This is a genomic window from Bacteroides sp. B1-V-101, from assembly GCF_023656585.1.
In the GTDB taxonomy this organism is placed as follows: Bacteria; Bacteroidota; Bacteroidia; order Bacteroidales; family Bacteroidaceae; genus Bacteroides; species Bacteroides thetaiotaomicron.
In genome coordinates, this window is sequence record NZ_JAMOKH010000014.1 from 57672 (window position 1) to 115342 (window position 57671).

The following is a 57671-nucleotide window of genomic DNA, read 5'->3' on the forward strand; positions in this document are numbered from 1 at the left end:
CAGATTGAAAATAATAAAAGAGAGAAAGAAGCAAACTATACCAACTTCTCCGGTTATCTGGAATATCAGCCGATCAAAGGACTGAGCTTTAAATCGCAGATTGCGGTTCAGTATGATTCGGACGTTTACGGAGAATGGGTAGGTACGATGACACAAGCCAAAGGAGGTCTCAATGCACCGGAAGCTTACCGGAAAGAAGGACGGAATATGAATTGGGTATGGGACAATATCATTACTTATGATAAAACCTGGAAGAATATTCACCGTCTGAATGCTATCGGTTTGTATAGCGTACAGAAAGAAACTCATAAGGGTTCGGAAATGCGTGGCGATGGTCTGCCTTACAACTCGGACTGGCATGCGATCGAAACAGCCGAAGAAATCCGTGACGTGAAGAGTTACTATTGGGAGTCATCCATGCTTTCTTTCATGGGACGTGTCAACTATACGTTGATGGATCGGTACTTGTTTACTGTAACAGGGCGATATGACGGAACTTCCCGTCTGGCTACCGGCAATCAGTGGGGATTTATGCCGTCGGCAGCTGTCGGCTGGCAGATGAAGAATGAGAATTTCCTGAAAAACGTAGACTGGCTGAATAATCTGAAACTCCGGGTCAGCTGGGGTAAATCGGGAAATAACAGTATTGACCATGATATTACCTGGACAAAGCTGGACCTAACACATTATATCTATGGAGGTAAAGGTGAAAATGCTTTCGGATTAGGCGACCGCAAAGGTAACAAAGATCTTCGTTGGGAGATGACTTCGGAGTGGAACTACGGTATTGATTTCGGCTTCCTGAATAATCGTATCAACGGTACGATTGATGTGTATAACCGTACTACGAAAGATTTGATTTTCGCCCGTTCGGTAGGTAACCTCAACGGTTATGGCTCTATCCTTGAGAATATAGGAACGTCCTCCAATAAAGGGGTGGAAATAGGTCTGAACACGGTGAACGTCTCAAAGAAAGACTTCACATGGAAGACAAATCTGACTTTCTCTCTGAACCGTAATAAGATTGTAGACCTCTACGGTGATAAAAAGGATGACTTGGCTAACCGCTGGTTCATCGGTCAGCCGATGAAGGTGATCTATGATCTGGAAAAGGTAGGAATTTGGCAGACGGAAGATAAGGAACTGGCTGCTAAATACGGACAAGTGCCGGGACATATCCGTGTAGCCGATCTGGACGAGAACTATGTGATTGATGAACGTGACTATAAAGTACTCGGCTCTCCGTCACCCGACTGGACAGCAGGTATGACCAATACCTTTACTTACAAGAACTGGGATTTGTCTTTCTATATGTATGCACGTATCGGTGGTGTCTACAATGATGACTTCACTTATATGTTTACCGCATGGGATAATGAACACTGGAACAAACTGAATGTGAAGTACTGGACTCCGGAAAACCACAGCAATGAGTACCAGCAGATCGGTGCGCAATCCTACCATACTCAGGTATTAGGTAAGATCTCCGGTTCGTTCCTGAAAATACAGAATATCACGTTGGGATATACCCTTCCGGAAAACTGGATGAAGAAGATGAAAATGAAAAATGCACGTGCTTACATCAATGTGCAGAATCCGTTTACTTTCACCGACTATCTCGGTCCGGATCCCGAAACGATTGGTGAAGACGTATACAAGTCTTTGTCACTTTATCCGATGACATTTACTTTTGGAGTGAATTTAACCTTCTAAATACTTGAAACCTTATGAAACGAGTAAAAGAACAAATTAAATATTTGGCACTGTTAGCAATCTGTTTGCTAAGCGGATGCTCCGATTTTCTGGATAGTTATAACCCTTCGGCAGTAACGGACGATTTCTATAATACTAAAGAAGGACAAAAGAAATTGTTGACAGATATCAATGCCCGTTACCGCAATGTTTTCAATACAGGCGAATTGCAGTATTACGGAACTGATATCTACATGGCTATCTCCGAAGAACCTGCCGAACGTATGTTCAACGGCTATGACAAAACTTTCAACTCCACCGCTCCGATTGTTGGCGATTATTGGAAAGTACTCTATAAGATTGTGCAGGAAAGTAACATCCTGCTGAATCGCTGCACACCGGATATTGCAGGAAGCGATTATACTTCGCTGACCGCACAAGCCCGCTTTTTCCGGGCGATGGCTTACTATTATCTGGTAGAAACATTCGGTCCCGTACCTTTGCTCACCGAAGAGAATACAAGCGTTATCCAGCAGGCGGAACGTACCGGCGAACAGGCTATTTACACTTTCATCATTACCGAACTGAATGATATAAAGGATAAACTGGACATGACCACGATTTCTGCCGGAAAGGTGACGAATGCGGCAGTGATTCACTTTTTAGGAAAAATGTATCTGACACGTGCTTACAAATCCTTTGCTGAAACAGACGACTTCTCCAATGCAGCAACGACATTTGATTTGCTGGTAGAGAATCCGGCCTCCGGTTATGCTTTGCAGGAAAACTATGCTGCTTTGTTCGATGAAAACAATCAGGCTAATTCGGAAGTGATCTGGGCGATTCAATATGGACTGGATAAGAACTATCGGGGTGATGGAAATCCGCAACAGGCACAGTTCGGATTTAATATTGTAGCATTGGAGCCGGATCTGTTCATTAAGAATCAGAATGATTACTCTAGTGTTTCCCGTAAATACTGGGTGAATCCGAAAGCGCACGAGCTTTATACGGACCCGGAAGCGGATACCCGTTACGATGCGACGTTCAAACGTGAATATTACATAAACAATCCGGATAATGCTGATTACGGTAAGCTGGGAATCTATTTCCCCCGTTGGAACGATAAATCGGGTATGAGTAATAATGCGAAAAGGTTTTATCCGTTCAAGCAGGACGATGAATATGTGTGGTATCCGCAATCTACGGCACTTCCTGTATTAGAAACTGCTTCAGATCGTATGCCGATGGTACGGAAGTTCAGCGATACCAAGATACAATGGGGCGAAGGCGGCTCTCGTGAAGATGTCATTTTCCGCTTGGGTGATACCTACCTGTTGTGTGCTGAGGCTTATCTGGGTGCCGGAAACAAGAAACTGGCATTGGAACGCATCAACAGTATACGTAAGCGTGCCGCTAAAGATGCGACCGCTTATGAAGCAATGAAGCTGACAGATCTGGATATAAACGTTATCATGGATGAACGTGCCCGTGAGTTGATGGGAGAGCATGACCGCTGGTTTGACTTGAAACGTACTCAGACACTGCTGACACGTGTACCTGCATACAATCCGTTTGTGGTGAAGTATGATAATTTGAACAAGAACCATCTGGTACGCCCCATTCCGCAAGATGAACGGAACAAAGTAGATGGATTATCTCAGAATGAAGGTTATTGATTAATGGTTAACTAACAAATGAAAGAAGTAATTATGAAAACGACTATATGTGGCGCTGCACTGTTGCTCAGCCTGACAATGGCTAGTTGTGAAGTGTACGAATCACCGGAAATCAATCAAGGATTGAACGAAGAAAACAACACGTCCCTTTATACAGATGCTTATGATCCGATCAGTAATGTGGGGCAATACTATATGCCGGAAATGAAGGTGAAACCGAAGAAGTACTGGAATTGTGTGGAAGTCGTAACGGTAGGCAGCCGTAATGAGCTGGGACAAACAGAGAAAGTACGCGGATTGCAGTACCACCTGATGTGTCAGTCATTGGCCGGTCTGGCTAATCGTGCCGTAGAACAGGGAACAAGTGAAATAGCCGTTTGGCTGCACGATCACGGTGGTAGTGATTCTTATAAACTGTCTAAGCAGGCACTCGAAGATATGGGTATCCACGAACAGGGGATGCAGAGCGGACTGGAACTGGCACGTAATGATTATGGTCCGTCCGACGGAGTGACTATTCAGCTGAAAGGAATGTTCGACGGATATGTTTTGACGGATATTGAGCATAATCCGGAGAGTGGTGTCGTAGCATCTGTTGCTTCTCATGTTTATAATTCTATTATTGTGGATGTCCGTGACAAAGAGTATTATGAAGAAGCAGGATATACCATGAAATATGATGCAAGAAGCAAAACTACTGCACAGGCATGGGCGGAGTTCAAAGACAAATGCAGCAACAAAGCATTGGTGATCATGCCTGTACAAACCGGTGAATTGCGTGAGTTTGCCATTAAGAATGAGCTTTTCGTATTGAACTTGAATAAGCGTCAGGGAACTTCGATAGCCGGACAAAACACTGCTTTGCTGAAAGAAATCCTTGCCTGGCTGGAGCCGAATGCACCTGTCTACGGATGGGAACAGGGAGTAAGTGAAGATGCTTTTGTCGATTTGGTTTCCAAAAGCGGTCATCCGATGATTCCTTGTGACTGGAGTTATAATCACTCCTTGACTTCATTGCTTTATTCTCAACGTCAGAAATCGACATTGGCTCGCGTGAAGAATCCGCAGTTTCTGGATTATACAAAGAAAAAGAATTTCGTTTCTTTCTTCCTTTCCGATGGTGACAATATTCAGTGGATGATGAATGACTTTAAAGATTTCTATAATGCGGCGGAGTCGGAAGAAGTACGGATGACGTATGGTATTGCTGCTTCAGTGCTTCCGATGATGGCACCGGCACAATTCGATAATCTGTTGAGTCAGCAAAAGCCGAATTGCTCTATTTTGGAAATGCTGGGAGGCGGTTACTATTACGTAGACAATTATAGCGAGAATGGCGACCGGGCGAAGAATCTGAAAGTCGTGGCAGAACGCCTTTCGGCGCATATGCGTCAACATCGTGTGAAACTGCTGGGTGTAATGGCTATGAACGTAAAATCAGAGGCTGCCAAAGAAGCATTTCAGGCTTATGTAGATGCCAATGACCAGTTGGAAGGTATCGTAGCGCTTCAGTATAGCCCTTATGCAGGAGGTGAAGGAGACGTTATTTGGGTAACGAATAAAGCAGGGTATGATATCCCGGTCATTACGGTGAAATACTCTTTGTGGAATTTTGGAAACCGGAATGCAGAACGTGAAGGTACCCCTGCCTATATTGCCGGAAGATTGAAACAGGAAGCACAGCAGGAAAGTTTTTCTGTCGTATGTGTGCATGCATGGAGTAATTTCTCCGATCACGGACAGACGGAAGATCCGCTGATTGAGAACCAGTCCGGGGATATTCGTGGAGCCGGAGCGGCAAAGCTTTGTGCAGGACATCTGAACGATAGTTTTGAAGTCGTAAATATGCAGGAACTGGTATGGCGTTTGCGTATGAGCCAGCGTCCGGAACAGACGAAGAAGTATCTGAGTGAGGTATTTTAATTAACCTGAGTTTCACAGGCTTTCTGCATGGTTTTCTCTGTTTTAACGTGGAAGGAGAAGTGATACAGAAGGCTTGTGAAACTTAAGCAAATAATAATAGATATGGTTACAAGATTGTTTTTCTTATCAATCTGTTTTCCTTTTCTGCTCACTTCGTGTCAGCAGTCAAAGAAGACGGTAGAGTTTGTAGACTACGTGAATCCTTTGATGGGTACCGAGTCTACTTTTGCGTTTTCGCATGGTAATACTTATCCTGCTGTGGCGGTACCTTGGGGGATGAACTTCTGGAGTCCGCAGACGGGGGAGAATGGTAGCGGATGGATGTATACGTATACTGACAGTCTGATGCGCGGTTTCCGGCAGACACATCAGCCCAGTCCCTGGATAAATGACTATGGTACATTTTCCATTATGCCGCTTGCCGGAGAACTGAAAATGAGTCACAAAGAACGTCTGGTTCCGTTCTCACATCAACAGGAGAAAGCGACTCCTTATAACTACAGTGTTACATTCAATAACGGATTGCAGACTTCTCTTTCTGCTACTTCCCGCGGAGCTGTATTCGAAGTCTCTTTCCCTGAAAAGGAAGACCAGTATGTAGTGGTAGATGCATACAACGGAGGAAGTTCAATAACGATTGAACCGGAAAAACGGCTGGTAAAAGGTGCAACACGTTATAATAACGGAGGTGTGCCGGATAACTTCGCTAATTACTTTATGATGGAATTCAGTCATCCCGTCATAGAATACGGTACTTACAATGGAGATACTTTGTTGCACCATCAAACCGATGTAGCGGCCGATTATACCTGTGCCTATCTGAAATTTGATGTTCCGGCAGGTGAAAAGCTGACCATACGTACAGCCTCTTCTTTTATCAGTCCCGAACAGGCTGCCATCAACTTTAATCGTGAAGTAGCCGATGCGGATGTACAACTAATCAGCGGGAAAGCCCGTGAACAGTGGAATAACTATCTCGGACGTGTAGAAGCGGAAGGAGGAACAGACGAACAACTTCGTACCTTCTATTCCTGCCTGTATCGTACATTACTTTTCCCGCGTGAGTTCTATGAGTTTGATTCACAAGGAAATCCTGTTTATTACAGTCCTTATGACGGTAACGTGCATGATGGTTATATGTATACTGACAATGGTTTCTGGGATACGTTCCGTGCGGTTCATCCGTTATTCACATTGCTATATCCGGAAGTTTCGGAACGTGTGACGCAATCTATCATTAATGCTTATAATGAAAGTGGCTTTATGCCCGAATGGGCGAGTCCCGGTCATCGTGGTTGTATGATTGGCAATAACTCTGTTTCCTTATTAGTCGATGCATGGATGAAGGGGATACAAACGGTAGATGCCGAAAAAGCTCTGGAAGCGATGATTCATCAGACACAAGCCCGCCATGCGGAAATAGCTTCTGTAGGGCGTGACGGCTTCGAGTATTATGATAAGCTCGGTTATGTACCTTATCCGGAAGTTCCCGAAGCTACAGCCAAAACACTCGAATATGCTTATGCTGACTGGTGTATCGCCCGCTTTGCGGAATCGCTGGGTAAACAGGATATCGCAGACCAGTATTATCAGAAAGCCCAAAATTACCGCAATCTCTATTATCCGGAACACGGTTTTATGTGGACAAAAGATGCCAAAGGCAACTGGCGTGATCGTTTTGATGCTACGGAATGGGGCGGCCCTTTCACAGAAGGAAGTTCCTGGCACTGGACTTGGAGTGTGTTTCACGATCCGGAAGGCTTATCCGAATTGATGGGCGGACATGAACCGATGATAGCCCGACTCGACTCTATGTTTGTGGCTCCGAACACCTATAACTATGGAACCTATGGTTTCGTTATCCACGAAATAGCTGAGATGGTTGCCTTGAATATGGGACAATATGCGCATGGCAACCAACCAGTGCAGCATGCCATTTACTTGTATGATTATATCGGTCAGCCCTGGAAAACACAGTACCATCTCCGTAATGTTATGGACAAACTCTATAATTCCGGAAGTAAAGGATACTGTGGCGACGAGGACAACGGGCAGACATCTGCCTGGTATGTATTTTCTGCTATGGGCTTCTATCCGGTTTGTTCGGGAATGCCTGAATATGCGGTAGGTTCTCCGTTATTTAAAAAGGTAACTCTGCATCTTCCCGAAGGAAAAAACTTCGTCGTTTCAGCAGCAGATAATGCGGCAGACCGTCCATACATAAGGAAAGCTCTGTTGAATGGACAAGAATTCACACGCAACTATCTGACGCATGATGAACTGAAACAGGGCGGAGAACTGAATCTGTCGATGGACAGCGTTCCGAATCAGCCAAGAGGTACCCAACCGGCAGACTTCCCATATTCTTATTCCAAGTAGTTTCAATAGGTTTTAGTATACTTTTCATTGACCGGTACGGAGAGAATCTTAATTGATTTGATCTGTACCGGTCATACAATAGGAATTTAAAGTCAGGCTTTGTCTTTGCTGTTTCTTTTGTTACCTTTGTGCATCTAATATGAGGTTTATGATACATTCTCTTCCATCTTCCGAACCCTTGACAGCACAAAAGCTTTTCTCAAAGCTTTATGTTTCCTACTATGCCCGTTTGGTTCGTTTCGCTTCCCTTTATGTAGGAGCTATGGGAGACGCAGAGAATATAGTACAAGATTTTTTCCTCTATTTATGGGAACGTAAAGAGATACTTCCGGAACTGCAACAGCCCGATGCATATCTTTTCTCCGCTGTCAAGCATCGTTGTCTGAACTTCCTTTGTTCACAACTTTCTATAGTAGACCGCAGGCAGCCGCTTTCTGATATTATGGAGCAGGAGTTTAAACTGAAACTTTATAGCCTGCAATTACTTGATGACTCTCAAATGTCGATAGACGAAGTAGAAAAACATATCTGCCGTGCAATTGATAACTTACCGGAACGTTGCCGGGAAATATTTGTCATGAGTAAGCTGAAGGGAATGAAATATCGTGAAATAGCCGAATCCCTTGGTATTTCGCAAAATACGGTAGAAGGTCAAATGGCTATTGCCTTGAAGAAACTTCGGGAAGAATTACGCCATTGTATGCCTTTATTGCTTTTATTCGGAATCTGAAACTGCCCTGTTTTTCACTCTGTCGGAATGATAACTCCCCTCTTTTTGATAATTGCATTTTTCTCCCATTAAAATTTTCCTTGATTTTTTTTCATTTTCCTTTGGTGGTAAATGTAAGTTGCTGTGTCTTCTTATTAAAAGCGCGCAATATGATGAATGAGAAATGGAATCAATACTTTTTCGGAGAACCGACCGAAGAGGAAAAACGGGAGCTTTTTCAGGAACTGGAAAAGAACGAAGATATGAAACGGGAATTTGCAGAAATGCAAAATATCGTAGGTCTGTCCGGATTATTACCCAGAGAAGATGATTCTTTGAAAGGCGAACGGAATCTGGAAGCAATGATGAACCGTCAGGAGAAAAAGCTGAGGCGGAAACGGGTGTTGCAAATCGTGCGGTATACTACTTCGGCAGCCGCTATGATTGCTCTGACGTGGATGCTCGCCTGGTATATGTTTGTTGGCTCGGAGACTCCTTCTTATACGGAGATTACAGTTCCGAAAGGGCAACGGGTACATTTAACCCTTCCAGATGGTAGTGAGGCATGGTTGAGTTCGCTTTCTACGTTGAAGTGGCCTTCTGTTTTTTCGTCCGATGCCCGTACGGTAGAACTGGATGGAGAGGGGTTTTTCACTGTGACAAAGGATGCTTCCCGTCCTTTTACAGTGCAGACGCAGAAGTATGATGTAAGAGTGCTTGGTACGGAATTTAATGTGTATGCTTATAGTAACAGTGAGAAGTTTGAGACAGACTTGCTCTCGGGTAAAGTGAGGGTTAGCTCTACCGGATTTCCAGAAGAATCGGTGAATTTATTGCCTGACGAGAAAGTATCTTTGGTAGATGGAAAACTGGTAAAGTCTTCCTCTCATTTTGGAGGAAAGGAATATCGTGAACAAGGAATTTATGACTTTGAAGAATTACCGTTGGGCGAAGTGCTGGAAAGATTGGAGCAATGGTATGATATTCATTTTACTGTAGATGATCCATCTCTGTTGAGTAAGATTATTTCGGGTAAGTTCCGGCAAAGCGATCAGATTGAAACGATTCTGAAAGCAATTAGCCGTGCGGACTTATTTGAGTACAAAATACTGTCACAGCGAGAGATAACGATATATTAATAATCTGATTAAAAGTTTAATGCCTATGTAACACAACGGAGTAGAATAAAACGAAAGTAAATAGACATCAAAACGAGGAATAAAAAGGGGGAAAGTGGTGCAACACTCTCCCCAATTCCTCAGCTATTAATACTTTCTCTGTTTCACGTTTTTGTGAACCTAAAATAAAGTACTAACAAAATCACTTAGCAAAGTTATGAAAAAAATCTTTTCACTGCTCGCTTTGGTCCTGTTTATTAACCTTTTTACATACCAGGCCCAGGCACAGACAGCAGTTGTGAATATTAATAAAACTTCGGTTTCGCTAAAAGAACTGATTCAAGAAGTCGAAAAACAGGCCGGATATTTGTTTGTCTACGGAAAAGACATCAATATCGAACAGAAAGTAAAAATCAATGCCCGGAATAAACAGGTAAAAGCATTGCTTGAAAATGTATTGCCGCAAATAGGGCTGACGTATGAATACGCCGACAACTACATCTCATTGAAGAAAACGCAGGTAGAGAAAAAATCAATAGGTAAAAAAATAATAGTCAAAGGAACCGTAGTAGACAAAAGTGGCGAGCCTATTATCGGAGCTAACATCATGGAGCAGGGAAGTGCTTCTAATGGTACGATCACAGATATCGATGGTAAATTCACGTTATCCTTGCCTTCCAATTCGGTATTAGCGGTTACGTATGTGGGTTTTTCCACAAAGAATATTCCGGTGAACAATCAGAATGCCATTCAGATTGTGATGGAAGAAGATTCTGAAATTCTGGAAGAAGTAGTGGTTGTGGCTTACGGTACGCAGAAGAAGATTTCTTCTACAGCTGCTGTATCAAGCATGAAGACTAAAGATGTAGCGCAAAAGCCGGTTATCAATATTTCTAATAGTTTGGCAGGTCGTATGGCGGGAGTCATTGCAAAACAAGGATCGGGAGAACCGGGAGCTGATGGTTCTGATTTGAGAATCCGTGGTGTGGCTACATTAGGGAACCAATCTCCATTGGTCGTAGTGGATGGAGTTCCCCGTGACTTTTCACGTATCGATCCGAATATGATCGAGGATATTACTATCCTGAAAGATGCAGCTGCCGTAGCTCCTTATGGTATGGCCGGTGCCAATGGGGTAGTATTGGTAACAACAAAAAAGGGAAAAAGCGGTGCTCCGGTACTTTCATACAATGGATATATCGGTTTTCAGAACCCGACCCGCATCACTGACCAGGTTAATTCGTATGAATATGCTTTGATGAAAAACGAAGCGGCTATGAATGCAGGTTATCCCAATTATTATGCCTACTCACAGCATGATCTGGAAATGTACCGGAAAACCTGTGCCGGAGACCCCGATGCCGATCCTGACCGTTATCCTAATAGCAACGGTCTGCGTGACTTGGTACAAAACAATTCTGTGATTACGAATCACAACTTGCAATTATCCGGTGGTAGCGATAAATTCCAGTACTACGTATCTTTAGGATATTCTTATCAGGAAGGAATGTGGAGTACTACCGATTACCAGCGTTTTAATCTGCTGGCTAATTTAAGCGTGGATGCCACCAAATATACGAAAATCAGTTTAAGTCTGGGTGGATGGCACGAAAAGAAGAATTATCCGGGTGCCGATACAGGCGACATCATGTATCAGGCATATCGTACACCTCCTATCTCTGCTATACAGTACTCGAATGGTCTGTGGGGACAATATGTAGGTAAGTCACTTTTCGGGCTGACCTATCGTAGCGGATATCGTCAGGAGCCGGCCGACCAACTGAATACTTCTCTCTCCATAGAGCAACAGCTTCCCTTCATTCAAGGGTTAAGCATCAAAGGAGTAATCAACTACGACCCGTATCGTGTGAAGAAAAAGAAATATCTGACACCGATACCTGTATACACACTGGATGCATCACAAACTCCGTATCAATTCGTGGAAGGATTCCAGGGACCGGAGAAACCGAATCTGGAACAATCGCTTGAAGAAAGCGTGAGCATGACTTATCAGGGAATGATTAATTACTCACGGACTTTCGGCAAGCATACGGTTACCGGACTCGGAGTTATTGAAGCACGCGAAAGAAACGTATGGAATATGAGTGCCAAACGTCTGAATTATAATATTAACATAGATGAAATCAATGCGGGAAGCAGTGACCCTGCCGATATCAGCAACGGTGGTACGTCTTGGAAAGAACGTCAGGTAGGTTATGCATTCCGTTTGGGATATAATTATGATAACCGTTATATGGCGGAAGTTTCCGGTCGTTATGACGGACACTACTATTTTGCTCCAGGCAAACGTTTTGGTTTCTTCCCTGCTTTCTCACTGGGATGGAACTTGCGGGAAGAATCCTTTATGAAAGATGTCGAATGGATGGATAAACTGAAATTGCGTCTTTCTTATGGTGAGTCCGGAAACTTGGCTGGTAGTTCCTATCAATATATGAGTGATTACGGATTCGGAAACGCTGTAAACTTTGGCGGTGTACCTATGATGGGTATGTGGGAGAACTTGCAGGGGAACCCGAACATTACTTGGGAGAAAGCTAAGAAGTTTGACTTCGGTGTGGAGTTTTCCGTATTGAACGGTATGTTTTCTCTGGAAGCTGACTATTTCTATGAGAAGCGTTCGAATATGCTGATGGCTCCGAATGCATTGGTTCCGGCAGAATATGGTATTCCTTTGTCACAGGTCAATGCGGGAAGTATGCACAATCAAGGTATTGATTTATCTCTGAATTTCAACAAACGTATCGGCAAAGACTGGATGATCAGTGCAAAAGGTACTTTCACTTTCGCACGTAATATTCTGGATGAAGTATTTGAGACGGAAGCCACCTTCAATAATCCGAATCGTCGCAGAACAGGACGTCCCGACGGAACAATGTTCGGATACAATGCTTTGGGGTACTTTACTTATGACGACTTCAATCCTGACGGTTCCTTAAAGGCCGGCATCGCTACTCAACCTTGGGGACAGGTATATCCGGGTGATTTGCGCTACGAAGATTTAAGCGGTCCTAACGGCGTGCCTGATGGAAAGATTGACGGACACGACCAGACAGTGATCGGCTTCTCTAACTGGGCGCCCGAAATTATTTTCGGTCTGGCTCCTACTGTCCAATGGAAGAACTTCGACCTGAACGCATTGATTCAAGGGGCTACCCGTACCAGCATTTCATTGGGGGAGACTTTGGTAATGCCTTTCTTTGATTCCGGTTCGGCTACTAAGTTACAATTCAGTGATCACTGGACGCCGGATAACACGAACGCACCTTATCCCCGTCTGACCAGTGAAGTAACGGTGAATAACCATCGTCAACCTTCTTCGTGGTGGGTACGTGATGCTACTTATATCCGTTTGAAGAGTATTGAAATCGGTTATACCTTGCCTCGTTCGGCACTGAACTTTATTGGTATCAGCTCTGCCCGTGTATATGCTTCCGGACAAAACCTCTGGACATGGACTCCGTTTATGAAAGAATTGATTGACCCGGAAGCTAAATCCGCTAATGGTAAATACTATATGCAGCAGGCTGTATATGCTTTTGGTTTGAATATTACTTTTTAATTAGTTAACCATCATAACAAGATAGAATATGAGAATACATAATATAATAAAAACAGTTTGCCTGGCAGGCTCATTAGCCTTGTTGTCTGCCTGTGAAGACTGGCTTGAAATAGAGCCGAAAGACCGTTTTGGAGATACAACGGTTTGGGGATCGGAAGAAAATGCCGATATGTTTCTGAATGATATCTATAATCAGTTGCCGCATCTGAACAATGAAACACAGAATCTGGATCAATATTCGGATAATTCATACGTAGGTGCGGAATGGATGAATGCCCGTACAACGATTTATACCGGAGCATTATCTCCTACCAGTTGGATACCCGGCCCTTGGGATATGTGGAAATGGGGACGTCAGAACAATGACGACGCCAAAGGACAGTATGAACGTATCCGCTCCTGTAATCTGTTCATTACAAAAGTAACAGAATCCGATTTCTCGGCAGATTATAAGAAAGAACGTCTTGCAGAAGCGCGTTTCCTGCGTGCCTGGTTCTATCATTATCTCTGGATGGCGTACGGTGGTGTGCCTATCATCACGGAAGTGCTGGATAATAACGTGAGTACGGATATCTTTTATCCGCGTGAGACTGCACAGAAAACATTTGAGTTTATCGACAAAGAGTTGGACGAGATTAAAGATGATCTTCCTCCGCACCGTAGCGGTTCCGATCTGGGGCGTGCTTCCAAAGGAGCAATTCTGACACTGAAAGGATGGGTGGAACTGTTTCATGCCAGTGAATTGCGTAATCCGGGCAAAGATAAGAAACGCTGGGAAGCAGCTGCAGCTACCTTGAAAGATGTAATTGACTTACAGGTCTATCATCTGCAACCGACTATTCTGGACCTTTGGACAGAAGCTACCAACAATAACGATGAAGTGATCTTCGACTTCCAGATGTCTAAGCAGAATGGCGGGCGTCGTGAAGGCCTGTTCGGTCCGGTGTTTGTAAAAGGAGTACAGTCCAGTTGGGGAAATATGCAGCCTACACAGGAACTGGTTGACGACTATTGCATGGCAAACGGATTGCCTATCACTGACCCTGCATCCGGTTACAATAAGAATAATCCTTATAAAAATCGTGAGAAACGCTTCTACCAGAGCATCCTGTATGACGGATCCATGTGGCAGGGGGAAGAGATTATCACTCGTGTAGGCGTAGGTAGTCCCAATGAGATTGATACTTCTTCGGATAGTGACGTTACGAATACGGGATACTATACTCGTAAGACGATTGACGAATCCGTGAATGGAGCGGACAATCTGCAAATGAGCAACGGAATGGCAAATTATATTTTCTTCCGTTATGCAGATGTGTTGCTGATGTATGCAGAAGCTTCTTTGGAAGCCGGAGATAAACCGACTGCCATCGAATATTTGGATATGGTGAGAACACGTGGAGATAATATGCCTTCTATCAACGATACTTATCCGCAGGGAATCACAGAGAATCAGTTGCGGGAAATCATTCGGAGAGATCGTCGCATAGAACTGGCGTTTGAAGATAAGCGTTGGTGGGACATTCTTCGCTGGAAGATTTGTGATGGTGAAAACGGAGTGATGAATAAACCGATTGGCGGTATGAAAATAGAAGATACCAATGGAGATGGTGTGTGGGAATACAATTATCATGAAGTTGGTAAACGTACCTTCCTGCCACGTATGTATTATCAGCCCATTCCGCAGTATGTGATAGACAAGAATCCGGTGATCCGCGAGCAAAATGGTGGTGAAGACGGATGGGTAAACGGGCAGAATCCCGGATATTAATAAAGAATGTAAACCTTGAAAGATTATTCGTATGAAACTAAATAGATTTGTCATGGCGGCAAGTGCGGTACTTTGTTCGTTTGCCTTGCTGAGTGGATGTAGTGATGATGATGTTTGTAAAGTATATATTCCGGAAGCCAAAACTTTGCAGATTAAAAACTTCGATTTGGGTGAAGAACTGAGAGAAGTATTTCATGTGGCTGTGACTGCCAGTGACTATGTGACCCGTTCCGGTAAGGAAGTGGGAGGAGATGTAAAGGTACAGTTGACTGTGGATGAGGCGAAGGTGCAGGAGTATAATTCTTTGTGTGGGACAGACTATCCTTTGCTTCCTTCCGATTGCTATACGCTGACAACAGAAACTGTGATTCCGGCCGGGGAGAGTTCTTCTGCCGATCTGGTGCTTACGGTAAATGCACAGGGAAAAATCCAGCCGTTTGATTCTTATTTGTTGCTGGTCACTATCACTTCGGTAGAAGGTGCGCAGGCGGATCATATTCAGCAGACAGTATATTACCTTTTGAGTGGTGCGGAGGATGTATGGGCGATGCCATTGGCCGACCGCAGTGCATGGCAGGTAGTAGAAGTTTCTTCGGAAGAGACGAGCGGCGAAGGGTCGGATAACGGTCACGCTATCCACGCTTTTGACGGACTGAAAGGAACTTTCTGGCATACACAATGGAAAGGCAACGAGCCTCAGCCACCACATCATATCGTAGTAGATATGGGGCAGGAAGTGAAAATGCTGGGCTTTCAGTATGTATCCAGAGATCATGGTGAAGCATGGCCGCAGGAGATGACGATGGAAACCAGTCTGGATGGCTCGAAGTGGGAGTCGGCAGGAACTTACAGCGACCTTCCTGCGGGGGCAAAAGAGGAATTCCGTTCCTATTTTCCGGGATTTAAGCAGGCACGTTATTTCCGTCTGACAATAACTGCCGTGTATAGTGGCAAATGGGCAACAGCGGTAGCAGAGATTAATGCGATTTCTATTATTAAATAACAGAAAAAACGATTACCATGAAAAAATACATTTATATACTTTTGACGTTCTGTCTGTTAATCTCCTGTATGGAAGATCCGACGGCAGGTGTGGTCGTTCCTAAATATACTCCGTCTACCGAGAATCCGGGAGGTCCGGGTGAAGAACCGGGTGATGGGCTGATAGATCCGGCAGAACCGCTGGACAGGGGATTTATGCATCTGAAAGGTCGTGAACTGAAATCCCTGAATTCTATTTCCATCACAGGACTGAATGATGGCGAGAAAGTAATTCTTTCCACTTTGGCAGGGCTTGCGGCAAGAGTGACGGGCGATCAGGTTTATATCAATGAAGGAGGTCCTTCTTCCGTATGGTTGAAGCAGATGCAGAATAAGTACGGAATTCCGGTAAATACTTATAATGCTTTGGCTCCGTTGGTACAGCATTATGTAGAAACCGGAGTGATCAAGGGGTATATTGTCTATACGCCTTATTCGGAAGGACAATCTCATTCGATCAATGTAGCTACTTCTTTATGTGGGTTGCTTCGGGGGATTGCGGTACCGGAATCTCTTGTCGATAAGGTAAAGGCAATGGGAGTGACAACCGAACTTATGGACGTAAGGTCTTATGATGAGAAGTGGTTGTACGAGAATTATAAAGACCAGTTGGACAAGAGTCTTGCAGCCGATATGAAACCGGAAATCTTCCATCACCTGCGCGATTATATCACAATGACCAATGCTTTTGCTTTTTATGACTACAATGCGCGCAGGGATTGGTCATGGCGTACTTCTATACTGAAAGATCTGGATAAAGGAGCTTATTGTTTCGGTTATTATGATCTGGATGAATGGGGCATGGTGAATAATGCTTCTCAATTGGGTGTTTCTATGTTGCCGACCGATCAGGCGGCTAATCTGGCCACGTTGAGTAGTATATATGATACAACAGGACTGAAACAGCGTCCGGCAACTAAAGAAGTGGTTACCGAAGAGAATGTGCACTATGTGACATTCCTCGTCAGTGACGGTGATAATATTGCGTTTAACCTTTGGGGGCAACAAGGATACATGGATCATGACCTGCACGGTCAATTCCCACTCGGATATACCATTTCACCTTCTCTGTACGATTTGGCTCCGGCTGCTTTACGCTGGTACTATGAGAATAGCAAAGAAGGCGATTACTTTGTAGCGGGTCCGAGTGGCAGCAGCTATATATTCCCGAGTAAGATGTCGGATGCCGACCTGGACGATTATCTGGCTAAGTTGAATGAGTATGTCGATAAGTCAGGCTTGAATATCTGTAATATTCTGGATCAGAAGATTATGGATAATCCGAAAGTTTACAATAAGTATCTGGCTCAGCCTAATATCGATGCGATTTTCTACACAGGATATGGAGAAAAAGGGGATGGAAGAATCAAATTTTCGGATAATGGCAAGCCGGTGATTGAGCAGAGAAGCGTATTATGGGAAGGCATCGACGGTGGCTCGAACAGAGGTGAAGAATCGACTGTCATTTCTCAGATCAATAGCCGCTCTGCCAATCCGCATAGTGCCGACGGATATACTTTTGTATTTGTACATTGCTGGACAAAGAACCAGCAAAGTATCAAAACCGTCATTGATGGATTGAATGACAATGTGCGTGTTGTTCCGGTCGATCAATTCGTGCAGCTGGTGAAACAAAATCTGGGTCCTAAATAAACGAATATACTCGTAAGTTATTTATTATGAACATAAAAGTATTAGTTGCATCGGCAGTTGCTGCATTCAGTTCTCTGCCGGTCATAGCTCAACAAGCACCAGCTCCTTGCGGGTTGGTTCCGAGTGCCCGTCAACTTGAATGGTACAATCGGGAGATGATTGCTTTCTTTCATTTTGGAATCAATACATTTGAAGAATATGTGAATGAAGGTGACGGGAAGGCAAGTACGGCAATTTTCAATCCCACAGCCCTGGATTGCAGGCAGTGGATGCAGACATTAAAAGCAGCGGGGATTCCCGCTGCTATTCTGACTGCCAAGCATGCCGACGGATTTTGCTTGTGGCCTAGCAAGTACACAGATTATAGTGTGAAGAATGCAGCGTGGAAGAACGGTAAAGGAGATGTAGTCCGCGAGTTTGTCGATGCTTGTGAAGAGTATGGATTGAAGGCAGGAATCTATCTGGGACCTCATGACCGTCACGAACACCTTTCACCTTTATATACGACCGAACGCTACAAGGAATATTATGCCCACCAGCTTGGCGAACTGATGAGTGATTACGGTAAGATATGGGAAACATGGTGGGACGGCGCGGGAGCCGACGAATTGACAACGCCTGTTTATCGTCATTGGTATAAGATTGTCCGTGAAAAACAGCCGGATTGCGTTATCTTCGGTACAAAGAATTCTTATCCGTTTGCTGATGTCCGCTGGATGGGGAATGAAGCGGGAGAAGCGGGTGATCCTTGTTGGGCGACGACTGACTCAGTAGCTATTCGTGATGAAGCTCAGTATTACAAAGGTTTGAATGAGGGTATGCTGGATGGTGATGCGTATATTCCGGCAGAAACAGATGTTTCAATACGTCCCAGCTGGTTCTATCATGCCGAAGAGGATAGCCGTGTGAAGAGTGTCCGTGAACTTTGGGATATCTACTGTACCTCCGTGGGGCGTAATAGTGTATTGCTTCTGAATTTCCCGCCCGACAGACGTGGTTTGATTCATTCGACCGATTCGCTGCACGCCGCCTTGTTAAAACAGGGGATTGATGAGACTTTCAGTACGAATCTGTTGAGAGGAGCCAAAGTGAAAGCGACCAATGTACGGGGTGCAAAGTATAGTCCGGAAAAAATGCTGGACAATGAGAAAAACACTTATTTTGCTGGAAAAGACGGAGAGGTAAAAGCGGATATAATTTTTACCTTGCCCAAAACTATTGAGTTTGATTGTCTGATGATCGAAGAAGTTATCGAATTGGGACATCGGACGACGAAGTGGAGTGTGGAGTACACTGTTGATGGCAAAAACTGGATCACCATTCCGGAGGCGACGGACAAGCAGGCCATTGGTCATAAATGGATTGTACGTCTGGCACCGGTGAAAGCAAAGCAGGTACGTTTGCGTATTCAGGACGGTAAGGCTTGTCCGGCTATCCATACTTTTGGCGTATATAAACAGTCACCGGTTTTCAAATTATAATATAAATTAGACTACTAAATGATGCAACGATTAAAAATCTTGGGAAGTGCATTGATTGCACTGTCGTTTTCCGCCTCTGCGGTTGTGGCGCAGCAGTTTGATCCGAAGCAAGGATATGAAATCCATACGGTCAACGGATTAGTGCTGGACAATCAGGAGAGTCTAGATACGAATACGAAAATATTTATCAGTAAGCGGGAGGCAGACAAAGAATCGCAGGTCTGGAACCTGATTCCATGCGAACAAGAGGGATGCTATACGATAACCAGTCCCTTGACTCAAATGAATGTAGATAATAGTGATAAAGGAAAAGTAGAATGTTCCGTGATTCAATGGTCGGCAGACCCTAAAAATCCGAACCAGCAATGGAAAATAACGGCTTTGCCGAATGGGAATTACGTATTAACCAATGTCGGGACTGGCTATAACTTAGGATTTCCTGATGCCGGACTGGTCGGAGAGCCTGTCTTTCAGTTAGAACCGGAAGCTTCGAAAAGTAACCAGCAGTGGCAGATACGGAAATCGAACCTGAAAGTAGTGGCGGAAGCCTTGAAAACAACGAGTCATAATGACTGGGAAAATGAACGTATCTATGCAATCAATAAAGAAGAAGGCAGGGCTACATTTATTCCTTTCGCCAATTCGGAAGAGATGAAGGCGGATCCCGCTTATACCCGTCCTTGGGAGCGTACCCGCTCTTCCCGTTATCTGCTGTTGAATGGAAACTGGAAGTTTAACTGGGTGAAACAACCTTCGGAACGTCCGGTGGATTTCTATAAAACGAGTTATGATGTCTCTGGCTGGAAAGAGATTCCTGTTCCCTCCAACTGGGAGATGCACGGATATGGTACACCTATTTATACCAATATTACTTATCCCATCCGTAACAATCCTCCTTTTATACAGGGGCAGCGTGGATATGCTGTAGAGAAAGAGCCGAATGCGGTAGGATCTTATCGCCGTGAATTTGCTCTTCCTGCCGACTGGAAAGACAAAGAAGTCTTTATCCATTTCGATGGAATTTATAGTGCAGCTTATGTATGGATCAACGGTAAGAAAGTCGGTTATTCGCAAGGGTCCAGTAATGATGCAGAATTTCGTATCACTCCTTACGTCAAAGCGGGTAATAATACGGTTGCCGTAGAAGTTTACCGCTGGTGTGACGGCAGTTTCCTTGAAGATCAGGATATGTTCCGTTTAAGTGGTATTCATCGGGATGTTTATTTGGTAGCCAGTCCGAAAGTTCGTCTACGTGACATTCACCTGACTTCTCAGATCAGCGACCGTCTGGATAAAGCGGAACTGAAAGTGAAAACGGATGTGCATAATTACGGAAAGAAAGTACAGGAAGCTACCGTACGTGTCTCTTTGCTGAATACGGAAGGAAAGCCTGTGAGTTCGTTTATCATACCTACCGGTAAGATAACTGGTGGACAGGAAAACGTCTGTGAAGGTACGACTACGATTCGCGACCCTCGGTTATGGAGTGCTGAGACTCCTTCTCTGTATACCGTCCAACTGGAACTGCTTGATGCCGCAGGCAATGTGCTTGAAGCGACGAGCCAGCAATATGGCTTCCGTAAGATAGAGATCCGGAATAATAAGGTGTATATCAACAATGCATTGATCCTTTTTAAAGGAGCCAACCGGCATGACATACATCCGCAGTTTGGAAAAGCTGTTCCGGTGGAAAGCATGATAGAGGACATTCTTCTCTTTAAGCGTTTCAATCTCAACACGATTCGTACCAGTCATTATCCGAACGATCCGAAGATGTATTCGCTGTATGATTATTATGGCTTGTACGTCATGGATGAGGCCGATATTGAGTGTCACGGCAATATGTCGCTGTCAAACCGTGAAAGTTGGGAAGGAGCTTACGTCGACCGGATGGTGCGTATGGTGGAACGGGATAAGAATCATCCTTCGGTCATTTTCTGGTCAATGGGCAATGAGTCCGGTGGTGGTCGTAACTTTGAGGTTACCTATCAGGCAGCCAAAGCGATAGACGACCGTTATATCCATTATGAAGGAATGAACGATGTGGCCGATATGGATTCCCGTATGTATCCTTCGATTGAAAGTATGATCGAACAGGACGAGCAACCCCGTAACAAGCCTTATTTCCTTTGTGAATATGCTCATGCGATGGGCAACGCCATCGGTAATCTGGAAGAATACTGGGATTATATCGAGCATCATTCGAAACGTATGATCGGAGGATGCATCTGGGATTGGGTGGATCAGGGCATTAATATGCCCGGACAGCCTGCCGATCATTATTATTTTGGAGGCAGCTTCGGTGATCGCCCTAACGACAATGATTTCTGTTGTAACGGGATTGTGACGGCTGATCGTCAAGTTACTCCTAAGTTGTGGGAAGTGAAGAAAGTCTACCAATATATCACATTGGAACCGAATGCTGAAAACAGTATCGGCGTTCGTAACCGCTATGCTTTCCTGAATCTGCATGATTTTAATCTGCGCTATGTGATTTTGAAAGATGGTGTGCCGATAGCGGAAGAAGAGTTCAGCCTACCCGATGGTAAGCCTGGAGAGCATCGTGCGGTGCAGATACCTTATTCCCGCTATTTAACTTCAGAAGGTGAATATTATTTGAACCTTGAAATAAAACTAAAGAAGGATTGCGTATGGGCAAAAGCCGGACATATCGTAGCTACGGAACAACTTTTGCTTCAAAAATCCCCGAATACCGGGCTACAGCCGGTAGCAGTTTCCGCCTCATCTAAAGAATCTCTGTTTAAGGTGGTGGAAGAGGAGAAGCGTTATTTGTTCTTCCGCCGTCCCGGTGTAGAAATCACCTTTGATAAGAAAGAAGGCAAGTTGACCGGTATCCGTTATAATGGCGATAATATGCTTCATCTGCGTGAAGGATGGTCGCTGAATACGTTCCGTTTTATCAATAACGATGTGCGTAAATGGCAGGATACCCAAACGGAGGTAATCAGTTTCGACTGGAAATGGTCGGAAGATAATCAGTCGGCAATTGTAACGATTCAGTTGCAGGAAACCGTCGGAGATGTGAAAGTGCCTTATACATTGATTTACCGTTTGTATGGTAATGGTGAAATAGATGTGGATGCTTCTTTTACAACGAATGATGACTTTAATCTTCCCCGTCTGTCGTTACAGGCCTTCTTTAATCCTTCGTTGGAGCAGTTGGAATGGTATGGTCGCGGTCCGATAGAAAATTATCGGGATCGGAAGAATGCGGCTTATGTCGGCAAATACCAGTCTGCTGTCAATGATATGAAAGAGAGTTATGCCCGTTCTCAGACGATGGGTGGGCGTTGTGATACCCGCTGGCTGACTTTGACCAATAAAGCAGGTAAAGGAATCAAGATTACTGCTGCCGATACATTTGATTTCAGTGCTTTGCACTATACGGATAAGGACTTGTTTGAAATCAAGTACGGTCATGCCTTGCCTGATATTTATCGTGCGGAGGTGGTGCTGAATCTGGATTGCATACAGCGTGGTCTGGGTAATGCCAGTTGCGGACCGGGTCCCCGTCCCGCTTATGAAATTCAGAAGAATACAGTTTATAAATATGCTTTCCGCATGTCTCCTTTTTCAAAATAAGGAAAGATTGACAGGATAACAAGGTCTTAATAGTTTGTAGAAAGAGTGAGCAGCCAAATCTTATAAAAGATGGCAACTGCTTACTCTTTTTTTGTATTTAAGGATAGATTCTGTGTTCTTTTCGTACTTTTGTAACATGGACTCTAAATTATATACCACGATGAAACAAAGAATTATATTATTCGGATTAATACTTGTAGGAACAGTAACTTTTGCACAGTCTCCCGAAGAAAAGGGCTTGAACACGATCAACCGTTCTTCTGCCGAAGCAACAATCGGTTTCCTTGCAAGTGATGAATTACAGGGACGTGAAGCCGGATTCCACGGTTCGTATGTCTCCTCTGAGTATATAGCATCTATCTTACAATGGATGGGAATCCAACCTCTGAACGAAAGCTACTTCCAGCCTTTTGATGCTTACCGCAAAGAGCGTCAGAAGAAAGGACGTCTGGAAGTTCATCCGGACTCTGTAGCGAAGCTGAAACAGGAAGTTCATCAAAAACTATCTATGAGGAACGTACTGGCTATGATTCCCGGTAAGAATACGAAGGAATATGTCATCGTAGGCGCTCACTTTGACCATTTGGGGATAGACCCGGCACTTGACGGAGATCAGATTTATAACGGCGCGGATGACAATGCTTCCGGTGTCTCGGCTGTATTGCAGATTGCCCGGGCATTTCTTGCAAGCGGACAACAACCGGAGCGAAATGTAATCTTTGCCTTTTGGGACGGAGAAGAAAAGGGATTGCTCGGTTCTAAATATTTTGTACAGACTTGCCCTTTTGTTTCGCAGATCAAGGGATATCTCAACTTTGATATGATAGGTCGCAACAATAAGCCGGAACAACCGAAACATGTCGTCTATTTCTATACAGCTGCTCACCCCTCTTTTGGAGACTGGCTGAAAAAGGATATTAAGAAGTATGGTTTACAGTTGGAACCGGACTATCGTGCCTGGGACAATCCGGTAGGGGACAGTGACAATGGAACGTTTGCCAAAGCAGGTATTCCTATTATCTGGTATCATACGGACGGACATCCCGATTATCACCAGCCATCCGATCATGCTGACCGGTTAAACTGGGATAAGATAGTGGAAATCACCAAGGCTTCTTTTCTTAATATGTGGAAGATGGCCAATGAAGCTTCATGGTAACTCAGCCTCACTGAAAGGCTGTTTTACATCTTGCAATAAAGGGCGGAAGGAATCAGTTTGAATAACCATGCCACATATTTCCATCTTTTGGAGATAAAGGCGACTTTTTTCCTGTCTGATATAGCCTTTTTGATTTGTTTTACGGCTTTATCGACAGGAGTAACCCAAAACAATCCTTCTCCTTTCGCCATCGCTGTATCTACAAATCCCGGACGGATGTCAGTGGTGTAGACAGCAAAGGGTAGCTTTGCCGCCTTTTGCCGCAGTCCCTCCATGTAATTGATTTGATAGGCTTTTGAAGCATTATAAGCTGGTGCTACACCGCTGCCGCGTGTTCCGCCTACTGAGGAAATGTTAATCAGATGCCCGCCTTTCTGCTGTTCAAAGTACCGGAACCCCCAGCCAGCGATATTGGTAAATCCCACTACGTTGGTCAATAAGGTCGGTTCTTCGAGCTGATAGGAGAGCTGTGGATTCAGTTCCCCCGTTCCGGCACAGATAATCAGCATATCCATGCCTTCCATTTCTTGTACAAGCGTTTCCAGCGATGAAAGGGTCGTTTCTGTGTGAGTGATGTCACATACCTGATAGAATAGTTTATCTTTATCTTGTGCGCAAATCTCTTTTAATAGATTCTCACGGCGACCGGTGATGCCGATAAGGCAGTCTTCACGGGCATACTGTTCTGCCAATCCACGACCGATGCCGGAGGTTGCGCCTACAATTATTATTTTCTTCATGAATTTAAATAGACTATGTTTGCCTGCAAAGGTAGGAGAGGAGTCTGAATAAAATCTTGATTGAAATCAAGAATTTACTTCCGAACTACTTTTCTCCGGATGCGGCTCAACGTTTCCGGACGAATAAGTAGATAGGAGGCGAGTTCTTTTAAAGTAATCAGTTTCAGCAGGTCGGGACAGCGGTTGATAATATCCAGATAACGTTCTTCCGGTGTCAGACTGTACATGGAGATCATCCGGTCATAGATTTCCCACAGAAGAGTTTCTGCAATCTGGCGTCCCAGTTTTTGGTGGTCGTTGTTAATGTCGTAGAAATCTGCCAGTTGGGAATGGTTGATCACATACACCGTACAGTCGCATAACGCTTGAATATCTACATTTGATTGGTCCTGCAACTGGAAAGCCGGATAATTCCCGACAAAAGAATGGTCGAATGTATATCCGACAATGCTGCTTTCGCCCAGACTGTTGACGCAACAATAGCGGAAAGAGCCGGAAACAACAAACCCCATGATCTTACAGGCTTCTCCTTGCCGTACAAAGTACTCTCCTTTTTTATAAAAAGTCTCTTTCCCCTGCTGTAATGTAAAATCTACAATAGGGGAATAGTTGATATGGGAAGTATATTTATTGAAATCTTCCACAGTGCGGCTATGATTAACCTTCGTTTATCACTTGGAATCCGGCAAGTTTTAAATCCTCCCAATAACCGGGATACGATTTGGAAACAACTTGCGGGTCAGCAATCAGTAAGTTGGGACAAGAGGTTACTGCCGGTGCGAATGCCATCGCCATCCGGTGGTCTTCGTAGGTCGCAATCACAGGAACCGCTTCCGGTTCGCAACGTTCGCCGTTCCACATCAATACGCTGTCATTTTCTTCTTCGATGAGGTATCCCAGCTTTTTAAGTTCGGTTCTCAATGCGGCGATGCGGTCTGTTTCCTTTATTTTCAGACTTTGCAAGCCTGTGAAGCGGAAAGGGATATTTAATAAAGCGCAAGTTACAACGAACGTCTGTGCCAAGTCCGGAATGTCAACGAAGTCTTCTTCCAGTCGTTCCGGTGCCTTGCCTGTTTTTTTGATCTTTATGCCTTGGGGAGTGAACTCCGTCGTGATCCCCAGACGGGAGAAAACTTCCGCTCCCCGACTGTCTCCCTGATAACTGTTGCGGAATAATCCCAACAGTTCAATCTCTGCTTCCGGAGACAAAGCGGCAATCTGATACCAGTAAGAAGCAGCGCTCCAGTCGCTTTCTACGGTGAAGGGGACACTCTGATACGGTTGCGGAGCTACGGAGATGCTGCTGGGTGAAGTCCATGCCGCTTTTGCTCCGAAGTCCTGCATTAATTGCAGTGTCAGATTGATATAAGGACGGGAAATGATTTCTCCTGTCAAGTGCAGTGTCAGTCCGTCTTTGAGCACAGGACCTATCATCAGCAGGGCGGATATATACTGTGAACTGACGTTTCCCTTCAGCGTGATTTCATTTCCTTTCAGCTCTGCGCCCTTGATGCGAAGAGGCGGATATCCTTCGTTATGGGTGTACTCTATTTCAGCTCCCAACTCGCGAAGGGCGTTGACCAGAATCTGTATTGGGCGTTGCTGCATACGGGCGGTGCCTGTGATAATCCGCTCTCCCGAAGTGGCACTCAGATAAGCGGTCAGGAAACGCATGGCGGTTCCGGCTGCCATGATGTCTATAGTCTCTTTACCTTCGGTCAGGGCTTTTATCATGACTTGGGTATCATCGCAATCGGACAGGTTTTCCGGCGGATAAATGCCTTTACCCAGCGCATTGATGATGAGTGCACGGTTGCTGATACTTTTGGAAGCTGGCAACTGGATTGTTGCCTTTACCATGGAAGGGGAAATAAGTTTATAGAGCATCATTCTAAGTATATTCTTTGTTATGGAGTACAAAAGTAGAGATTTATTCGGAGACTTCCAACAGCTTCTGACTCTTATTGAGAGAGTTGAAATAATATCTGTACCGATGTTTCTGCTGATATTTGGTTTATCAATTAACAGTTTATAATGAATAGTTTGCGAAGAAACTTTATATTTGTGGCAAATAAAATAACTAATTTATGAATATACCGAATATCCGTTTGCTGAATCAGCAGTTATTAAATCCACTTTTTCGTGAACCTAAAGAGTTGGTATCCTGGATGGGAGCCATGCAGGCACAGAACTATTCCATAGTGAAGTGGGCAGTAGGGATGCGTCTGAAATCGGCTACAATTCAGGCAGTAGAGAAGGCGTTGCATGAAGGAGAAATTCTGAGGACTCATGTGATGCGTCCTACGTGGCATCTGGTGGCGGCAGAGGATATCCGCTGGATGCTGAAACTTTCCGCGCAACGTATTATTTCGGCAAATGATTCTTTTGCGAAAGGATATGATCTGGACATCCCAAATGAACTCTATACGAAAGCGCATGACCTGTTGGAGAAGATTCTTTGTGGAAAGAAAAGCCTGACAAAACAAGAGATTGCCGAACACTTTAACCGTTCGGGGATTGTGGCGGACAATCGCCGTATGACTCGCTTTATGGCACGTGCGGAGCAGGAAGGCATCATTTGTAGTGGCGAGGACAGAGGAAGCAAATGCACGTACGCACTTTTGGAAGAACGGGTTCCGCCGATGCCCGAACTGACGAAAGACGAGTCTTTGGCGCGCTTGGCACGGAGTTATTTCCGTAGCCATTCTCCGGCAGTTTTGCAGGATTTCATTTGGTGGTCGGGGCTGCCGATTTCGGATGCAAAACAGGCTGTTTATCTGATTGCTTCGGAACTGACAACCGAACAATGGAAAGAACAGACATGGTATATTCATGACACCTGCCGGACTCGTGGCAAACTGTCGGGACATATACATCTTTTGCCCTCCTATGATGAATATCTGCTGGGATATAAAGACCGGACGGATGTTCTGCCTCTTGAACATTATCCCAAAGCGTTTACTAACAACGGACTGTTCTTTCCGATTGTCCTTCATAACGGTCAGGTCATAGGAAACTGGGATAAATCGGAAAAGAAGAAAAGTGTCGACCTGAAATATTCATGGTTCAGACAGGTGGCCGATATGGATGAAGAAACGTTGGAACGGGAGCGGCAGAAGTTTGCCCGTTTTTTGGGAAAATAGCTTGATGGGACACTGGTAAAGTGGGAGTGTTTAGTGGTAAGTTCCGTTAGGATATGGAACTGGGTTCTGTTACTATCCATTAGCCGACGATAGTTACTCATTAATCACATAAATAGCGATTTTTTTTCGTTGCACCTAGGTGAGACGAAAGAGTCACCTAGGTGCTTCAGTTGTTTAACCAAGGTGAGACAATTGTTGTACCTAGGTGCAACGGAAGAAAATAGCCAAGAATGACGATCATTTTGGCTGATGGAATACTTGTTTAGCCATACATCTCCCTAAAGTGTAGTTGTTCTGAGTGAATCGCTATTGATTGGCTCAACAAGACTGTCCGTGAAGTGTGATTGTGTACCATCATTTTGCTCCGCCATCTAAGGGAGCTTGTTGGAAGAACTGTCTTTCTTTATTTGTCGGCTTGTTTTTTAGCCCATTCCAGTCTCCGCTGATCTGCCAAAGGAGTTACCTTAAATTCTTCGAATGTGGCCGTGAATCCCTTTCCGTCCGGGCAGGCTCCCATTAATCCGACCATAACCGGACAATTATCCTGCAACCAGCAAGTACGTATCATCGTATATTCCTTATCATCGCGGGAGAAGAAAATCTCCACTGCATCCAGTCGGCGGACCGCTTTAATCCATAAAGAACGAGGAGCATCCGGCAGTTGCACTACACTCCAGTCGCTGGTGCGGTGGGTGACTACGGCACTTACATTCTGTTTGCCGTCTACGTACTCTACCCCTGCCTTTATCCAGTTCTCGTGGTCGATGCGTAACATCAATCCCATTTGGTCGAAAGTAGTCACATAATTGCCGGTTATTTTCACTTTCACCTCAAACTCTCCGCCATAAGTAGCATAGTAGAAAGGTCCGTCGTCTACCGTAAATCCGTAGTGGGAAATCCGCCAGAAATCGGTTTTCGCCGGAACGTCCATCACTAAAGCCTTGCCTTCTTTTATTTCCCATTGCTGAGGCTCATTCAGCCAGTTCATTTTGTCCAGACTTTGTGCCATAGAAGAAGTTGCTGCCGCCAATAACGCGATTGACATGATTTTGATTTTTAAATGTTTCATGTTCGTTTCTTATTTATTTATCTTTGTGGTGCAAAGATAGGTCATGCCTGTCCTTGCGACAATACTGAATAATAACCATTTTATACGATGGACGTACTACAAAAAGAAATTGATGAAGTCTATGCTACGCATCCGACAGCGCACGAAGCACTGGATAATGGAATAGTGGAACAACACCAGCAGTTTGTCCGCTCATTGACGGAAGTTAATGGAGGGTGTGCTGTCATTTCCGATCTTTCGAACCGGAAAAGTTACGTTACTGTCCATCCGTGGGCGAATTTCCTGGGACTTACTCCCGAAGAGGCGGCTTTAAGCGTAATTGATTCGATGGACGAAGATTGTATCTACCGGCGCATTCATCCGGAAGATTTGGTAGAAAAGCGTTTGATGGAATACAAGTTTTTCCAGAAGACTTTTTCCATGTCTCCCGGCGAACGGCTGAAATATCGGGGCAGATGCAGACTGCGTATGATGAATGAAAAAGGCGTTTATCAATACATTGACAACCTTGTGCAAATCATGCAGAACACCCCTGCCGGCAATGTTTGGCTGATCTTCTGCCTTTATTCCTTATCTGCCGACCAACGGCCGGAACAAGGCATTTATGCTACGATAACCCAGATGGAACGTGGGGAAGTAGAAACATTATCCCTTTCGGAAGAGCACCGCAATATCCTTTCAGAACGCGAAAAGGAAATACTGCGCTGCATACGGAAAGGGCTGTCGAGTAAAGAAATAGCAGCGACTCTTTATATCAGTGTGAATACGGTCAACCGCCACCGACAGAATATTTTGGAAAAACTTTCTGTCGGCAACTCGATAGAAGCCTGTCGGGCAGCGGAGCTGATGAAATTGCTGTAATATTCCTTGAATTTATCCGGGATTTATCCAGATAGAGTATTTATCCAAGTAAAGATAGCAGATCATCGAGTCTTTTCACCTGTTTCAAGCGTTCGTGTGCGAACGTTTCCGTTACTTCATGCTTCCACATGACTTCAAAAGGAATATGTACTCCGTATCCACCTAAAGATAAGACCGGCTGAATATCCGATTTAAAAGAATTGCCGACCATCAAAAGTTCGGAAGGAGCTATTTGCAGAATACTCAATAGCCGGAGATATTCTTTTTCCGTCTTGTCGGACATCACCTCGATATGGTCAAAGTAAGGAGATAATCCCGAACGTTCCAGCTTATTCTCCTGGTCCAGCAAATCTCCCTTTGTAGCTACTACCAACTTGTATTTTCCCGTTTCTTTCAGCGTTTTCAGCGTTTCCTTGACTCCCGGAAGTAATTCGATAGGCATTTTCAACAAGGATTTCCCTAAATCGACAATTTGCCGAATAATGTCGGCTGCAATCTTTCCGTTGCTGATCTGTAATGCTGTTTCGACCATTGAAATGGTAAACGCCTTGGCGCCATATCCCAAAATTTGCAGATTATTCATTTCTGTTTGGAATAAGGCGGCTGAGATTTCTTTGGAGGTGCCATACGGTTTCAGCAAATCCGTATACTGTTTTTCCACTTCCTGAAAAAAAGGTTCGTTACTCCACAGCGTGTCGTCTGCATCAAAAGCTATGACTTTAATAAGTTCTTTCATCGGTCTTGTCGTTAATGGGGGACGAGAATCGTTCCGTTATATTTTGCGGCAAAGTTACTGTATTTTCATATAAATCCCTATCTTTGTTACCCGTTTTAAGTTTGAATTTTAATAGGAGATACAATAATGAAAATAGGAGATAAGGTGCGTTTCCTCAGTGAGGTAGGCGGTGGAATCGTAACAGGATTCAAAGGAAAAGACTTTGTACTGGTGGAAGATGCGGATGGTTTTGATATCCCGATGCCGATACGTGAATGTGTCGTGATTGAGGCGGATGATTACAATATAAAACGCAAGCCTGCCGCGACAGCTCCGAAGCAGGAGGAACCCGCGAAGCCGGCCAAACCGGAAATGCCGGTTATACAGCGCCAGCCGGAAGTGCGTGGCGGTGATACGTTGAATGTGTTTTTGGCTTATGTGCCCGAAGATGCCAAAGCGATGATGACTACTCCTTTCGAGGCATATTTGGTGAATGACAGCAATTACTATCTGTATTATACTTATCTGAGTGCGGAAGGAAAGGCTTGGAACAACCGTTCACATGGACTGGTAGAGCCGAATACCAAACTGTTACTGGAAGAATTCACCAAGGATGTATTGAATGAAATGGAACGGGTAGCTGTCCAGCTGATCGCTTTCAAGGATGGAAAGCCTGCTGCCATCAAACCTGCTGTCAGCGTAGAGCTGAGGATTGATACGGTGAAATTCTATAAACTGCATACATTCAGTGCTTCCGATTTCTTCGAAGAACCTGCTCTGATTTATGATATTGTGAAAGATGACGTGCCTGCCAAGCAGGTATATGTGTCGGCGGAAGAGATTCAGTCAGCTTTGTTGCAGAAAAAGTTTGTGGATAAACCCAAGTCGCAGCCTATTATGAAGCCCAACCACGGTCAGAGCGGAAAAAATGGGATTATTGAAGTAGACCTTCATATTGATTCTCTGCTTGATGATACGCACGGAATGAGTAACAGCGAAATTCTGAACTACCAACTGGACAAATTCCGTGAAGTAATAGAGGCGAATAAAGAGAAGCGTGAGCAGAAAGTTGTGTTTATTCACGGAAAAGGAGACGGAGTGCTTCGGAAAGCCATTATTGATGAATTGAAACGGAAACACAGCAATTACCGTTATCAGGATGCCTCTTTTCAGGAATATGGTTTCGGGGCTACCATGGTGACTATCAAATGATTCCGGTGTACTTGTAAATGATGCTGAAAATGTATTTGCCGGAATAAAGTCCGGCAGGTGGGATGAGATAAAAAGAAGGGTGGAGAACTTGACCGGTCTCCACCCTTTCTCTTGCTATATGATTCAATTTTACTTACTTAGGTCGATGCCTTTATTCAGTAAAGTAAGGTTCATCAAAGCGGCATATTTAGCATATTGTTCAGCGCTGAGCGTCTTTCTCATAAGTTTCAAGTTGCCGTATACAGCGTTGCGCAATTTTGCTTCTTTATCTTTCTTGGCTGTAGTGGCTCTTGACATCTGTTCTGAGAAATAATCGCAGATGTTTGCTACTTCTTCGCTCTGAACAGAGTTTAACTGCAAATATTTACCTAATTTATTTACGTTGATGTTACCTTCCCATTTTGCAGTTGTAGGTTGGTTTCCTGCTGCAAAAGTCGAAGCAGCGAGGCAGAGTGCTGCCACTAATGTTAATCCTAAACGTTTCATAATACCTACTTTTTAATTGTTATACCTAAAAACTATTCCTAAAAAACAAATCTAATACCTATTGAAAACTGATCTAATCGCTTAGTTTTTTCTTTTTACCTATGCAAATATAGCGATATGTTTTATAGCATAAAAATAAAGAAAAGGAAAAGATTTTGTTTCGGTTGATTTCTTGATGTAAATCAAGAAATCAACTGCTTTTTGATACAAAAAGACCTTATTCTGAAACATTTTTGCAATACGTGTGCGGAAACGAAAATGTAATATAACTGAATTTTAAGGAATATTGCTGTTAAAATGATATTGAGCAAAGGAAGGTGACGAGAAATGGAACACTGAAATCAACTACAAAACCATGAAAGATAGAAATGATTACGAATTCTTTTCCGGAACATCGGGTGATGATGGGAAGAGTAGTGTCCATTGTGGTAGCTCCTCCTACAGAAATAGGGGCCAGCTTGCCGAAATACTTCACGAGTAACGGGGCTCCCAGCAATGCTATGATTTCACGCATGATGTTGGATAACAATGCGATTGTTCCCAATTCCGGACCTTTATATTCGGTGATGAATATACTCGAAAGGGAATAGTAGCCGAATCCGGCTCCCACTGCCATACAGTCTGAAGAGGTTCTTTGGCTCATGAAAATGCCTGCTACGGCGCATCCTGCCAATGTCCCCAGTATCGTCATGACGGGGAGAAACATCAGGCGGGGATTCAGAGAACGGAAACTTTTCAGTGTGTTGGGATCATTACCGATACTGATACCTACGCAGAACATCAGTCCGCAAAGGGCGTAATAGCTTAGTTTGCTATCCGTAAAATCGTAAGGAATCAGATGATAAAACCCGCAAAGGGTACCGAGAATGAAAAATGAGACGATGATCAGACTTCCTTTCATACTTCCGTCTCCTTTCCTTTATTCCTTATATATAATAGGTACCAGAGTCCCCATGCGCAAAGTATACTGCCGGTCACTGCCGCCAGTGTGATAATGAGTGCTTCGAGTCCCAATGTATGCAGTCCTTTGATGATAGCCTCGTTTCCTCCTACATCAATCCCGAGGAGGAAGAGCAGGACCCATATCAGCAGGGTGATTATTTTATGTATCCAAGATAGTCTTTTATTACGTAACAGGAAGCCAAAAAGCATTCCTGTCAGCATAATTCCGATGATGATAAACATAGTAAGTGCCTGTTTTTGGCTGCAAAGATAATTGAAATAGATCGTTGTTCCTAATTAAAGTCGGTGGAGACGTTCGTAAAATGAAAGGAAACTTTCAGCGAATTTGGAATAAAAACAGAAATTGAAGCCTGGTTTTTAGTAAGATGTCTAATTTAAATTCATATATTTATAGCCGTCAAATTAATGTAAGATATATGCGGAGACTAAAACTATATTATTTGTTTTTCCACAGTACGTTGAAAATAAACGTTCCGCTGTCTATATTAGGTGCACTTATTGTATCAAAAGCTGACTGGAGCTTGTTTTGGGAAGCTTTTCCTTATCTATTGGGTGGCTGGGGAATTGTTGCCAGTTTGCTTTATAAGGAGTTTCTTGAAAAGGAAGCCTACTTTTTCTATTATAATTCCGGAATTCTGAAACGGAACTTGATTGTCTTTGTGTTTGCTGTATATTGGTCTGTACTTTGGATTGTAAAATTATGCATCACTTGCTTGAAATAGATAGTATTATTAAGAATTTCGGTACCAGGCAACTGCTGACTGATGTTTACCTGAAAATAAATACAGGTGATGTTATTGGATTGTTCGGCAGGAACGGTACAGGAAAATCCGTGTTGATGCAAATAATCTTCGGAACAATGAAAGCAGACCGGAAATTTATCCGGTTGGATGAATGTAAGGTCCTTTCGGCTCCTTACCAACATGCAAGGACAATAGCCTTCCTGCCGCAACAAGGCTACTTGCCCAAGCATGAAAAGATAAATAAATTGGTAGACTGTTACCTGGATGCTAATGTCGTTCCCTATTTTTATGAGGATGATGAAGTTGCCCAGTCGTGTATGGAACGGCGTGTCTCCCAACTTTCCGGAGGTGAACGGAGATATTTGGAAGCTAAGTTGCTTTTGCTGGGCAATGCTAAATTTGTCCTGTTGGATGAGCCTTTCGATTATTTATCCTTTCATTTGGTAGATAAACTGATCGGGTTAATAAAAAAACATTCGGAAGAGAAAGGGATAGTGATTGCTGATCATAATTACGAAAAAGTCTTAGAGGTTGTCAATCGACTTGTCTTGATTCGGGAGGGAGTATTGATGGAACTAACTGATAAGCGGGGATTGGTGGAGCAGGGGTATCTTTTAGATGAAAGTTACTTATGAATCCTGCTCCTATATTTATTTTTGCAAGTCATTTCGGGTTATTTTCCCTGATTCGAACCGTTTGAGATACTTCCGTGCTGATACCTATCATTCCCGTACCTCCATGTACATTACTGGGATATCTGAGAGGTTCGTTAATTGTTTCGTCATAAACGTCGGAATCGACTAGATTGAGTGCTTTCAGATAGTAATATTCTGTTTCCGTGATACTCAACAAACGGATGATGACATCCATTCCTTCATAATATCCGTTGTAATTGTTGTTGTATGGGATGGCGGGATCGTTGTAGACCGTCATTGTATAGGAGGTATCTCTAAATCGCGAATCATCAAAGACACCATAAATGTTTTTAGCTGTGTCGAACAGTCCGTTGTCTTCGTCATCTCCTGTGGAAGGTTGACCGTCTGTCAGTACTATGTCTTCGCGTCCGATAAATGAATAAGTGATATGCTTTGTCCAGTGAAGGTAATCTTCTCCTCCTTCTTCGTGGTTGTATCCCCATAGTCGCATTTGTTTATCTACTACAATGCGGTAGAAGTTTGCCTCGTTCGGGCGGTCTTTAAAAGTTATTTTGTAGCGCATGTAGTCTTGAGTATGTCCGTTTTGTATTAGCGGGACGGTGAGCGTGTCGATGTTTTCTATTTTATCAAGGCGTTGCGGAACGGTGACTTCTGCCCAGGCATGATATTTGCCGTCATCGGTCATGGCATCAATACGCACTACTTCTCCCGAAGCAAATTTGCCTGTGATGTTGAACCGGCATTGCTTGTCATACTCAGTTTCCATCGGGAGTGGGCGCAAGGTCTCTCTTAACTCTCCGTTGACGTGAACCTCTACAGTGGCATTTTCAATGTGGTTGGCATAGTCTTTTCCCGTCAGGTTAAGGAATAAGACATTTGTCAGACTGTCAGCGTTAATGAATGCATTCATTACCAATTTAGGAGGATTATCCTTTATATTAAAAGGGAGTTCATTTTCACAAGATACTGTCACCAGTATTATAACTAGCAGGATAAGCGGATGATATATATAAGTTTTCATGTTAACTTAGAATTTGTAAGTGTAAGTAAAAGATGGAATGCAGGGGAGCAGGGTATATTTTTTGATCACACTTTTTCCATCGTCATTATGAGAGCGAAATACCCATGCCGGATTCATGGAGTTGTATGCATTATAAAGACTGATGTTCCAGATACGCATTCCGTGCTTGGTCTTTTTATTGAAATTAATCCCTATGTTCAACCGGTGGCTCGCAGGTAGCCGGTAATTATTGCGATGTTCTATGTAATTGGCCTCTCCAACATTAGGGGAATTGTTATAAATAGGATTGTAGTAGTTATCAAATCCCAGAATAAAGCCATTGTTTGCTCCATTGCCAGGACGGATGATGGTTGTTTTGTCTTCGGGAATAGTACTGGTTCCTCCTGTGTAAAACACCCACGAGGCACCGATGTCAATGCGTTCGCTGAATTTATGGTTGAGAGTCAGATTAATATTATGGCGCCGATCATATTTGTATGGAAATCGCTCTCCATTGTTGATAGCACCTTTAGCAAATTTGCGGTCGCTTTTGGATAAGGTATAAGACAACCAGCCTGTTGTCTTCCCGAGCGTTTTTTGAGCCATAAATTCAATTCCCATCGAACGTCCTTTCCCCATTTCAACTTTGCTTTCCCATCCGGTGGAAGAACCGAAAAAACTGACTCCGTCTTTATATTCCAGCACATTGTACATGTCTTTGTAATAGCCTTCTACTGAGAACTCCCAACCTTTGATACCTGTATAATATCCTCCCAATGAATACTGGTGAGATCGCATCGGTTTGATTTTTTTTGTGACAGGCACCCATAAATCAGTAGGCATAGCGATGGGCATGGAAGAAAGCAGATGTACATATTGGCTCATCTTTGTATAAGATGCCTTGAGGATTACGTCTTTACTTAGTTGATAACGTGTTGAGACACGCGGCTGCAAAGAGAAATAACTTTGTTTTTGTACTTGAAACAGAGAAAAGTGTAATCCAAGATTAAGCCGTAGACGAGTACTGATTTTTAGGTTATCTTCTGCATAAGCTGATACTTCATGTGCATAAATCCGGCTGTTGTTCATACTGTGGTAAGTAGTGTCGCGAAATGCCTCAGAGTCTACCTTGTCTGATATTTTGGAGGTCATCACTTCCGGACGAAAACGGTGATAGATATATCCTGCTCCAAATTTAATATGGTGCATAGGAGATGGGTTGTAATCAAAATCTATCTGATAATTCCAGTCATTGATACCTGAACGATAGTCTGAAGAGTATCGGTTGATGAAGGTTGTGTTATTGGTGAGTGAATATTGATGATTCGAATATGCACTTACATTGAATAGGTAGTTGTTGTAGGAAACTGTCGTGTTACTAAACAGGCGATTATTGAAAATGTAGTTCCATCTGGCGGAAATGATTGTGTTTCCCCAGTTCATTTTACTTCCGTCCTTGAAATCGCTATTATCATCATATTGGGTAGCGAAGTGATCTTTCCCGTTATAAGCACTCAGATATAAACGGCTCCGGTCGGAAAACTTGTGATTGATCTTTGCATTGATATCATAAAAGTAATAGTTGTATTTCTCATCATCGGGCATGAATGGCTTGGCTATTAAATCAATATACGAACGTCTGGCGGATATGTTGAATGATGTTTTGTCTTTCACAATCGGTCCTTCCAAATTTATTTTGCTGGTTAGCAAGCCGATACTGAGTGTCCCATGATATTTTTTCATATCCCCGTCATTGGTGCGTACGTCAATGACGGAAGAAAGGCGTCCGCCGAAGCGTGCAGGAAAGGAACTTTTAAATAAAGTGACCTTTTTGATAGCTTCAGGAGTAAAGACGGAAAAGAAGCCGAACATATGGTCTACGTTATATACCGGAGTTCCGTCAAGTAAGATCAGATTTTGGTCGGGACTGCCACCACGTATATATAATCCAGCCGATCCGTCTACTCCTGCCTGTACTCCGGGCATTAACTGAATGGCTTTCATTACATCTGATTCTCCTAATATACTTGGAGTATTCTTGATTTGCACCATTGGAATCTCGACAGCTCCCATCTGTGTGGCAACTGTCCCTGCTTCTGCTTTATCTGAAACGACCACTACTTCTTCTAATTGTGCGTTTCCTTTCATACGAATATTCAGCAGAGTATCTTGAGCAAGGATGAAATGATGGGTTTCTGTGGTATATCCCAAATAAGAGAAACGTAATTCCGTTTCTCCTTCGGGCAGAGTGATACTATAAAAGCCGTAAGGATTGGTAGTAGTGCCTTGATATTGATGACTCTCAATGATATTAGTACCAATCAACGTCTCGGAAGACGTCCCGTCGGTAACATATCCGCTGATAGTAAACTTGCGGCTTACCGGCTTTTGCACCCTTTTCTTTTGCAAGAGAATGTATCTCTCAGAGAACTTGTAACTGATCGGCTCATTCTTGAATACGAGATCCAGTATCTCATGCAAAGGCATATCTTTCACTTTCAGATTGATTTTATGACTGATGCTGATTTCTTCACTGTAGATAAAAGAATATCCTGTAGAGTTTTCGATTAACTTGACGAACTCCTTCAATGTAGCATTTCGCAATGTGATTGTGAGTCGGGCATTTGCATTCTGTGCGTATGCCTGTGCGGTGATAAGGATCACCATACCTATCAGAACGAGCGTTCTGACAGGTAGGTGTCCTTGGTGAATAGTTCTCATTTAGTCTAGTTTTTAGTAATAGTAATCTGTTGAGTGTTTCGTGAATAGTTGAAATAACCGGCATTATGCAGTACAGATAAAATCGCATCCAAGTCTTCTCCATTACGGAATCGCGCTGTGATCCGATAATTTTGCAAGGTTGAGTCGGCAATGTGAATCGTTGTTCCGAATGAGTTGGAAAGTTCGCGGGCAATCTCCTGCAACGGCAGATCATCGAATATGAACTCCCCGTGACGCCATGAAATTTCATCTCCGGCATTCTCCAGTACCTTGCGGGTAAGCTTTTGTTCCACCTTATTATATATAGCCACCTCATTCGGTTTCAGCACCATGCGTACTGAGTTGTTTTTATTGCTGACTGCAACCGACCCTGTTAATAAAGTCGTCTTTACATCCGGATTGTCGGGATAGGCGTCCACATTGAAGTGAGTGCCCAATACTTGAACGTCAATTGTTTCTGTTTGCACTATAAACGGATGCTTTGAGTCTTTACTTACTTCAAAATAGGCTTCTCCGCTCAACTCCACTTCCCGGTCATCCGATTTGAACCGTTCCGGATAGGAAAGGGAAGAATAATGGTTTAGCGTGACGGAAGTGCCGTCGGGCAGACGGACGGTACGTGTTTCTGCCAAAGTGCTAACAGTCTGTATGGTTGCCGGCTGCATGTACAGATAAGCTGTCCATACCGATAGACACAGTAAAACTACTGCTGCCGCTGCCGCAAATGTGCGTGTCAGATACAACCGGTGGTTGCGGAAATTCAGCTTTTTCTCCAGCTGCGGATAGCTGGATGCTGCTGAAAAACGTCCTCTCGGTGAGCGGGTGGAAGCGATGAGCTTGTTCAGTATGTCTTCTAATTCTCTATCGGTATATTTCATATCTTTTTCTATTTAGCTTTCTTTCTAATTCCGTTTCAGCAGAATCGTCAGTTTGCTTACACTGCCTTCTTTCCACTGAGGAGTACAGGATAAGGTAATGTTCTGCTGTTTTAGTACCATCTTTTTGGGATATAACTTAATGGTGGTCGTTGCCGATTTCTGTCCCGCCTTGATGGTGACTTTGGTTTCTGTCAGTTTCATAATCGGTGCCTGTCCCGCCGGCAAAGCAGGAGTGGCAAGTAGCACTGTCCTGTCTTCTTTGGATTTGTCGGTGGCAATAATTTTAATCTGCAACTCACTCTCGGATTGATTCTTGTCACATTCTACTGTTCGGGTAGATTTTTCAAATCCTACATAATCCTTAGGATAATTGTCATTGTCGTTGTTGCAGGAAAATAGGCTCAGGCATGCTGTTAAAAGGACAAAGAGTCCAACGTTTGCGTCATTAAACTTTTTCATCATTCAATCTTTTTTAGTGATTAATCGGTTTATTTGCTGATAAAGACCGGAGATTGACAGAAACTCCCTACGCCTTTTGTGCAAATAAAAGTTAATATAAAAAAGAAGTGCTGAACGGTTCGGGTGATATCCGGTTACCCACTGGACGAAATCATCTCTTTCAGCCGGGTGACAGCTTTTTGTAGCTGGGCATCAACTGTCTTTATGCTGATATCCAATTCTTCTGCTACTTGGGCATAACTTTGTTTTTCTTCACGGATACGGATGAATATTTCCCGGCAACGTTCCGGAAGCCGGTCGAGTGCTTTCACATAGATTGCAAACAGTTCTTCACTGATTAATGACTCTTCCGGAGAATAACTTCGTTCCTGTGGCTCCGGCAGGGAATCGGAATGGATGGTGGCGTACTTCGACTCTTTTTCCAGATAATTGAGAGAAGCGTTCTTGACCAGAATAAAGCAATAGTCCTCGATGTTTTTCACATCAAGAAGGGTGTCGCGCTGCTTCCAGAGTTTGAGGAAGATGTCGAGTACGATTTCCTGCGACCATTCTTCCTGTTTCACATAATAGTATGCTATGCGGAAGAGTCGGTCGTAAGTCATGTTATAGAAGTCGCGGAAGGCTGTTTGCGAGTCCAGTTCCTTCATTTGCCGTAATAACTTCCTTACTTCTGATTCGGTCATCGGCTGATCGTTTAGTTTTTTAATTTACCCAAAGCAAGTCGCTCATAATGCTGTCGGAGATGAAAATTCCTTCCCGTGTCAGGCGTAAAGCCCCCTCGTGCACTTCCAGTTTCCCATTTTCCAGATAGGGGGCAGACATTTTCCGGCAATATTCCCACAGTTCATTACCGAACTCTTGTTTTAGTTTTTCTATAGGTGTTCCCCATACGGTGCGTATGGTGGTAATGATAAATTCGTTGTAACGGGTCGTTTGGTTTAGATTTTCTGTCTCAAAGTCGCGTTGGTTTCTTTCTATACCTTTTATATATAGGTCGATGGAAGATACGTTCCATTCGCGTGTTGCTCCATTGAATGAATGTGCGGACGGTCCGCAGCCCAAATATGGTATTCCCCTCCAGTACGAAGTATTGTGACGGGAGTATTTGTCGGGGCGGCAGAAATTGGATATTTCATAATGCTCGTATCCTGCATTCTGCAAATGTTCGATCAGCAATGTAAAGAACTGCAGACTGGAATCTTCGTCTACTTCCTCTATCTGATGCTGCTTCAACATATTATATATAGGTGTATCTTCTTCGTAAGTCAAATGGTAAGCAGAAATATGCTCTACATCCAGGCGGATAGCTTGCCGGAGGTCGTTTTCCCACCGTCCCTTTGTTTCGCCCGGCAGTCCGTAAATCAGATCAATGCTGATATTCTGAAATCCCGCTTCTCTGCACCTGCGAACAGCTTCGATGGCTGTTTGGGAATTATGGCGACGTTTCAGTAATCGTAGTGTCGTATCATCAAAAGTCTGTATCCCCATGCTGATACGGTTGAAAGGGAGCGAGGATAACATCTTCAGATATTCCTGTGACAGATCGTCCGGATTGGCTTCCAGAGTAATCTCCCGGCAGTGTTCCATTCCGTAATTTTCCCGTATAGTTTCAAAGATGCGTTTAAAATCAGCTTCCTCCAGTTGAGAGGGAGTTCCTCCTCCGAAATAAATGGTTTCTATAGGTTCGCCTTTCAGATATTCTTTCCGCATTCCCAGTTCATGGCAGAGGGCGTGCACATAACGCGTCTTTAATTCGCTGCGGGTAGTCGAATAAAAATCGCAATAGATGCAACGTGTCTTACAAAAGGGGATATGAAGATAAATACCTGCCATAGTAGATGTTTAGTTTGTTACCAATTGATTATAGCCTGCAAATTTAAACCTTTTTTCTGAGCTATTGATACAATTAACGGGAATTAGGTATAAGTTTGGCCTGTCTGGTAACCATAAAACGGACCTTATGTTACATAACATTGTTTAGTAACACTGTCATAAATATTGCTTTTCCCCCAATAAATCCCTAATTTGCGCAACACTAAATTAATGGTATGCGAGAAACATACTGAGTAATTACTAAAATCTTATATATTATGAAAGTATATCAGACTAATGAAATTAAGAACATTGCCTTGTTGGGAAGTTCTGGCTCTGGGAAAACCACTCTCGTGGAAGCGATGCTTTTCGAGAGTGGTGTTATAAAACGTCGCGGATCTGTTGCCGCAAAAAACACAGTTAGCGATTATTTCCCTGTTGAACAAGAGTATGGTTACTCCGTTTTCTCTACCGTTCTCCACGTAGAATGGAACAATAAAAAGCTTAATATTATAGACTGTCCGGGTTCGGACGACTTCGTTGGCAGTACGGTAACTGCACTTAATGTGACCGACACAGCAATTATTCTTCTCAATGGCCAATACGGCGTCGAAGTCGGTACACAAAATCACTTCCGATACACTGAAAAATTGAATAAGCCAGTTATTTTTCTAGTCAACCAGCTTGATAATGAAAAATGCGACTATGATAATATCCTCGAACAATTGAAAGAAGCGTATGGATCTAAGGTGGTTCCCATCCAATATCCTATTGCTACCGGTCCGGGCTTTAATGCCTTGATTGACGTATTGTTGATGAAAAAATATTCGTGGAGACCCGAAGGCGGTGCTCCTACGATTGAAGATATACCGGCAGAAGAAATGGATAAGGCTATGGAAATGCATAAAGCATTGGTAGAAGCCGCTGCCGAAAATGACGAAGGACTGATGGAGAAATTCTTCGAACAAGATTCTCTGACAGAAGATGAAATGCGTGAAGGTATCCGTAAGGGTTTGATCGCCAGAGGTATGTTCCCTGTATTCTGTGTTTGCGGTGGTAAGGACATGGGCGTTCGCCGTCTGATGGAATTCCTTGGCAATGTAGTTCCTTTTGTGTCTGAAATGCCGAAAGTGGAAAACACAGATGGTAAGGAAGTGGCTCCGGACGTAAACGGTCCCGAATCTTTGTACTTCTTCAAGACGAGTGTCGAGCCGCATATCGGTGAAGTATCTTACTTTAAAGTAATGAGCGGCAAGGTTCGTGAAGGTGATGACTTGCTGAATGCCGACCGTGGTTCGAAAGAACGTATCGCTCAGATTTATGTCGTAGCCGGTGGTAACCGTGTGAAAGTGGAAGAACTTCAGGCGGGTGATATTGGTGCTGCCGTAAAACTGAAAGATGTGAAGACAGGCAATACACTCAACGGTAAAGACTGCGATTATAAATTCAACTTTATCAAATATCCGAATTCTAAATATTCCCGTGCTATCAAACCGGTGAACGAAGCGGACGTGGAAAAGATGATGACCATCTTGAATCGTATGCGTGAAGAAGATCCGACATGGGTGATCGAGCAATCGAAAGAGTTGAAGCAAACACTGGTACACGGACAGGGAGAATTCCATTTGCGTACGTTGAAGTGGCGTCTGGAAAATAATGAAAAACTTCAGGTTAAATTTGAGGAACCGAAGATTCCGTATCGTGAAACGATTACGAAGGCTGCCCGTGCCGACTATCGTCATAAGAAACAATCCGGTGGTGCTGGTCAGTTTGGTGAAGTTCACCTGATCGTTGAGCCTTATAAAGAAGGTATGCCTGTGCCCGATACTTACAAGTTTAATGGACAGGAATTTAAGATTACCGTGAGAGGCACTGAAGAAATTCCATTGGAATGGGGCGGTAAGCTGGTATTTATTAACAGTATCGTAGGTGGCTCTATCGATGCCCGTTTCTTGCCTGCTATTATGAAAGGTATCATGTCACGCCTGGAACAAGGCCCGTTGACAGGTTCGTATGCCCGTGACGTACGTGTAATCGTATATGACGGTAAGATGCACCCGGTAGACTCAAATGAAATCTCCTTTATGCTTGCCGGACGTAACGCATTCAGTGAAGCCTTCAAGAATGCCGGTCCGAAGATTTTGGAACCGATTTATGATGTGGAAGTATTTGTTCCGTCCGACAGAATGGGTGATGTGATGGGAGATCTTCAAGGGCGCCGTGCCATGATTATGGGTATGAGCAGCGAAAAAGGTTTCGAGAAACTTGTTGCTAAAGTACCTTTGAAGGAAATGTCTTCATATTCGACAGCGCTTAGTTCACTTACCGGCGGACGTGCTTCATTTATCATGAAGTTTGCTAGTTATGAACTTGTTCCGACAGATGTTCAGGATAAGTTGATTAAGGATTTTGAAGCTAAACAAACAGAGGAATAAACAATAATTCTCTCAAAACTGTTAAAACCGTTGTCTTTTTTAAGTAAAAGGCAGCGGTTTTTGTTTAACTATGATTAATAAAGATGGAAAATCGCAAGGAAAAGATTTAATTTTTTATTAAATTTGCAAACCAAAGGAGGAGTTATATTGTTGTAGTAATCAGAATACAACCTAAATAGCTCTTTACGGTTAATTTCCGGGAACTTCCGGTTAAATCAAGTTAATGTGTTAGGAGTGTTAATTAGGGAGTGTTAATTTTGTTGCTATGAAGAAGTCAACAATTTGGATATTAAGTATTGTAATGGGGCTTTCTTTCCTTAGTCTGTTGTATTTGCAGGTCAGTTATATAGAGGAAATGATGAAAACCCGGAAGGAGCAATTTGATTCGGCTGTGCGCAACAGTTTGGATCAGGTTTCCAAGGATGTAGAATATGCAGAAACTATGCGCTGGTTGGTTGAGGATATTTCGGATGCTGAAAGAAAAGCGCTGACTGAAAACAATACTTCATTAGGGCAGAATAATGTAGTTCGGGGGACACAGCGATTTCAAGTGAAGTCACGGGATGGCAAGATTATTTCTGACTTTGAATTGAGGGTGATGAAGATCAAACCGTCTGAACTTCCTAAAGCGATGGTACGTGGACGAAACACGATTCCTCAGACTTCTAATTCGATGTTGGAAGCTATCAAGAATCGCTATATGTATCAGCGGGCACTGTTGGATGAAGTAGTGTTGGACATGATTAGACGTGCGAGTGACAAGTCGATTGGTGATAGAGTACGGTTCAGGGACCTTGACGATTATCTGAAATCGAACTTATATAATAATGGTATAGACTTGCCTTATCATTTTGCAGTGATTGACAAGGATGGACGTGAAGTATACCGTTGTGCAGATTATGAAGCAAAAGGAAGTGAAGAATCCTATCAGCAGGCATTGTTTAAAAACGACCCCCCTGCAAAGATGAGTATTCTGAAAGTGCATTTCCCGGGAAAGAAGGACTATATTTTTGATTCGATCAGTTTCATGATTCCGTCACTGATATTTACGTTGGTGTTGTTGGTGACATTCATCTTTACGATTTATATCGTATTCCGCCAGAAGAAGTTGACGGAGATGAAGAATGACTTTGTCAATAACATGACGCATGAGTTCAAGACGCCGATATCGACTATCTCGCTGGCAGCGCAGATGTTGAAGGACCCCGCGGTAGCAAAATCACCGCAAATGTTCCAGCATATATCGGGAGTCATAAATGATGAGACCAAGCGCTTGCGCTTTCAAGTGGAAAAGGTACTGCAGATGTCAATGTTCGACCGGCAGAAGGCAACACTGAAGATGAAGGAAATTGATGCAAATGAACTGATTTCGGGAGTGATCAATACCTTTGCACTGAAAGTAGAACGATATAATGGTAAGATAACATCGAACCTTGAGGCAGCCGATCCTGTTATATTTGCAGATGAAATGCATCTTACCAATGTGATCTTCAATCTGATGGATAATGCGGTGAAGTATAAGAAAGCGGAAGAAGATCTGGAACTGAAAGTGAAAACGTGGAATGAATCGGGAAAACTGATGATTTCGATACAGGATAACGGTATCGGTATCAAAAAGGAAAACCTGAAAAAGATATTTGAAAAGTTCTATCGTGTGCATACGGGTAATCTGCACGATGTGAAGGGCTTTGGACTGGGGCTGGCTTATGTGAAGAAAATTATTACCGATCATAAGGGGACCATTAGAGCAGAAAGCGACCTGAACGTAGGAACTAAATTTATTATTGCATTACCTTTATTAAAAAATAATTGATATGGACGAGAAACTGCGTATTTTATTATGCGAGGATGACGAAAATCTTGGCATGCTTTTAAGAGAATATTTACAGGCAAAAGGTTATTCTGCTGAGTTATATCCTGATGGAGAAGCCGGTTATAAGGCTTTCTTGAAGAATAAATATGACTTGTGCGTGTTTGACGTTATGATGCCTAAAAAGGATGGCTTTACGTTGGCACAGGATGTCCGTGCTGCGAATGCTGAGATACCTATCATCTTCCTGACTGCAAAAACGCTGAAAGAAGATATCCTGGAAGGATTTAAGATTGGTGCGGATGATTATATCACGAAACCATTCAGTATGGAAGAGTTGACTTTCAGAATTGAAGCTATCTTGAGACGTGTTCGTGGAAAGAAGAACAAAGAAAGCAATATCTACAAGATCGGTAAGTTTACTTTCGATACTCAGAAACAAATTCTGGCTACAGAAGGCAAGCAGACGAAGCTGACTACCAAAGAATCTGAACTTCTCGGACTGCTTTGTGCACACGCTAATGAAATTCTGCAACGTGACTTTGCTCTGAAGACTATCTGGATTGATGATAACTACTTCAATGCCCGTAGTATGGATGTGTATATTACGAAGTTGCGTAAGCACCTGAAAGAAGATGACTCTATCGAGATTATCAATATTCACGGAAAAGGCTATAAGCTGATCACACCGGAAGTTGAATCTTAATGAGTACTCCGATAACCAAAAATAAAAAATCCCGGAAACATTCGTTCCCGGGATTTTTTATTGATTTCTAATAAATTAATCAGCGATCTTCTTATTAATGACAATATAAGAAATGAGTCCCAGTACTACGAGGAATACTGAACTGCCCAAAACCGCGTTGTTGTTTACATTGCCGGTAAAGGAACAAGCCAACAGGATGACCACTCCGATCAAGATTAATATCAATCCCAAATTCTTTAATAAGCCTTTCATGCGTGTGTATTTTAATAGATTATAATATTCCAGTCACAAATTAAAGCATAATTCTTTAACGGGCGAAATAATTTAGGTGAAAAATCCATTATAAAGACAGATTTAGTGGATTTTATGAATTAAACGATTGTTTTTCTGTTTAGTCTTTGGTATTGTAGAATACCTTTTTTAAGACCTCCTGCCCGATGCTCAGTTCTTCGAGAGTGATGCCATGCAGAGCTTCCTTCAATGTTTGTCCCGCAATGATGCGTGCCTTCTCTTCCAGTTCTTTTCCGTCTTTTGTCAGGTGGATCAGATTGGTGCGGCGATCTTTTTTGTCGGAAATACGTACTACAAGATGCTGCCGTTCCATGTTGTCTATGAGACGGGTCATGCTGGGTTTGTCTTTAAAAGTTGCATTGCACAACTCTTGTTGTGTAACGCCGTCTTTTTCCCATAGAAAAATAAGAACCGTCCATTGCTCTGGACTGATTTCCAGACCGTTCTGACGGAAATTGCGATATAGCTTCCGGTTGATTGCTGCGGAAACCTTACCATTTAGGATGGCGAATATAAGCCGGATATCGAAATTAAATTGCTCTATCATGAAATTATTGTTTAAACAACTTTGCAAAGGTAAGCCACTTCCCGGATAATTCCTACATTAGGATACAAAAAAAGATTAAATATTTGTAGTTCAAAATAAAATGCCTAACTTTGCACCCGCATTTTAAAATAAAATAAATTATTTATTTAATTAAACGAGTATGAATCAATACGAAACCGTTTTCATTTTAACTCCCGTTTTGTCTGATGTTCAGATGAAGGAAGCGGTAGAAAAATTCAAAGGTATTCTTCAAGCTGAAGGTGCTGAGATTATCAATGAAGAAAACTGGGGACTGAAGAAATTGGCTTATCCAATTCAGAAGAAGTCAACAGGTTTTTATCAATTGGTTGAGTTCAATGCAGATCCTACTGTCATTGACAAGTTGGAACTTAACTTCCGTCGTGATGAACGCGTTATCCGCTTCTTGACTTTCAAAATGGACAAGTATGCTGCGGAATATGCTGCTAAAAGAAGAAGTGTTAAATCAAACAAAAAGGAGGATTAATCATGGCACAACAGACTCAATCAGAAATCAGATATTTAACTCCGCCCTCAGTAGACGTTAAGAAGAAAAAATACTGTCGTTTCAAAAAGAGTGGTATCCGTTATATCGACTACAAAGATCCTGAATTCTTGAAGAAATTCTTGAACGAACAAGGAAAGATTCTTCCACGTCGTATCACTGGTACTTCTTTGAAGTTCCAACGTCGTATCGCACAGGCTGTGAAGAGAGCTCGTCACTTGGCATTGTTGCCTTATGTAACTGACATGATGAAATAAGAAGGAGGAAAAGTATGGAAATTATATTGAAAGAAGACATCGTAAACTTGGGTTATAAGAACGATATCGTAAACGTGAAATCCGGATACGGTCGTAATTATCTGATCCCGACTGGAAAAGCTATCATCGCTTCTCCTTCTGCAAAGAAAATGTTGGCTGAAGACTTGAAACAACGTGCTCACAAACTTGAGAAAATCAAGAAGGATGCTGAAGCATTGGCTGCTAAGTTGGAAGGCGTTTCTTTGACTATTGCAACAAAAGTTAGTTCAACAGGTACTATCTTCGGTTCTGTAAGCAATATCCAGATTGCTGAAGCATTGGCAAAACTGGGTCACGAAATTGACAGAAAGATCATCGTTGTAAAAGACGCAGTGAAAGAAGTTGGTAACTACAAAGCTATCGTTAAACTTCACAAGGAAGTTTCTGTAGAAATTCCTTTCGAAGTAGTTGCTGAATAAGAGCAAATTTACTTCATATATTAAAAAAGCGATTTGTTCTGATGGATAAATCGCTTTTTTTTATCATCTTTGCTAGTAATATGAAATTCAACCGTTGTTATCTGAAGAGAATCGTTTTGCTGTTCCTGGTTGCTCTGGGAATCGGCAATGCTCTTTATGCAAATAACGAATTGAAAATACTGGCTGACTCTCTGCATAAAATGATAGATGCGAAGCCTCTCTTCGTCCAGAAGAAAGAGCAGCGAATCGCCCGGATTAAATGTTTACTGAAGGACTCTGGGCTGACTCCCGATCGGGAATATAAGGTGAATCTCCAATTATACAATGAGTATAAGAAATTTAATATAGACTCTGCCATTCATTATGTCGACCGGAACCTTGAAATCGCTCGTCAGTTAAATAGAAACTATTTGAAATACCAGTCTTCTTTGCAACTCAGCCTTGTATATTCCATGTGCGGCAGATATAGAGATGCAGAATTACTTCTCGAAAAAATGAAGCCATCAGAACTTCCTCGTTCATTATTAGCTACTTATTATGATACATATGCCCGTTTTTGGGAGTATTATTCGATTTCTGCTACCAATAATCAGTACGGAAAAAAACGGGAAGCTTATCAGGATTCACTGTATGCTCTTATGGATCATACTTCCTTTGACTATAAATTGTCACGGGCTTATTCTTATGCAGGACGCGATTCAACAAAGGCGATCAAGATTTTGGATGAGTTGCTGAATGCTGAGGAGATAGGAACTCCTAATTATGCGATGATTACTCATTCGTATGCCATGTTGAGCCGCTATTTGAAAAGAGAGGATGATGCGAAGAAATATCTTATGATGTCCGCCATTGCTGATATTCAGAATGCCACACGTGAAACGGCCTCCTTGCAGGCACTTGCACTGATACAATATGAGGAAAATAATTTAGCGGATGCTTTCAAATTTACTCAGTCGGCTATTGATGATGTAGTTTCCTCCGGCATTCATTTCCGGGCAATGGAAATCTATAAATTCTATTCTATCATTAATACGGCTTATCAGACGGAAGAAGCTAGGTCTAAATCGAATCTGATTACTTTTCTTATCTCAACCAGCGTTTCTCTTTTTCTTTTAATCGTGTTGGTTGTGTTTATTTATATTCAGATGAAAAAAACGTTGCGGATGAAACGGGCGCTGGCACAAAGTAACGAGGAGCTTCTGAGATTGAACGACAAACTGAACAGCATGAATAGTGAGTTGAATGATAAGAATGATGAACTGTGCGAGATTAATAATATAAAGGAGCATTATATCGCTCAGTTTTTCGACGTGTGCTTCAGCTATATTCATAAAATGGAGAAGTATCAGAATATGCTGTATAAAATAGCCATTAATAAATGCTATGAGGAACTGATTAAAAAGCTGAAATCTTCCGCATTGATTGATGATGAACTTGATGCTCTGTATACTCGCTTCGATAGAGTCTTTTTGAATTTATATCCGACTTTTGTTTCAGATTTCAATGCTTTACTGAAAGATAACGAGAAGATCATTCTTAAGCAGGACGCTTTGTTGAACAGGGAACTTCGTATCTATGCATTGTTACGTTTGGGTATTACGGATAGCGGGAAGATTGCCAACTTCCTTCGTTGCTCTACAAGTACTGTTTATAATTATCGTACTAAAATGCGTAACAAGGCTGCAGTGGACCGGGATGAATTTGAAAATGAAATTATGAAAATCTGACCAATATAAACGAATTTGTGCCATCCAATAAATAAAGTGCTTTCCAAACAATCTACATTTTTTATATCACTAAATGATTGTAAGTTGTTGATTTATAAGGTTTAATATTATTTTATAATCTACATAAAGTTGTGTAGACTAAATAAAGCGTTATTTATTTGGCTAGTTTTGCGATATCAGTTTTCGAACAATCTGCCTACAGATGAAAATTGATACCTTTTATGTTGTTTGTACTTAAATTCGCAATTTTTTATGGATGCACAATTTTCACTTGACACAAAAATAAAAGTAGGAATAATCGGTTTCGGTAGAATGGGAAGATTCTATTGGGAGGCGATGCGGAAAAGCGGGCGATGGGAGATTGCCTATATTTGCGATACAGATCCTACCACGCGCGAACTTGCTAAAAAAATATCTCCTGAATCTCGTGTAGTAGAGAATGACCAAAAAATCTTTGAAGACGAGAGTGTACAGGTTGTCGGGCTCTTCACATTGGCAGACTCAAGGCTCGAACAAATAGAAAAGGCTATTCGGTACGGAAAACATATCATCGCAGAAAAACCCGTTGCAGATACGATGGAAAAGGAGTGGAAGGTGGTGGATATGATAGAAAACTCCAATGTACTTTCTACGGTGAACTTATATCTGCGAAATTCTTGGTATCATAATCTGATGAAGGAATATATTCAGAAGGGAGAAATAGGTGAGTTGGCCATTATTCGTATTTGCCACATGACTCCGGGACTGGCACCGGGTGAAGGACACGAATATGAAGGCCCTGCTTTCCATGATTGTGGAATGCATTATGTTGACATCGTTCGCTGGTATGCCGAAAGTGAATATAGAACATGGAATGCACAAGGCGTGAACATGTGGAATTATAAAGATCCCTGGTGGGTACAATGTCACGGAACTTTTCAAAATGGCGTAGTCTTTGATATAACTCAGGGTTTTGTCTATGGACAATTATCGAAAGATCAGACGCACAATTCTTATGTAGATATTATAGGTACGGAAGGTATCGTGCGTATGACGCATGATTTCAAAACAGCTGTCGTCGATTTACACGGAGTACATCAGACACTTCGTGTGGAAAAACCTTTTGGTGGTAAGAATATTGACGTGCTGTGCGATTTGTTCGCCGATTCCATATTGACCGGTAAGCGAAACCCTCGTTTGCCTTTAATGTATGACTCGACTATTGCATCCGAATATGCGTGGAAGTTCCTGCAGGATGCTCGTATGAATGACTTGCCGGCTATTGGCAATTTACAGACTCTTGAACAAATACGCGAACGCAGAAAAAACATGAAAAATGGATATGGGTTGCTGCATAGTAATCCACCACAAATAACTAACTCCTTAAAATAATAAAACCATGTCAGACTTTTCAAGAAGAAAATTTCTTAAAACGGGAGCCGCTGCTTTAGCAGGAATCACCATTGCTCCCAGTTCTATTTTAGGTATGAGCCACGGGCACGTTTCACCAACCGACAAACTGAACCTCGCAGCCGTAGGTATCGGCGGTATGGGGCATGCCAACATCAACAACGTGAAGGGTACCGAAAACATCGTAGCCCTTTGTGACGTAGACTGGAAATATGCCAAAGGCGTATTCGATGAATTCCCGAATGCGAAGAAATACTGGGATTATCGCAAGATGTACGATGAAATGGGCAAATCCATTGACGGCGTAATCATTGCTACCGCCGACCATACTCATGCCATCATCACGGCAGACGCCATGACAATGGGCAAGCACGTATACTGCCAGAAACCGTTGACTCACTCCGTTTACGAATCCCGTTTGCTGACCAAGCTGGCCGCCTCTACCGGAGTAGTTACTCAAATGGGTAATCAGGGAGCATCGGGCGAAGGTACCGACCTGGTTTGCGAATGGATATGGAATGGAGAAATCGGTGAAGTAACCAAAGTGGAATGCGCCACCGACCGTCCTATCTGGCCGCAAGGACTGAATGCACCCGAAAAGGCGGACCGCATCCCCAACACATTGAACTGGGATCTTTTCACCGGACCTGCCAAACTGAACCCGTACAACAACGTTTATCATCCCTGGAACTGGCGCGGATGGTGGGATTACGGTACAGGTGCACTGGGTGATATGGCCTGCCATATTCTGCATCAGCCGTTCAGAGCTCTGAAACTGGGTTATCCTACCAAGGTGGAAGGTTCTTCTACATTATTACTGAGTGCCTGCGCTCCTCAGGCCCAGCACGTGAAGATGATTTTCCCCGCCCGCGACAATATGCCGAAAGTTGCCTTGCCGGAAGTTGAGGTGCACTGGTATGACGGCGGTATGATGCCAGAACGTCCGAAAGGTTTCCCGGAAGGAAAACAACTGATGGGTCCCGGTGGTGGTCTGACTATTTTCCACGGAACAAAAGATACATTGATTTGCGGCTGCTACGGAGAACAACCTTTCTTGTTGTCAGGCCGTGTGCCCAATGCACCGAAAGTATGCCGCCGTGTCAAGTGTTCTCATGAGATGGACTGGGTACGCGCTTGTAAGGAAGACAAATCCAACCGCGTGATGCCGAAAGCGGATTTCTCCGAATCGGGACCGATGAATGAAATGGTGGTAATGGGTGTATTGGCTATCCGTCTGCAAGGATTGAACAAGACACTGGAATGGGACGGCGCTAATATGTGCTTCACTAATATCGGTGATAACGAAACACTCAGAACCTGCATTAAGGACGGATTTACAATTCATGATGGTCACCCGTCATTCAATAAGACCTGGACAGATCCGATCAACGCGAAACAATTCGCAGCCGAACTGGTGAAACATAACTATCGCGAAGGATGGAAGTTGCCTGATATGCCACGATAACACGATAAAAGTAAGTTAAGAATTAAAGATTAAAAATTAAATAGTTATTATTATGAAGAAAGTATTTTATCCATTAGCTTGTTGTCTTGCAGCGGGAGTTTTAGTTTCCTGCAGCGGTCAGAAGAAATCCGGGAGTGCTCAGGAAGAGCAATCGGCAAACGAAGTAGCATTATCATATTCAAAATCATTAAAAGCGGCAGAGATGGATAGCTTGCAATTACCGGTAGATGCGGATGGTTACATCACTATCTTTGACGGCAAAACATTTAATGGATGGCGTGGTTATGGCAAGGACAGAGTTCCTTCCAAATGGACTATCGAAGACGGTTGCATCAAATTTAACGGTTCCGGTGGCGGTGAAGCGCAGGATGGTGATGGCGGAGACCTGATCTTTGCCCACAAATTCAAAAACTTCGAACTGGAAATGGAATGGAAGGTTTCCAAAGGCGGTAACTCCGGTATCTTCTATCTGGCTCAGGAAGTGACTTCTAAAGATAAGGACGGTAACGACGTGCTCGAACCTATTTATATTTCCGCACCTGAATATCAGGTATTGGACAATGATAATCATCCGGACGCAAAATTGGGTAAAGACAATAACCGTCAGTCGGCTTCTTTATATGACATGATTCCGGCAGTTCCTCAGAATGCGAAACCTTTCGGCGAATGGAACAAGGCTAAGATCATGGTTTATAAAGGTACTGTTGTTCACGGACAGAATGACGAGAATGTACTCGAATACCACTTGTGGACCAAACAATGGACTGACCTTTTGCAAGCCAGCAAATTCAGCCAGGACAAATGGCCGTTGGCTTTCGAACTGCTGAATAATTGCGGTGGTGAAAACCACGAAGGATTTATCGGAATGCAGGATCACGGTGATGACGTTTGGTTCCGCAATATCCGCGTGAAAGTTCTGGACTGATCACATAAATAATTCAAAGATAGGCTGTGTCAAAAGTAACATCAACATGGCATTTATTCTGAATGACAGAATGATATGCCCGACGAACTTCTGACACAGCTTTTTTATTTTAATACATGAACCCCTTTATCTACAAACATGAAACTCCAAATAAATCTATGTGCGCTGGCTCTTCTTTTAATGATTCCGTTTACGGCCATGGCACAGTCTAAAACAAAAGCGAAAGCTAAAAAAGAAGTAGCGATTCAACTCTATTCTGTCAGGGATATATTGAATAAGGTAGACAATAAGGACGGCAAATGTGATGCCGCTTATATTACTCTTCTGAAGAACTTGGCGAAAATGGGATATACCAGTGTGGAAGCCGCCAATTATAATAATGGAAAGTTTTACGACAGAACTCCCGACCAATTTAAAAAAGATGTAGAATCTGCCGGGCTGAAGGTTTTATCCTCACATTGCACAAGAGGATTGTCGAAAGAAGAATTAGCTTCCGGTGATTTTTCAAGTTCACTTCAATGGTGGGACCAGTGTATTGCTGATCATAAAGCTGCCGGTATGAGTTACATTGTAGCTCCTTGGATGGATGTGCCTAAAACACTTAAGGAGTTGGATACATATTGTGCTTATTACAATGAAATAGGCAAACGTTGTAAACAGCAGGGGATGTCGTTCGGATACCATAATCATGCTCATGAATTTCAGAAGGTAGAAGATAAAGTGATGTATGATTACATGATTGAGCATACCAATCCTGAATATGTTTTCTTCCAGATGGATGTTTATTGGGTAGTTCGCGGGCAAAACAGTCCGGTCGATTATTTTAATAAATACCCCGGTCGTTTTAAAATGTTCCATATCAAAGATCACAGAGAAATCGGGCAGAGCGGAATGGTTGGTTTCGATGCTATTTTCAAGAATGCAAAGACAGCTGGTGTGAAGCATCTTGTTGCAGAGATAGAAAGCTACAGCATGCCCGTAGAGAAAAGTGTCGAGGTAAGTCTGGATTATTTGCTGGATGCTCCCTTTGTGAAAAGCTCATACGCTAAATAAGGCATAAAAAAAAGTCTGTGCATGCTTTTAGCATGTCAGACTTTCAATTCTCTCTAGGCTGTTCTGAATTATTCAGCTACAGCTTCAGTTGCAGTGCTATCTGCATTCAAAGAGTCAGCTGCTGCCTGAGCTGCTGCTTGTTCTGCTTCAGCTGCTGCTGCTTCTACAGCTGCGATTGAGTCAGCGATGCGGATAGAATCTTGTTGAGCTTTTGCTGCGTCAGCTGCTTTGTTACCACAAGATGCGAATGATACTGCTACGATAGCTACGGCCATCAAAACTAATTTTTTCATTTTCTTTGCTTTTTAAAAACGTAATACAATCAATTGCTTTATTAAAACGTTGCAAAGTTATGTACTTTTTCAATATGTTGTTCTCGAAAAGCCAACTATTTTTATAATTTTTTTTAGAAGCTTGTTATATTACGCCTTCAATCCATGTTTTAAAACATACTAATCGACAGCTATACTGTTATATAGATACCTTTTGATGCTTCTTTTCGGGGTTTTCTCAAATTCCGTAGGATAAAGCTGAATCTTGCTGACTTTTTCATACGCAGCTACATTATTATTTAAGTTCTTCAGATTTTCATCCATGATGGTTTTCAGGTTATCCGGATTGTTCAATCCGAGAGAATCAAGCGCTTCGTAATCCGCATAGACCAGTGCCACCAGTTTCTTGTTACGTTCGATGACGAGGCTTTCAAGAATGAATGGCAGGTTATTGAGTTTGGCTTCCAGCTCTTCGGGGAAGATGTTCTGTCCGCTCGAACTCAGAATCATGCTTTTGAGTCGTCCGCGGATGAAGATATTTCCGCTGGCGTCCATAGTACCAAGGTCGCCGGTGCGCAGCCAGCCGTCTTCGGTAAACACTTCCTGCGTGGCTTCCGGATTCTTATAATATCCCACCATCACGTTTTCACCACGTACCTGAATCTCTCCGGTTTCCGCTTCCGGATTTTCTTTATAGATACGTGCCTCCATGATATCCAGCACTTTGCCGGAAGAGCCTAAAATAAATTCATTCCAGGGAGCATAGCTGATCAGTGGTCCGCACTCGGTCATACCATAACCGATGGTGAAAGGGAACTTTATTTTGTAGAAGAACTCTTCCACTTCCTGATTCATGGCAGCGCCTCCGATGATGATTTCTTTGAAACGTCCGCCTAAGGCGTCTATCAGCTTTTTCCGTATCTGATTATAAATTTGGGTGTCGAGCAAAGGAATGTTTAATGCCCATTTCATACCTTTCTTATTAATGAGCGGCTGGATGACATTTTTATATATTTTCTCGATGACCAGCGGAACAGTGATAATCAGGTTCGGTTTTACCTCCTCAAAAGCCTTCATGATAATTTTGGGAGAAGGCGTTTTACCGAGCAGGGTGACATGAGTTCCGACAGCAGTTGCAGTCAGAAAGTCGAAAGCGCAACCGTAGGCGTGTGCCAGTGGCAGGAAAGAAAGCACTTTATCTCCTTTTTTAAGTAACTCCGTGCGGATGCCGAAAGTGACATTGCCGGCAAGATTGTTGCCCGTCAACATTACCCCTTTGCTGAAGCCGGTAGTTCCCGATGTGTAGTTCAGCAGCATTACCTTATCATTGGATAACGTAGTGTATTGAATGTCCTCGCGCGTGAATCCTTTCGGATAGGCGGCGTACATTTCATCATTGAGGTGTACCAGAAACTTCTGAATAGTTTCTCCGTCCCGCTGATAGAGGCAGCGGAAGTCGGTGAGCGAAAAAACTCCGCGCAGTCCGGTCAGCTTTTCTTCTTCCAGGCTTTCCCAGATGCTGTCACTGGTAAAGAGGAAAACGGACTCGGAATGGTTGACGATATGATGCACATCGTTGGGCGTAAAGTCTTGCAGGATAGGGACGATGATGGCTCCGTAGGTGATGGTTGCCATGTAGGCGATGCACCAGTGGGCATTATTTTTGCCGATAACGGCTATTTTATCTCCTCTACGCAGGCTGCAGTGTTTGAAGAGCAGGTGCATACGGGCGATTTCTCCGGCTACCTGGCCATAAGTATAATGAACGGATTCACCATAATCGGTATAGCAAGGTAAATCCCAATTTTCCCGAAAACTATTTTCGTATAGTTTAATGAAATTCTCTTTAATCATTGCACGTTTTTTAGTGAATTGTGCAAAAATAGGAATAAACTTTCGTATCCTAAAGTGTTTTACTAATAATAATGTGTAACTTTGCAGGAAATATGCGTTATAACAGATTATGATAGATACCACTGTATTTCAAAATAAGACAGCCGTTTATTATACGTTAGGCTGCAAATTGAACTTTTCAGAGACTTCAACTATCGGCAAAATCCTGCGGGAGGCAGGAGTCCGGACTGCGCGTAAAGGGGAAAAAGCAGACATCTGTGTAGTAAATACTTGTTCGGTGACGGAGATGGCAGACAAGAAATGTCGTCAGGCTATTCATCGGTTGGTCAAGCAGCATCCCGGAGCTTTTGTGGTAGTGACCGGATGTTACGCGCAGTTGAAACCCGGCGACGTGGCAAAGATAAAAGGAGTAGATGTAGTGCTGGGTGCCGAGCAGAAAGGAGACTTGTTGCAGTATCTCGGCGACCTCCATAAGCATGAAGAGGGAGAGGCATTTACTACCACCACCAAAGATATCCGTTCGTTTTCGCCTTCGTGTTCACGGGGCGACCGTACTCGTTTCTTCCTGAAAGTACAAGACGGATGCGATTATTTCTGTTCTTATTGTACCATTCCTTTTGCCCGTGGACGCAGCCGTAACGGTACTGTTGCCTCTATGGTGGAGCAGGCAAGGCAGGCTGCTGCCGAAGGCGGAAAAGAGATCGTACTGACAG

48 protein-coding genes (2 of these 48 cut by a window edge) are annotated in these 57671 nt (G+C 43.1%); 30 read left to right on the forward strand and 18 right to left on the reverse strand.

Annotated elements, in window-relative coordinates; all coding sequences use genetic code 11:
- From NBH01_RS12745 to NBH01_RS12805, 13 genes are all read left to right on the forward strand, one after another.
- Window positions 1–1713: the 3' portion of a SusC/RagA family TonB-linked outer membrane protein gene (locus tag NBH01_RS12745; protein WP_234141318.1), read on the forward strand. It extends 1278 nt beyond the left edge of the window; 1713 of the gene's 2991 nt are visible here — the last part of the coding sequence; its start codon lies beyond the left edge, outside the window; its stop codon occupies window positions 1711–1713.
- Window positions 1714–1727: 14 nt separating this feature from the next.
- Entirely contained in the window at window positions 1728–3371 is a 1644-nt protein-coding gene (locus NBH01_RS12750) for a RagB/SusD family nutrient uptake outer membrane protein (RefSeq protein ID WP_225679640.1), read from the forward strand.
- 33 nt (window positions 3372–3404) lie between these two features.
- Window positions 3405–5294 (forward strand): GxGYxYP domain-containing protein, encoded by a 1890-nt coding sequence (locus tag NBH01_RS12755; RefSeq protein ID WP_224200475.1) that lies wholly within the window; start codon window positions 3405–3407, stop codon window positions 5292–5294.
- 102 nt (window positions 5295–5396) lie between these two features.
- Window positions 5397–7673: a GH92 family glycosyl hydrolase gene (locus NBH01_RS12760; protein WP_250700136.1), complete on the forward strand. Its 2277-nt coding sequence runs from the start codon at window positions 5397–5399 to the stop codon at window positions 7671–7673.
- A 148-nt stretch (window positions 7674–7821) separates the two neighbouring features.
- A complete protein-coding gene (locus tag NBH01_RS12765) occupies window positions 7822–8403 on the forward strand; it encodes an RNA polymerase sigma-70 factor (RefSeq protein ID WP_225679636.1) in 582 nt (193 codons plus the stop codon).
- A gap of 149 nt (window positions 8404–8552) precedes the next feature.
- On the forward strand, window positions 8553–9521 hold the full coding sequence (locus tag NBH01_RS12770) for a FecR family protein (protein ID WP_011108163.1): 969 nt from the start codon (window positions 8553–8555) through the stop codon (window positions 9519–9521).
- 196 nt (window positions 9522–9717) lie between these two features.
- The gene (locus NBH01_RS12775; RefSeq protein ID WP_225679634.1) at window positions 9718–13080 is read left to right on the forward strand and encodes a SusC/RagA family TonB-linked outer membrane protein; all 3363 of its coding nucleotides are present in this window, start codon (window positions 9718–9720) and stop codon (window positions 13078–13080) included.
- Between the two features lie 28 nt (window positions 13081–13108).
- The gene (locus tag NBH01_RS12780; protein WP_225679631.1) at window positions 13109–14851 is read left to right on the forward strand and encodes a RagB/SusD family nutrient uptake outer membrane protein; all 1743 of its coding nucleotides are present in this window, start codon (window positions 13109–13111) and stop codon (window positions 14849–14851) included.
- A 31-nt stretch (window positions 14852–14882) separates the two neighbouring features.
- Window positions 14883–15854 (forward strand): BT_3987 domain-containing protein, encoded by a 972-nt coding sequence (locus tag NBH01_RS12785; protein ID WP_225679629.1) that lies wholly within the window; start codon window positions 14883–14885, stop codon window positions 15852–15854.
- 17 nt (window positions 15855–15871) lie between these two features.
- The gene (locus tag NBH01_RS12790) at window positions 15872–17545 is read left to right on the forward strand and encodes a GxGYxYP domain-containing protein (protein WP_008763974.1); all 1674 of its coding nucleotides are present in this window, start codon (window positions 15872–15874) and stop codon (window positions 17543–17545) included.
- 26 nt (window positions 17546–17571) lie between these two features.
- Window positions 17572–19026, forward strand: coding sequence for an alpha-L-fucosidase (locus NBH01_RS12795; protein ID WP_008763973.1), 1455 nt, complete (start codon window positions 17572–17574; stop codon window positions 19024–19026).
- A gap of 18 nt (window positions 19027–19044) precedes the next feature.
- Window positions 19045–22629, forward strand: a complete 3585-nt coding sequence (locus NBH01_RS12800) for a glycoside hydrolase family 2 TIM barrel-domain containing protein (protein ID WP_502801503.1) — start codon at window positions 19045–19047, stop codon at window positions 22627–22629.
- 160 nt (window positions 22630–22789) lie between these two features.
- Window positions 22790–23788, forward strand: a complete 999-nt coding sequence (locus NBH01_RS12805) for a M28 family metallopeptidase (RefSeq protein WP_250700137.1) — start codon at window positions 22790–22792, stop codon at window positions 23786–23788.
- A gap of 23 nt (window positions 23789–23811) precedes the next feature.
- Here the strand turns inward: NBH01_RS12805 and NBH01_RS12810 are convergent, their stop codons facing one another.
- The 3 genes from NBH01_RS12810 to aroA all read right to left on the reverse strand — a co-directional run bounded on the left by NBH01_RS12810 (window position 23812) and on the right by aroA (window position 26415).
- The gene (locus NBH01_RS12810) at window positions 23812–24528 is read right to left on the reverse strand and encodes an SDR family NAD(P)-dependent oxidoreductase (protein WP_074859118.1); all 717 of its coding nucleotides are present in this window, start codon (window positions 24526–24528) and stop codon (window positions 23812–23814) included.
- A 74-nt stretch (window positions 24529–24602) separates the two neighbouring features.
- A complete protein-coding gene (locus NBH01_RS12815; RefSeq protein WP_225679627.1) occupies window positions 24603–25172 on the reverse strand; it encodes a Crp/Fnr family transcriptional regulator in 570 nt (189 codons plus the stop codon).
- A 13-nt stretch (window positions 25173–25185) separates the two neighbouring features.
- Complete coding sequence (gene aroA / locus NBH01_RS12820) at window positions 25186–26415, reverse strand: 3-phosphoshikimate 1-carboxyvinyltransferase (RefSeq protein ID WP_172557048.1); 1230 nt, start codon at window positions 26413–26415, stop codon at window positions 25186–25188.
- A 200-nt stretch (window positions 26416–26615) separates the two neighbouring features.
- Here aroA and NBH01_RS12825 point away from each other — a divergent pair, with 200 nt between their 5' ends.
- On the forward strand, window positions 26616–27671 hold the full coding sequence (locus NBH01_RS12825) for a winged helix DNA-binding domain-containing protein (RefSeq protein WP_225679623.1): 1056 nt from the start codon (window positions 26616–26618) through the stop codon (window positions 27669–27671).
- A 403-nt stretch (window positions 27672–28074) separates the two neighbouring features.
- Here NBH01_RS12825 and NBH01_RS12830 read toward each other — a convergent pair whose 3' ends face one another.
- Window positions 28075–28740, reverse strand: coding sequence for a DUF1349 domain-containing protein (locus NBH01_RS12830; RefSeq protein ID WP_008763965.1), 666 nt, complete (start codon window positions 28738–28740; stop codon window positions 28075–28077).
- Between the two features lie 87 nt (window positions 28741–28827).
- Between NBH01_RS12830 and NBH01_RS12835 the strand changes: the two genes are divergently transcribed.
- Entirely contained in the window at window positions 28828–29601 is a 774-nt protein-coding gene (locus NBH01_RS12835; RefSeq protein WP_008763964.1) for a response regulator transcription factor, read from the forward strand.
- 40 nt (window positions 29602–29641) lie between these two features.
- On the opposite strand, the gene NBH01_RS12840 is transcribed toward NBH01_RS12835, so the two are convergent.
- Complete coding sequence (locus NBH01_RS12840) at window positions 29642–30337, reverse strand: HAD family hydrolase (protein ID WP_008763963.1); 696 nt, start codon at window positions 30335–30337, stop codon at window positions 29642–29644.
- 126 nt (window positions 30338–30463) lie between these two features.
- On the opposite strand from NBH01_RS12840, the gene NBH01_RS12845 reads away from it, so the two are divergent.
- Entirely contained in the window at window positions 30464–31528 is a 1065-nt protein-coding gene (locus NBH01_RS12845) for a DUF2027 domain-containing protein (RefSeq protein WP_008763962.1), read from the forward strand.
- Window positions 31529–31657: 129 nt separating this feature from the next.
- Here NBH01_RS12845 and NBH01_RS12850 read toward each other — a convergent pair whose 3' ends face one another.
- The 3 genes from NBH01_RS12850 to NBH01_RS12860 all read right to left on the reverse strand — a co-directional run bounded on the left by NBH01_RS12850 (window position 31658) and on the right by NBH01_RS12860 (window position 33199).
- Window positions 31658–32014 carry a hypothetical protein gene (locus NBH01_RS12850; RefSeq protein ID WP_008763961.1) on the reverse strand — a complete coding sequence of 119 codons (357 nt, stop codon included), beginning with the start codon at window positions 32012–32014 and terminating at the stop codon, window positions 31658–31660.
- Between the two features lie 292 nt (window positions 32015–32306).
- Window positions 32307–32915: a LysO family transporter gene (locus NBH01_RS12855; RefSeq protein WP_008759728.1), complete on the reverse strand. Its 609-nt coding sequence runs from the start codon at window positions 32913–32915 to the stop codon at window positions 32307–32309.
- Complete coding sequence (locus NBH01_RS12860) at window positions 32912–33199, reverse strand: LysO family transporter (protein ID WP_008763960.1); 288 nt, start codon at window positions 33197–33199, stop codon at window positions 32912–32914. The genes NBH01_RS12855 and NBH01_RS12860 overlap by 4 nt, the downstream gene beginning before the upstream one ends.
- Window positions 33200–33393: 194 nt before the next feature.
- Between NBH01_RS12860 and NBH01_RS12865 the strand changes: the two genes are divergently transcribed.
- Both NBH01_RS12865 and NBH01_RS12870 read left to right on the forward strand, forming a co-directional pair.
- Window positions 33394–33699, forward strand: a complete 306-nt coding sequence (locus tag NBH01_RS12865) for a hypothetical protein (RefSeq protein ID WP_008763959.1) — start codon at window positions 33394–33396, stop codon at window positions 33697–33699.
- Entirely contained in the window at window positions 33678–34355 is a 678-nt protein-coding gene (locus NBH01_RS12870; RefSeq protein ID WP_008763958.1) for an ATP-binding cassette domain-containing protein, read from the forward strand. The genes NBH01_RS12865 and NBH01_RS12870 overlap by 22 nt, the downstream gene beginning before the upstream one ends.
- A 28-nt stretch (window positions 34356–34383) precedes the next feature.
- Here NBH01_RS12870 and NBH01_RS12875 read toward each other — a convergent pair whose 3' ends face one another.
- From NBH01_RS12875 to hemW, 6 genes are all read right to left on the reverse strand, one after another.
- Window positions 34384–35397 (reverse strand): DUF4249 domain-containing protein, encoded by a 1014-nt coding sequence (locus NBH01_RS12875; RefSeq protein ID WP_008763957.1) that lies wholly within the window; start codon window positions 35395–35397, stop codon window positions 34384–34386.
- Window positions 35398–35403: 6 nt separating this feature from the next.
- Complete coding sequence (locus NBH01_RS12880) at window positions 35404–38097, reverse strand: TonB-dependent receptor (protein ID WP_225680543.1); 2694 nt, start codon at window positions 38095–38097, stop codon at window positions 35404–35406.
- Window positions 38098–38102: 5 nt separating this feature from the next.
- Entirely contained in the window at window positions 38103–38975 is an 873-nt protein-coding gene (locus NBH01_RS12885) for a FecR family protein (RefSeq protein WP_008759731.1), read from the reverse strand.
- A 24-nt stretch (window positions 38976–38999) separates the two neighbouring features.
- A complete protein-coding gene (locus tag NBH01_RS12890) occupies window positions 39000–39434 on the reverse strand; it encodes a hypothetical protein (protein ID WP_008763954.1) in 435 nt (144 codons plus the stop codon).
- A 134-nt stretch (window positions 39435–39568) separates the two neighbouring features.
- Window positions 39569–40117 carry an RNA polymerase sigma-70 factor gene (locus NBH01_RS12895; RefSeq protein ID WP_061473208.1) on the reverse strand — a complete coding sequence of 183 codons (549 nt, stop codon included), beginning with the start codon at window positions 40115–40117 and terminating at the stop codon, window positions 39569–39571.
- A gap of 19 nt (window positions 40118–40136) precedes the next feature.
- Window positions 40137–41267, reverse strand: a complete 1131-nt coding sequence (hemW, locus tag NBH01_RS12900; protein ID WP_016268618.1) for a radical SAM family heme chaperone HemW — start codon at window positions 41265–41267, stop codon at window positions 40137–40139.
- Between the two features lie 257 nt (window positions 41268–41524).
- Here hemW and fusA2 point away from each other — a divergent pair, with 257 nt between their 5' ends.
- The 3 genes from fusA2 (at window position 41525) to rprY (ending at window position 46197) form a co-directional block, all read left to right on the forward strand.
- Window positions 41525–43681 carry an elongation factor G2 gene (fusA2, locus tag NBH01_RS12905; protein WP_008759735.1) on the forward strand — a complete coding sequence of 719 codons (2157 nt, stop codon included), beginning with the start codon at window positions 41525–41527 and terminating at the stop codon, window positions 43679–43681.
- 265 nt (window positions 43682–43946) lie between these two features.
- Window positions 43947–45494, forward strand: coding sequence for a sensor histidine kinase (locus tag NBH01_RS12910; protein ID WP_008759736.1), 1548 nt, complete (start codon window positions 43947–43949; stop codon window positions 45492–45494).
- 1 nt (window position 45495) lies between these two features.
- Entirely contained in the window at window positions 45496–46197 is a 702-nt protein-coding gene (gene rprY / locus NBH01_RS12915) for a response regulator transcription factor RprY (RefSeq protein ID WP_005678712.1), read from the forward strand.
- Between the two features lie 75 nt (window positions 46198–46272).
- On the opposite strand, the gene NBH01_RS12920 is transcribed toward rprY, so the two are convergent.
- Window positions 46273–46449 carry a hypothetical protein gene (locus tag NBH01_RS12920; protein WP_008759737.1) on the reverse strand — a complete coding sequence of 59 codons (177 nt, stop codon included), beginning with the start codon at window positions 46447–46449 and terminating at the stop codon, window positions 46273–46275.
- A gap of 139 nt (window positions 46450–46588) precedes the next feature.
- The gene (locus tag NBH01_RS12925) at window positions 46589–47035 is read right to left on the reverse strand and encodes a MarR family winged helix-turn-helix transcriptional regulator (RefSeq protein WP_008759738.1); all 447 of its coding nucleotides are present in this window, start codon (window positions 47033–47035) and stop codon (window positions 46589–46591) included.
- Window positions 47036–47195: 160 nt separating this feature from the next.
- Here NBH01_RS12925 and rpsF point away from each other — a divergent pair, with 160 nt between their 5' ends.
- The 8 genes from rpsF (at window position 47196) to NBH01_RS12965 (ending at window position 54832) form a co-directional block, all read left to right on the forward strand.
- Window positions 47196–47540, forward strand: a complete 345-nt coding sequence (rpsF, locus tag NBH01_RS12930; protein WP_008759739.1) for a 30S ribosomal protein S6 — start codon at window positions 47196–47198, stop codon at window positions 47538–47540.
- Between the two features lie 2 nt (window positions 47541–47542).
- Window positions 47543–47815, forward strand: a complete 273-nt coding sequence (gene rpsR, locus NBH01_RS12935; protein ID WP_008759740.1) for a 30S ribosomal protein S18 — start codon at window positions 47543–47545, stop codon at window positions 47813–47815.
- Between the two features lie 14 nt (window positions 47816–47829).
- Window positions 47830–48273, forward strand: a complete 444-nt coding sequence (gene rplI, locus NBH01_RS12940; protein ID WP_008759741.1) for a 50S ribosomal protein L9 — start codon at window positions 47830–47832, stop codon at window positions 48271–48273.
- Between the two features lie 80 nt (window positions 48274–48353).
- Window positions 48354–50000 (forward strand): SusR family glycan utilization regulator, encoded by a 1647-nt coding sequence (gene susR / locus NBH01_RS12945; RefSeq protein ID WP_225680545.1) that lies wholly within the window; start codon window positions 48354–48356, stop codon window positions 49998–50000.
- A 252-nt stretch (window positions 50001–50252) separates the two neighbouring features.
- Window positions 50253–51371: a disaccharide 3-dehydrogenase gene (locus NBH01_RS12950; RefSeq protein ID WP_008759743.1), complete on the forward strand. Its 1119-nt coding sequence runs from the start codon at window positions 50253–50255 to the stop codon at window positions 51369–51371.
- A 7-nt stretch (window positions 51372–51378) separates the two neighbouring features.
- Window positions 51379–52854 (forward strand): glycoside 3-dehydrogenase, encoded by a 1476-nt coding sequence (locus tag NBH01_RS12955; RefSeq protein ID WP_016268292.1) that lies wholly within the window; start codon window positions 51379–51381, stop codon window positions 52852–52854.
- 52 nt (window positions 52855–52906) lie between these two features.
- Window positions 52907–53779 (forward strand): 3-keto-disaccharide hydrolase, encoded by an 873-nt coding sequence (locus NBH01_RS12960; protein WP_008760104.1) that lies wholly within the window; start codon window positions 52907–52909, stop codon window positions 53777–53779.
- 138 nt (window positions 53780–53917) lie between these two features.
- Entirely contained in the window at window positions 53918–54832 is a 915-nt protein-coding gene (locus NBH01_RS12965; RefSeq protein ID WP_008763945.1) for a sugar phosphate isomerase/epimerase family protein, read from the forward strand.
- Window positions 54833–54900: 68 nt separating this feature from the next.
- Here NBH01_RS12965 and NBH01_RS12970 read toward each other — a convergent pair whose 3' ends face one another.
- Complete coding sequence (locus NBH01_RS12970) at window positions 54901–55125, reverse strand: hypothetical protein (RefSeq protein WP_008759748.1); 225 nt, start codon at window positions 55123–55125, stop codon at window positions 54901–54903.
- A 159-nt stretch (window positions 55126–55284) separates the two neighbouring features.
- Window positions 55285–56958, reverse strand: coding sequence for a long-chain fatty acid--CoA ligase (locus NBH01_RS12975; protein ID WP_008759749.1), 1674 nt, complete (start codon window positions 56956–56958; stop codon window positions 55285–55287).
- 109 nt (window positions 56959–57067) lie between these two features.
- Here NBH01_RS12975 and mtaB point away from each other — a divergent pair, with 109 nt between their 5' ends.
- Window positions 57068–57671: the 5' end (the start) of a tRNA (N(6)-L-threonylcarbamoyladenosine(37)-C(2))-methylthiotransferase MtaB gene (mtaB, locus tag NBH01_RS12980; protein WP_008763943.1), read on the forward strand. The gene runs 728 nt beyond the window's last position; 604 of the gene's 1332 nt are visible here — the first part of the coding sequence; it begins with the start codon at window positions 57068–57070; its stop codon lies off the right edge, out of view.

Coding starts and splice junctions, on each gene's coding strand:
- NBH01_RS12970 (WP_008759748.1), bottom strand. CDS start 55,125: ATGAAAAAATTAGTTTTGATGGCCGTAGCTATCGTAGCAGTATCATTC.
- NBH01_RS12805 (WP_250700137.1), top strand. CDS start 22,790: ATGAAACAAAGAATTATATTATTCGGATTAATACTTGTAGGAACAGTA.
- NBH01_RS12800 (WP_502801503.1), top strand. CDS start 19,045: ATGATGCAACGATTAAAAATCTTGGGAAGTGCATTGATTGCACTGTCG.
- NBH01_RS12880 (WP_225680543.1), bottom strand. CDS start 38,097: ATGAGAACTATTCACCAAGGACACCTACCTGTCAGAACGCTCGTTCTG.
- rplI (WP_008759741.1), top strand. CDS start 47,830: ATGGAAATTATATTGAAAGAAGACATCGTAAACTTGGGTTATAAGAAC.
- NBH01_RS12855 (WP_008759728.1), bottom strand. CDS start 32,915: ATGAAAGGAAGTCTGATCATCGTCTCATTTTTCATTCTCGGTACCCTT.
- NBH01_RS12860 (WP_008763960.1), bottom strand. CDS start 33,199: ATGTTTATCATCATCGGAATTATGCTGACAGGAATGCTTTTTGGCTTC.
- NBH01_RS12760 (WP_250700136.1), top strand. CDS start 5,397: ATGGTTACAAGATTGTTTTTCTTATCAATCTGTTTTCCTTTTCTGCTC.
- NBH01_RS12910 (WP_008759736.1), top strand. CDS start 43,947: ATGAAGAAGTCAACAATTTGGATATTAAGTATTGTAATGGGGCTTTCT.
- NBH01_RS12875 (WP_008763957.1), bottom strand. CDS start 35,397: ATGAAAACTTATATATATCATCCGCTTATCCTGCTAGTTATAATACTG.
- NBH01_RS12885 (WP_008759731.1), bottom strand. CDS start 38,975: ATGAAATATACCGATAGAGAATTAGAAGACATACTGAACAAGCTCATC.
- NBH01_RS12750 (WP_225679640.1), top strand. CDS start 1,728: ATGAAACGAGTAAAAGAACAAATTAAATATTTGGCACTGTTAGCAATC.
- rprY (WP_005678712.1), top strand. CDS start 45,496: ATGGACGAGAAACTGCGTATTTTATTATGCGAGGATGACGAAAATCTT.
- NBH01_RS12825 (WP_225679623.1), top strand. CDS start 26,616: ATGAATATACCGAATATCCGTTTGCTGAATCAGCAGTTATTAAATCCA.
- NBH01_RS12960 (WP_008760104.1), top strand. CDS start 52,907: ATGAAGAAAGTATTTTATCCATTAGCTTGTTGTCTTGCAGCGGGAGTT.
- susR (WP_225680545.1), top strand. CDS start 48,354: ATGAAATTCAACCGTTGTTATCTGAAGAGAATCGTTTTGCTGTTCCTG.
- NBH01_RS12775 (WP_225679634.1), top strand. CDS start 9,718: ATGAAAAAAATCTTTTCACTGCTCGCTTTGGTCCTGTTTATTAACCTT.
- NBH01_RS12890 (WP_008763954.1), bottom strand. CDS start 39,434: ATGAAAAAGTTTAATGACGCAAACGTTGGACTCTTTGTCCTTTTAACA.
- NBH01_RS12755 (WP_224200475.1), top strand. CDS start 3,405: ATGAAAACGACTATATGTGGCGCTGCACTGTTGCTCAGCCTGACAATG.
- fusA2 (WP_008759735.1), top strand. CDS start 41,525: ATGAAAGTATATCAGACTAATGAAATTAAGAACATTGCCTTGTTGGGA.
- NBH01_RS12965 (WP_008763945.1), top strand. CDS start 53,918: ATGAAACTCCAAATAAATCTATGTGCGCTGGCTCTTCTTTTAATGATT.
- NBH01_RS12975 (WP_008759749.1), bottom strand. CDS start 56,958: ATGATTAAAGAGAATTTCATTAAACTATACGAAAATAGTTTTCGGGAA.
- NBH01_RS12955 (WP_016268292.1), top strand. CDS start 51,379: ATGTCAGACTTTTCAAGAAGAAAATTTCTTAAAACGGGAGCCGCTGCT.
- NBH01_RS12850 (WP_008763961.1), bottom strand. CDS start 32,014: ATGAAACGTTTAGGATTAACATTAGTGGCAGCACTCTGCCTCGCTGCT.
- NBH01_RS12920 (WP_008759737.1), bottom strand. CDS start 46,449: ATGAAAGGCTTATTAAAGAATTTGGGATTGATATTAATCTTGATCGGA.
- NBH01_RS12780 (WP_225679631.1), top strand. CDS start 13,109: ATGAGAATACATAATATAATAAAAACAGTTTGCCTGGCAGGCTCATTA.
- NBH01_RS12870 (WP_008763958.1), top strand. CDS start 33,678: ATGCATCACTTGCTTGAAATAGATAGTATTATTAAGAATTTCGGTACC.
- NBH01_RS12925 (WP_008759738.1), bottom strand. CDS start 47,035: ATGATAGAGCAATTTAATTTCGATATCCGGCTTATATTCGCCATCCTA.
- NBH01_RS12810 (WP_074859118.1), bottom strand. CDS start 24,528: ATGAAGAAAATAATAATTGTAGGCGCAACCTCCGGCATCGGTCGTGGA.
- NBH01_RS12770 (WP_011108163.1), top strand. CDS start 8,553: ATGATGAATGAGAAATGGAATCAATACTTTTTCGGAGAACCGACCGAA.
- rpsR (WP_008759740.1), top strand. CDS start 47,543: ATGGCACAACAGACTCAATCAGAAATCAGATATTTAACTCCGCCCTCA.
- NBH01_RS12830 (WP_008763965.1), bottom strand. CDS start 28,740: ATGAAACATTTAAAAATCAAAATCATGTCAATCGCGTTATTGGCGGCA.
- NBH01_RS12765 (WP_225679636.1), top strand. CDS start 7,822: ATGATACATTCTCTTCCATCTTCCGAACCCTTGACAGCACAAAAGCTT.
- NBH01_RS12835 (WP_008763964.1), top strand. CDS start 28,828: ATGGACGTACTACAAAAAGAAATTGATGAAGTCTATGCTACGCATCCG.
- aroA (WP_172557048.1), bottom strand. CDS start 26,415: ATGCTCTATAAACTTATTTCCCCTTCCATGGTAAAGGCAACAATCCAG.
- hemW (WP_016268618.1), bottom strand. CDS start 41,267: ATGGCAGGTATTTATCTTCATATCCCCTTTTGTAAGACACGTTGCATC.
- NBH01_RS12795 (WP_008763973.1), top strand. CDS start 17,572: ATGAACATAAAAGTATTAGTTGCATCGGCAGTTGCTGCATTCAGTTCT.
- rpsF (WP_008759739.1), top strand. CDS start 47,196: ATGAATCAATACGAAACCGTTTTCATTTTAACTCCCGTTTTGTCTGAT.
- NBH01_RS12840 (WP_008763963.1), bottom strand. CDS start 30,337: ATGAAAGAACTTATTAAAGTCATAGCTTTTGATGCAGACGACACGCTG.
- NBH01_RS12790 (WP_008763974.1), top strand. CDS start 15,872: ATGAAAAAATACATTTATATACTTTTGACGTTCTGTCTGTTAATCTCC.
- NBH01_RS12865 (WP_008763959.1), top strand. CDS start 33,394: ATGCGGAGACTAAAACTATATTATTTGTTTTTCCACAGTACGTTGAAA.
- NBH01_RS12845 (WP_008763962.1), top strand. CDS start 30,464: ATGAAAATAGGAGATAAGGTGCGTTTCCTCAGTGAGGTAGGCGGTGGA.
- NBH01_RS12895 (WP_061473208.1), bottom strand. CDS start 40,117: ATGACCGAATCAGAAGTAAGGAAGTTATTACGGCAAATGAAGGAACTG.
- NBH01_RS12950 (WP_008759743.1), top strand. CDS start 50,253: ATGGATGCACAATTTTCACTTGACACAAAAATAAAAGTAGGAATAATC.
- NBH01_RS12785 (WP_225679629.1), top strand. CDS start 14,883: ATGAAACTAAATAGATTTGTCATGGCGGCAAGTGCGGTACTTTGTTCG.